Source organism: Pollutibacter soli (assembly GCA_029269725.1).
In the GTDB taxonomy this organism is placed as follows: Bacteria; Bacteroidota; Bacteroidia; order Chitinophagales; family Chitinophagaceae; genus Pollutibacter; species Pollutibacter soli.
Genome location: JARJHS010000004.1, coordinates 492,152 through 549,822, shown reverse-complemented (window position 1 = coordinate 549,822; position 57,671 = coordinate 492,152). Strand labels below are relative to the sequence as shown.

Genomic DNA, 57,671 nt, shown 5'->3' with positions numbered 1-57,671 from the left:
GAGCGGACCGATTACTTTCTGAAGAGTGATGACAACTTTAGCAAGTATGTAAAGGATCACTATCAATGGAACTGCAAGTGTAAAACCATTCACGAGCGTCTGATTTAAAGAGAATTTTCTCATATTGACTTGTTTTGAAAATCAGGAAAATTGTAGACGTCAGTAACGTTTACACAGGCGGAAAGGAGTTTCAATGAGAGTGTTTTACAGATAAGAATTCCCAAAAATAAAAACCATACCCACGTCAAAATGAGAAAGAGGCCTGCAGTCCGGATTCAGCTCCGGAAGTGTTTCCGGTGATGATTATCCGAATGCCCTGCTGCCTCTTTCTGCAAAAGTTGCCGGACGGTTATAAGTAAATTACTTTTTAGCTCCTGGAGGGAATTGATCCAGAATTTTTTTGACCGCTCCTGAAATAAATTCATCCGGATTTTTCGGAGCTGAATCAATTTCAGCATTTCCTGTACCCTGCCATACCACTTTCTGTGTTTTGGCGTCTACGATATCGATGATCAACGAACCATCTTTATAATCGTAAGTATTGTAGGTTGTTGTTCCGGAAGCCATGCCGCCACCCCAATAACCATATGGACGGTACATTCCACCATAACCATAGTAATTTGTATTTGCAGTAACAGATTGCTTGTCCTTAACAAACGTCATTGCGTTGATCATGATATCCGGATCGGTTGCGGTTTCTGTAAACCCTTTTGCGATCATATTCGCTTTGATGGCATTTGTAATACGTTCAGCATTCAGTGGACTGACGCTCCCTTTTGTTTTAACATCATACAAAGAAAAAGTCTTATAACCTGTAAATGTAGCCGCCCTGTCATAATCACTGGAAACTTTGACGGTGGGCGCACAGGACGCAATGAAAAAGATCATCATAAAAATGCCTGACACCCTGGTAATTGATCTCATACGTAACAGTTTTTGAATGTTTAAAAAATTGATTCTGGTTTTAGCGTCTGTATCAGAGCGGTTTTTAATAAATGGAATTGGAGATCTAAAGATTTACTGATTTTTTTCGGCTGCGGCTTTTGCCTTTGCTTCCTGCTTTTTCTTCATTTTACCACGACCAATGGGAATGTTACAATATATACCCCATTGCTGATTGGTTTGGTTGCCTTCATCAATTTTAGAAACATCACTGAATCCACCGTTATACCGCAGACCAATGGCGAGCAGTTTGGTTTTGCCGAACATATATCCCATACCTGCCATCCACCCAAAATCCCAGCGGTTCATCACATCCTTGTTTTCTACTTTCAGGTCTAATTCGCCTTCCTCAATATCTTTTATGAAGATATCCTCAGCGCCTGTACGTAATGATATCTGCGGACCGATTTCAAAAAAGAATCCGCCGGTGGTCAGCCACCTAACGCTCAGGGGTAGACTCAGATATTGATTCTTCCGCGTCACGGATCCGCCGGTAAACTGTGAATCTATAGCAGGATCATTCAAACTGTACACCGGTAGCTCCTTTGCGCCTCTGGTGTATTTGGCAAGCATTTCAATGTTTGCGTGGAGATGATCATTGAACCGGTAAGTGAAGAAAAGTCCGGCGTTTAAACTGGGAAGCGGCTTCCTGCCTTCAGAATTTGAGAAGTAATTCAAAGAACCATTCACGTGGATGCCGAATAACAACTCGTTAGAGTTCAGCTTATCTCCAAAAATCAAACTTAATATCACCTGGGCTTTCAATCCGGTACTGGATAAACACAAAATGATAATGAACGCAAGGAATTTTGACAAAGGTTTCTTCAACATTAGCCTGTATTTTAAGGTACTTCTTTTATGTACCTTATTTATTCCTGTTGCCTCTCATGAACCATTTTTCATTTCTGGTACAGGAAACTAAATCAAGGGGATGGATTTGCCACTACAGAGCCGGTATCAAAGGGCGGATAACTTTCGGGAACGGTTAAACCCGGCTCAAACTTAATTCAAATTTTGTATCATAAAAAAATGTGATCCGGGAATAATAAATAACCCGTTTTATCAATGTTTTTGAGACCTGACGAGAAAAAGTGATGCGGTCAGTATGAAGATGATTGCAGGATAAATCAGCAATGTCCAGTTGGGTTCTGCTTCATGCGCAACTACCTTCGCGACGCTTAGTACAACCAGCGTGATCAGGATGGTTTCCCAAAGCAGGATTTTAAGTTCACTGAAATTATCAATCTTCAACCAATTCGGCAATTCATCATTTTCCTGGTGATAGTGGGTAAATATCTTCAGGATTCCAAGACCGAATACGAGGAAAACCAATGACACAAGGAACATGTCCAATCCGTGCAAAAGCTCCAGTCCGGGACGACCTTCTGTATGCCCGTTCATCTGTTTGATAAAACCGATGTATCCCTTCACGCTGTGAGTTACCCCAAGAATCATAAAAACGATGGAATTGATCAGGGTGAAGAACACACCTATGACATACACGTATCTGATCTTCAACAGATTTCTCAACATATAAAAAAATTTACAGGCGGTTTATCAGTTGGTAGAATTTAGGTCGGAAAATTATCCAAAATAAATTAAACATTACAAGCTTACTGTTAACTGTAGAACTTTTACAACCAGCGCACCGGACGGATTATAACATTCGCCGCAATTGAGGTCGATAGAATTGATTGAATTATCAGTTTCAGACCTTGTGATCTCTTCAATATTCGCCTGTTATAGTACAAAATATGAGTCAGGAGATTGCGGGATCGGGCGGTAAGTCATCCTTTTGTTTATCGTGCCATGACCAGAAGATAGTATAAAATACCGCTAGTATTATGGCTCCTTTAAACATGCCTGTAAATCCCCAGGCTACAAGACCCCCGATTACCCCAAGAAACAGGATCAGTACGGGCAGTTTACCGCTTTTTGCTATAAGAATCGGCTTCAGAATATTATCAATTGCAGTCAATACAACCAATCCATACACCGTAATAAAAATGGCCCAACCCGTTTGCCCGTGAGTAGCCAGCCATATGGCAACAGGTACCCACACCAGGAGCGGGCCTACTTGTATCACTACAAGGAAAAATGTAATGGCAGCGAGACCAATCGCAAACGGAATGCCGGCGATTGCAAAGCCGATCCAGGCAAAGAAAGCGGCGATAAATGCACTGCCCATAACGCCCACGGCTACACCTTTTACCGCCCGTCCGGTAGCATTGATCAGTTCCGGACCTTCATTGATCCCTGCCAGACTTTTCATCGTCCTGTACAAAGGTGGAAGAAGGCTGTTCTTACCGGCGAGCAGCATCGCAGAAACGATAATCCCAATAACAAACTCAAGTGTTGCACCAAAAATTCCGGCCCCACCTGACACCAGGCTCACAACAGCGGCGCTGATCTGTGGCTCATATGTCGTCAGTGTATTGGATGGATTGGCGCGCATTGCCTGCCAGAATGTACTGAGCTTTTCACCGACTATGGGTAGTGTCGAAATCCAATCCGGTAATGGTGGAACCCCTTTTTCTTTCACTTCTGCAATCCAGGTGGCAACACCACTGGCATGCGTACTCAATGCTGTGATAATATAGACAAATGGAAGAGCGATGATCAGGAGTAAAATCAGTCCGTAAATAATGGCAGCCAGTTTCCGCCTGTTCTTAAAAAAAACAACCAGCCGTTCGAATGGCGCAGCAAAAGACACCGAAAAAATAATCGCATAAGTAAATACACCAAAAAATACACTTAACACCAGGTACAGATCCCACAAGAGAATCAATAAAAACAACAAGGCTAAAACGGTTTCGATTATACCGCGGGTTGACCTCTGTACAATAGTGCTCATACCAAAATTTTAGTTTTTTAAAAATCGGAACCCGTATACATTTTTCAAATGGAAACGGAAACTAGTTTCTATCTGATAGTTACCAGGGACGTATTCAATTTCGGTTGCCCGCTTCAGTTATCAAAAAGAAATACAGAAACTACCAGGAAATCTGCGTTCCAAACGACTGGAATTTCACCCTAAAGTAGCGTTTAATCTTTGTACACATTTTGATCGTTGTCCGGAACGGAACTACCCGGCAACTAAACGATTTATCTCACAGTTAAATGGACGCTCAATTTTTACACCAACAAAAAACAGTAGCCTCGCTTCAAGCGGTTTATTGACAGCAAGTATAAGCCGATGAAACAAAGCCTTTCATTTTTAATTAATTTTGATGTATGCAGAAAAATGCAGAACGTGCACAAATAATCTATGACGTCGGTGCACATGAGGGCGATGATACCGGTTGGTATCTGAAAATGGGCTATCGTGTGATAGCTGTGGAAGCAAACCCCGATTTGGTTAACAAACTGCAATTGAAATTCAGGAAGGCCGTAAGCGATGGAAACTTGCAGATTGTACCGAAGGCAGTAACAGGAACAGGTGTGAGTGAGGTTGAATTTCACGTAACAGAAGAATCCGGTGAGGGATCCGTATATAATAAAAGACTCCTGGAAGCAGGCTGGAAATTCAAAACCATTCGGGTGCCTGCAACTAGTCTTGCTGCATTGTTTTCGGAATATGGCATGGGATTATATTGCAAGATCGATATTGAAGGTGCTGATATCCCTGTGCTGCAAACATTGAAGCAAAATGATCTGCTCCCATTTTATTTTTCTGTCGAATTATCAGGGTTGTCACTGAGTGAACTGAATGGCGATGCGAGTTCCCTTTTTACTGCTTTGGATATCTTTAATCAACTCGGATACAAAAAATTTAAGCTTATTGATCAATACACTTTGGCCACTGTTTCCGGAACTCCATTTTATAGCAAACAACACAACATCATTCTACGTGCTGTAAAAAAGTTTTGTAAAATCGTTGGTGTCTATCCAAAGAACATGTTACCCAGGAACTGGTACAACAAAGTGTATAAACACGATTTTACTGAAAGTTCTTCCGGTCCATTTGGTGAAATGCTTTTGGGTAAGTGGCAAACGGCGGAACAAATGCGCCAGATCATAAAAGAGAGATTTGCCGAATTCGACCGGCACGACAAAATCAGGCACCATATATTCTGGGTTGATTTACATGCTTCGATGTAATGCCCAAAGTGTTGATTTACATCAAGTCGAATTTTTGCGCGGTGCAATATTTGCAGACGTAGCGCTGGAGAAGGTTCTCAATGGAAGACCAATCGGCACCGGCATTAGAAATATTGACCCGACTATACGAGGTTCAGCAGGATACAGCGATCCGGTATAGTCGTCTGCTGACTCAATACCAGGATCTTGAAGGCGATATCCGCGCAGTATTCAGCCGGATTGTTGAAGAGTCTTCCGCATGCACACTTGAGCTGAAAACGTTTCTCGAACACACAAATCCCGGAGTAGTGTTCCCTCATCCCGGAAACGCACAAAAGATCGGTACGGTACAGAGTACTGCTAAAAAAGAAATGTTGTTTGCCAGTCTTGCTGATATCGAATCATTACAAAACGCTTATTCCATCGCTCTTTCCTGGAAGGGAACCGAACGTATTGCCGGAAAGTTTCCAGTCAATCATCTTGAAAAAATAAAATTGTTGTACGATCATATAAGGCTTTTGTACGAAGCGCAGTAGCTCCCTGGTTCTGTTGCAATGCGTAGGTTTGATCTCCAGGTATCCCCTGCCAGATACTCCTTCAATTCCTCCTGCTAAGTCATTCCACCAACCATTGCCATTTTGATGCAGAATGCTCAAAAGCGGGTTGCCGATAACATGGATCTGGTGAGATTTGCGCCACAAAAAACAACAATGGAACGGAATTTTACCAAACAACTGCGTCAAAATCTTAAACTCACATTTTTCGCCGGAGCGGGTGCCGGGATCACAGTGTTTGCCTGGATAAGAACAATCCTTTATGAAATACCCTTCTCATTGAAAGAAGATGGAGTGATCCTTCTTCGTGTAATCCTCACCGGTTGGATATTGATGACTTTGCTGAGGCTTTCTATATATGGGCTGTGTTATTTCGCAGACCGCCTGGAAACAATATCCTTCCAAAAACTTTTTTCTGGCGCATCGCTTACACCTGCACTTTCAATACTGCTGATCAGTATTTTTTTCATGGCTTGTAAACTCAAAACGACTGGCATTACAAAAGAGCTGGATACAGGCCTTGTGACGAAATACAGCGGCCTGAAGCCCGAGAGGACACGCATTGTGATGAATAATGAAACCCTGACTCATAACGACATCCCCATTGGTGAAAGTTTCAAAATAATCAATGAAGGCGTAAGTGGTTTTGATTCAAAAGACGGGAAAGTTTTTGTAACCTGTTCGTTGGAAATAAAAGACATGAAAGGAAATGTCCTGCTTTCTGCGCCTGATCTTTTCGAAGGAAAAAATGTATTCAGCAAGGATAGTGTGTCGGTGTTGAGTGCTACAGTCAATACGGGCAAACCAATGGAATGGGAAGAGAAATATGAAGTGAAGGCGGTGTTTAAGGATAATTATGGAAGTGGAACTATTGAGAATAAGATTACGATCAGGGCGATTGATATACCGTGACAGGCAGCGGTCAGCGGGCAGCAGATATTCTACAGTGAGCGTGGTAGAAAGCAGGAAAAGGCAACAGAAATTACACAGTTGCACTTATGTTTTTCTAACAATTTTCAGACTGTCTGCCCGGACGCGCATGCGGCAGGCAGGTTTTCGGTTTTCAGTTTTCTCCCTGTATCCTGTATTCTCTTTGTCGGAAACGGCCAACTGCAGAACAATTAAATTTGCGATTGAATCTCTACATGTCTTGCTGCCTTCTTTGTAAAAAATAGCATATGTTTCGAATCAAACCAATCAACATTTCAATACTTCTATTGTTGTTCATCAACGCAAAAGCACAAACGAAAATGGATTTAATACCGGGCGAATATTACCTGACAGGCGTAAGAGAAATGGCATCCGGATTCTGGTTGAAACCCGATAGCAGTTTTGAATTCTTCTTCAGCTATGGTGCGCTCGATCGTGCAGGCAAAGGTCACTGGCGCGTGGACGATGAGGGCAACGTGGTATTGAATAGTGGCACACGTCATCCTGCAGATTTTAAGCTGATCAGTTCCGTAAAGAAAACTTCACCGGGTGTGAGATTCAAAGTAGCAGGTACAAACCCAATGGTATTACAGCACGTCGTGTTTCGCATGCATACGCCTGCAGGCGATATTGATAAAACCACTAACAGTCACGGCGAAGTTATTTTCCCTGCGGGCAAATACAAGGAGATACAGGTGTTATTTGAACTTTGCCCGGACAGGTTTAGTGTGATCAGTTTGCCTGACGGAGATTTTAATGAATACACAGTTCAGATCGAAGAATGGATCACAGAGGTGTATTGCCAAAACCTCAGGCTGAAACCTGAAGATGGAAAACTCACGGGTGGACATCCATTAATGGCGGGTACAGAATACAGTTACAGAAAACAGGGTCAACAATAACAGCGCGTTTTTTTCAGATTGGATGATTGAGTTCATCTAAGTGCTTTTGCTATCTTAGCGAATAGTCTTTGCGGAATTTGTTGCAAGGACTTTTTCGCCGGATGCAGACACAAACGATCTATACGGCATTTATTATCCTCACCATTTTTATGGCGATGTTCAGTTACCTGAACACAAGATTTTTCCGGCTGCCTTCATCGATGGGCATTCTTTTGATTTCATTGATATTTTCTCTCTTGCTTTTATTGCTTGGAAACTGGTTTCCCAACATGAGTTTAGAGATGAAAGGATTGATCAACAAAGTCAATTTTTCGGACCTGCTGATGCACATCATGCTCGGATTTTTATTGTTTGCCGGAGGATTGCATGTGGAGATGGATAGTTTCAGAAAAGACATCGGTTCTATAATTACCTTCTCTACTATCAGTGTTATCATCAGTACAGTTGTCGTAGGATCATTGCTCTATTTACTTTACCGGGTAGGTTTATTACACGTGCCGCCCATCTACTGTTTTATTTTTGGTGCATTGATTTCACCCACTGATCCGATCGCAGTGGGAAGTATTTTATCCAAGTCTGGTTTGCCAAAAGGATTGCAAACAAAAGTTGCAGGCGAATCGCTATTGAATGACAGTGCCGGAATTGTGTTGTTCATTGGTCTTGTGGAACTGGCTGAAAGCGGGACGACCGGTTTGAATTATCTGCAGATCATCTGGCTCTTTATACGCGAAGCAGGTGGAGGACTGGCATGGGGCTTTATTACAGGTTATGGATGTTTTTACCTGATCAGAACCATCGATGATTATAAAACTGAAATATTCATCACTATTGCCTTAGTAATGGGCGGATATCTGGTTGCTGAACAACTGAATATCTCCGGTGCGCTATCCATGGCAGTAGCAGGAATTATCGTCGGCAATCATGGACGTCAAAGAGCGTTGAATAAGATTACCGAAGATTATCTGCTGAAATTCTGGGAGCTGATCGATGAAATACTGAATGCTATGCTCTTCCTGCTCATTGGTCTTGAAATGCTGGTAATACCTGTGCATTCCCACCTGATCATAGTAGCGCCATTATGCTTTATTGCAGTTATAGTTGCCCGGTGGGTATCCATATTCGTTCCTGGTTATTTTATTAATCGAAAACGCCCATTGGAAAATCATGCAATTAAAATTTTAACGTGGTGCGGCCTGCGTGGCGGCATTTCCATTGGTCTTGCATTGAGTCTATCAGACAACCATGATGCCGGTCACCTGATATCAGTGACCTATGCAGTTGTAATTCTTTCGATCATTATTCAGGGCTCAACAATTGAATATCTGTTGAAAAGAACAACTAAATAGGGATGGATGGTGAAGTGAGAACTGGTGGTTTTGTTCGTTGTTCGTTCTTCGTTGTTCGTTCTTCGTTGTCTTAATAACTTTTATTATCTGCGCCGGTAAGTCAGGTCCACCATACCATCCGAAAAAGATCGGACATCGGTTAGTTTTAATTCCTGCCTGGTATGAAGATCTTTAAACAATGACTTACCTCCGCCTAACAAAAATGGCGCAATTTTCAGTACCAATACATCAACCAGTTTCGCATCCAGCGCAGTTGACGCTAACATCGCACCACCCACGAGATAAATATCCTTGCCATCCTGGCTTTTGAATTTTGAAATTTCTCTGGTCGGATCGCCTGAATTGATGATCGTATTTGACCATCCTGGTTCTTTGAGTGTTTTTGAAAAAACGATATGCGGTAAGCTATCTGCTATACGTGCATACTTACGATCATTTTCAGCTGCAGCAAGATCAGCAAGCGCATGTTTCCAGAAATCACGATAACCCGGATACATATTTCTTCCGAGGAGAAGCAGGTCAACATTCTTCATCATATCAAACACAACAGCCCAGCCTTCGTTGCTGCTGATATCCATCCAATCCATATCTCCGGATGGAGATTCAACATATCCGTCCAAAGAAACCTGCATCGAAAGAATTAATTTTCTCATACTTCAAAGCTATGCATACGGATCGCGAATGAAGCGGTGGGTTGCGACAATCCGGGAGAGAATCACGACAATTCTCAACGAATTATTTCCTGTAAGGAAATCGGAAGATCCCATTCCTCATAATGTTTATCAGTTGACTTCACCGTCTCTAACATTGCCTGGAATTTTCCTCACGGCATCAACTTCGGCATTATAATCAATTAGGGTTTGGGCATTATATTCAGTTGAGTAAACCTTTTCTGAATATTGAAAGAGTTGATGCTCCTGTCTGATTGGAAAAACGACTTGTAAATGTGCTGACCGAACCTGCTGCGCATGAAAAACATGACATTGAGTGGTTGTATCGAAGAAAACCTTGTTGCATTCGTTTGAAGTGATTGGAAATGGCCAGTGTGTTGCGAGTCCGTATACATAGAAGACACATGCGATTATCCAGGCACTGAAAAAAAATGGCATGGGCTATGATGTGCATGCGAGTTACTGTTTTGTTGAGATGACAGGAATTGAATAGTCGATTCGCAGAATTTGCCTGGTAACAGTCAAACATCATTTGTATTTCTTCGCCTATTGATTTTGTCGATTCGACGATTTTACAATTGACATTCACATAGCGGATAGGAGATTTGTTGAGCAGTGACAGATACTGCAACATTTTTTTAACAGAAAAATCTTCCACAATGAAAAAACTATTTATCATCTCCGCTGCCGCTATTATTTCTGCTGGCGCAGCCCATGCTCAATCATCAGTTTCAAATGCAGATAAACATTCCCAGGAAAACCCGGCATCCAAAAAAGAAAAAAAGGAAGAACACAAAAAACATGATGTCAGCTCCGTTTCTATGATGCATTTCAAAGAGGATTTTGAAAACGCTCAACATGTCAGCTGGCAGAAAGAAGGCGCTTTTGATGTTGCATCATTCACGAAAAACGGCAAACCACTTTCCGCCTACTATGATACGCAAAACAAACTGGTAGGAACGACTTCCCAGGCATCATTCTCAGATATACCCGCCAGGGCTCAGCAAATCATCAATAGCAAATACGCAGATTATACAAAAAAAGAAGTGATTTTATTTGATGATGAAGAAGACAACGAAACCGATATGGCTTTGTATGGTCAATCCTTTGAAGACAAGGACAATTATTTTATCGAGCTTACCAAAGGAAGTAAAACATTGATTCTCCAATCTGACATGGAGGGAAATATTTCCTTTTTTAAAGAATGGTAACACCATTGGTTTTGGTAAATCTTAGTGCTTTACATCTAAAAAGCCCTTCAGCATACTGAAAGGCTTTTTGAGATTTGAAAATGAATTCAGATATAAAGGCAATATTTTTTGAAAAATCAGGCTTTTGCAAACCTGATCACTCTGAACTTTTGCAGAACTAAGATTATCGGGTAACATAGATCAAATTCACCTTTCCCCATCGCAAAGTTGCTACGCGAAGGATGCACGTGGTGATTGTTATGATATCCTTCACCAAACATCAGCCAGTCGAACCTGAAAAGGTTTTTTGAAGTATCTGAGGTCTCAAAATTCACGTGGCCATACCTGTGTGCATACCAATTGATGATAACGCCATGCAATGGGCCCATCACGATATGAAAAGGTAATAAAAGGAAAAGCCACCAATAAGGCGCAAAGGCAATATATATCCAGACATAAACACCAATCCAAAGCACTCGTGAAAACCAGCCATTCGCAAAAACGTCGAAGGACCTCCATTCAGGAACATTCTTTGTAAATTTCGGATCAACTGCAATCCGCTTTCCCATGATCCCGGCATAGATGTTTTTCGTGCGCCACATCATCGCCATGAGATTTTTATCATATTTAGGCGAGTGCGGATCCAGTTCCGTATCTGCATATGCGTGATGCATGCGATGCATAACTCCATATGCCCATGGACTTAAATAGGACGATCCCTGTGTGATCCAAGCGAATACAAAGAAAAATTTCTCCCAGCCTTTGTTCATATCAAATGATTTGTGGGCCGCGTACCTGTGCTGGAAAAACGTCTGGGAAAAAAGCGATAAATACCAATGCGCAACAAAGAAACAAAGGATAAAAACCATGAGATACAAGCTTGATGTTGTTACTAAACACTATTCCGCATAAATAGTTGAATCAATGCCGAACAACATCCTTTTTCTTGAAAAGATTAACAATACGAATTACAGGTGGTGTTTATCAGGTAGGTTGACGGTCGATAAATAAAAACGCCCACCTTGCTAAGCTTTGGCGGGCGTTTGTCGGGAAGACAGGATTCGAACCTGCGACCCCCTGGTCCCAAACCAGGTGCGCTACCGGCCTGCGCTACTTCCCGATCGCAAATAATTGAAAATCAGATTAGTGACACAAACCCAGATTTCATTCGCGGCTGCGAAGGTAGGGAAAAATCTGATTTGAAATATCATCAATGCGAAAATTCCAGTGCTTAAAATTCAAACTCCCGCCATGCGCTCGCCTCTTATCAGAACAATACAGTAACGCTTTTATGAGGCAGTCGCCGGTACAGGTGCCGCCATAGTAAAACTTATCGTCGCTTTCACGGGATAATATGGCCACGGTAAAAATACAGGCAGCAAAAATGGCTATGTCATTATGGAGCTTCTGTGGAATGATTTTCAGAATACATTCCACATATATGCACTGATTAACAAGATTGCATTGCCAGAATCAGTAATCTGACTAAAAAAGCAAGTCTGCTCAGCCATTCGATCAGCGGGACAAGTTTTTAAAAACTTTACCACCCTTCATTACAAAAACAACTTTCTCCATCACCGAAATATTCTCGAGCGGATTGCTGTCAACAGCAATAATATCTGCAATAAGTCCTTCTTTCATTTCACCCCGATCATTTACTCCCAACAACTCAGCAGCGTTAACTGTTGCTGCCTGTATTGCTTCAATTGGTTTCATTCCCCGATTAACCAGGGCTGTCAACTCGTATGCATTTTTTCCGTGGGGTAATAATGGTGCATCGGTACCCATTGCAAATCTGACTCCCGCTTTGATAGCTTTGGTATGACTCTCTTTTGCTTTTGCAGTAATGAATTTTGCTTTTTCTACGATGATCGGGTCCAGTTTGTCAAAGCTGCCGGCAATCACATCTAATAAACCCGTAGTAGGTACCAGGAACACATTTTTTGCTTTCATTAAAGCAATTGAACTATCTGTTTGAAGAGATCCATGTTCGATCGAAGCCACGCCGGCATTTATGGCTGATATAATTCCCTCCGTCCCATGTGCATGAGCCGCAACTTTTACATGGTGTCTGCTTGCTTCATCAACAATTGCTTTCATTTCACCGAATGAATACTGTTGTGCACCAACTGTACCTTCCAAAGAAAACACTCCTGCCGTGGCCATCAGTTTAATCACCTTCGCACCATAACGGATCTGGTAACGTGTAGCTTTAACAACTTCATCGATGCCATCTGCAACGCCATTTTCCGGCCCGGTTTCAATAACACCTTCTGCAAAATTTCCCTGCATCACCGGGTCGCCATGGCCGCCAGTGATACTCAGGAAATGACCGGATGGAACAATTCTCGGCGACTCTATCCAATCATTTTCCGCAGCTTCGGAAAGTGCAACATCAATCAACATCGGCGTATGGTGAATTTGTCCCATATTCCTGATCGTAGTAACCCCTCCCATCAGAGTTGCTTTTGCATTTGCAGATGCACGCAAGGCAGCCTTTGCAGGATTTTCCGTTATTGGTTGAAAGGCATAACCCTGTCCAAGATTCATATCAATATGTACATGTGCATCAATAAGGCCCGGTAGCAGAATTTTGTCCGGGAGATTGATTACAGTTGCACTGTCCGGAACAGAAACAGGATTGATTGCTTTGATAATTCCTTTTTCAATCAATATGGTGGCGGGAGAAATGAGTTTCCCGGACCTTACATCGATATAGGATTTTGCTTTGATAACATTAGTCTGTGCTTGGCCGTAAGAAGAAAATACGATTGAAAGAATACATGCCAGGATGCGCATCGGGTGATAGTTTTAGGTGTTGGTGCAATGAAGGCAAAAGTAAGGAGGCAAAAGGCAATAGGAACAGCCGGCTCAATTAATGCAAATCTTGAATGGGCAGAGGGCACCAGGTAGAATAAGCGTCGCTGACTTTTCAAATTGCATTTTTCTGTCGAAACCAAAATAGCAGCTGTTTTCAGTTTCAAAATCGAAGCGTACGTCATTCGTGACGTATTCAACAATTCTATATCGTCAATGGATATCTGGCTACAGATCGTTGACTTTTGACAGTCGGATTTTGTCTTTTCACTTAATCAGCCTGCAACTGCAGGCTACCGGCTATTGTACTGTGCCGAAGCATTCTTCAGCTTCCTCGCAATTCTGTTCTGCAAAATTTTAGGCGCAAGAACCATGATTCCCTCTCCGAAACCAAGTATCTCCCTGTCCAATTCAAAATTGAGCGTAACATCGAGGCGAATGATAATACCTGCAGCATCCTCCTTTATTATTGTTTGCGATGAATGGAGGGGTTTGGTCAAAACATAAGGAGCATTCCTTTTATCAACGCTTAGGATCACTCTATGCGCACGATCCTTTTCGCCTTTGGTTACACCGATAGTTTCAGCAAAATATCTTTCGAAATCAATACCGTTATAAGGAACAAAGTTTTTTGCGGCCATTTCTTCGAACCCGGTAATCCTGTCTAATGCTAATGTAACTAAACGGTTTTCTTTTTTTGATTTACAGATGAGGAACCATCGATTGCGATACTCTTTCAATAAATAGGGAAAGTATACCTGTTGATGGGCTTCATCTGAGGTAAATGATTTGTAATTAATCAATAGAGGCAACTGCTTTTTTATAGCCTGGTAAAGCGGAGCAATATGCCCGATTCCTCTTAACAGGGTATTGCCTTCCATTTGGATGAGGCTTCGGCCGTTTGTTCTGGTTTTCCCGACTGAATTTTCAAGTCTTGCGATGATATCGTTCATCTCATCGAAGTAGGAAAAACCACTCAGCTGTTTCAGCACACTAACGATTTCATTCATCTTGTCAATATCAGCACCGGTTACCCGGGAGCTATTGATACTGAACTCCGGAACTTCATAGGTATAATATTTTTTCTCCCGAACAACTATCGGTGCATTATAACCGAGTTTATCACTCCGCATCAGCTGAATATCAGCCTGTATGGTCCTGCGGCTTACACCTGATTTAATTCCCTCTGCCTCATACAACGCAGCAGATACTTTGTCCATCAAATCATCCAACGTCCATTTTCTGCGCCTGTTGGACAGACACTGATCAATGGTACGATAGCGGATGAGCGCAAGTTTATTTATCGCCATAAAATAAATTCAACTTTAAAAATATCAAAAAAATACATCGGGTAAAATCACCTGCGCAATAGAACTGCGCAGTTTTTGAATCAATTGGGGAGTCGTGCCGGATATACCGTACTATCAGCCTCGTTCTCATGATATTAAAAAATAACTCAAAAAACAGAGGTTCTGCGCAACTACTTTGCGCAGACGGGTGCAAGCTTTGCATGTATAGAACAGTATTTAAATTTATTGCTTATGACGACTAAACAAATCAACGGAAATGACCTGATCCAGATGGGATACAAAAATGGACCCAGCATTGGTGTTGCTTTAAAAATCAACAGGAAAAGAAATGGTTTCAGGAGAGACGAGATGCTTGAGCAGTATAAGCTGGTACTTGAGTGTCCTGAAAAATACCTTGATGATGCATTGTTTGCAAAACTTGCTACATCTTTAATTGAAGAAAATAATACTCCATCGAATACCCTAATTCCGCTAAAGAAAGAAGTACCGCACTATGAAATGTATGGCGAAAGTTATATTGAAGAAGGCGCAAAAGAGCAGATGGCGACTGCAATGAAACTACCGATCACGGTTGGTGGTACACTGATGCCGGATGCTCACGCGGGATATGGACTACCGATCGGTGGAGTACTGGCTGTGAAAAATGCAGTAATTCCTTATGGTGTGGGAGTTGATATTGGTTGCAGAATGGCATTGTCTGTTTTTGATATTCCTGAAAATTATTTTAAAAACAATCTTGGTGCTTTCAAAACGCATTTGCTGGAGAATACCAGGTTTGGAGCAGGAAATGGCTTTACCGGACAACACCGTGCAGATCATGCTGTGCTTGAAAACCACGCATTCGGAATGAACACATTGGTTGCAGATTTAAAAGATCGTGCATGGACTCAATTAGGATCATCTGGTGGGGGAAATCATTTTGTTGAGTTCGGAATTATAGAATTTGAAAAAGATGATGCGGCAACTGGTGTAAACGCGGGAAGGTATCTTGCATTGCTCACACATTCCGGTTCAAGGGGATTAGGCGCTACTATCGCCGGCCATTACACGAAGCTGGCGAAAGAGTTATGCAAACTTCCTTATGAAGCAGCAAATCTTGCATGGCTTGACCTGGATAGCGAGGCAGGACAGGAATACTGGACCGCAATGAATCTTGCAGGTGATTATGCATCTGCCTGTCATGAAGTAATTCATAACAAGATCATAAAAGCGGTTGGGGCGGAGGTGCTGACGAAGGCGGAGAACCATCATAATTTTGCATGGAAAGAAAAGTGGAACAATGAAGATGTGATCGTACATAGAAAAGGGGCGACCCCTGCAGGATTGAATGTGATGGGAATTATTCCAGGTTCTATGACTGCACCAGGATTTCTTGTGAGAGGTAAAGGGACTGAGTTGTCAATCAATTCAGCGTCGCATGGAGCAGGAAGACAGATGAGTCGTACCGCAGCAATAAAAAATCTTTCTAAAAAAGAGATGAAAGAAATGCTCGCAGCAAACGAAGTAACTTTGATAGGTGGTGGAATGGATGAAGCACCTTTAGCCTATAAGGATATTCGCAAGGTGATGTCTGCGCAAACCGGGTTGGTGGATGTGGTTGCCAGTTTTGAGCCTAAGCTGGTGCGGATGGCGGATGACGGAAGCAGAGAAGACTAGAGAAAGGACGTATGACGAAATACGAGTGAAGAATTGAAGAATAAAGTTCGATTGGCGATCTGCGAAGGCCCAATTGAGCAGTCCACTTCGGGCGCCGGGTTGCGAAGAACGAGTTGACTGCAGTTATCGTTGAAAAAAATAATTAGTTTATTTAACTGGATTGATCTGTTTACCTTTTAAATAGTTGAATACATCAGAAATTGTCCTTTCAGGTTATAAGCAGGAAGATTTTTTAAAAACGAATCTGCCCTGCTCTTTTTTAATATCAGCCGTGTGCACTGATTTCTTTTTAGCCCGGAAAGGGCGCAAGACAATAAAAAAGATGTAGTGTTTTTACCGGGCCCCTAAAGGATAAGACAATGAGGGTGAAAGACCATCAACAGGTTTTACCCGGTTTGGAAACGTCTATCCTTCATATTAAATCATCGGGATCTGCGCAGGTCAGGCAAGAGGCCTGTAATGATTCCCAGCAATGGCAAATATGCACAAACTTGAAAAACAAAATTGATGCTGGTATGATCTGCTAGAATTCCAAGAACTGCGGATCCGATTCCGCCAAGACCAAAAGACAATCCGAAAAATAATCCCGCAATAAGCCCTACTTTCCCGGGAACAAGATCAGTTGCGTACACGAGAATTGCTGAAAACGCAGAGGAAATAATAAGCCCGATAATAACTGCGAGAACTATTGTCCAGAACAGATTCACATAAGGTAATGCCAGTGTGAACGGCGCAGCACCAAGTATTGAAGCCCAGATGATATTTTTTCTTCCATATTTATCGCCCAACGGACCGCCGAGAATAGTACCTGCCGCAACCGCAGCAAGGAACACAAACAAGTAGATCTGCGATTGTTGAATTGACACGTGGAATTTATCTATCAGGAAAAATGTAAAATAATTCGTCATGCAAGCCATGTAGAAATATTTCGAAAAGACCAGAACCAATAATATCAGTAACGAGTAAACGATTCGTTTCTTTGATACCGGCAAATGTGAACCGTAAGTTTTCTTTGAAATTGCAGCCGTTCCGGAATTTATTTTCTGTTGATACCAGCTGCCAATCTTCCATAGGATCACAATTCCGGTTATAGCACCGATGCCAAAAACACTCAAGTAAGGCTGACCGTGGGGGAGCACAATTAATGCGGCCAGCAGTGGTCCGATAGCGCTTCCGGAATTGCCACCCACCTGGAAAATGGATTGAGCCAATCCCTTTTTGCCGCCGGAAGCGAGATGCGCGACACGTGATGCTTCCGGATGGAAAATTGAAGATCCGAGACCGATCATACTTACAGAGAGCAATATCACTAAAAAGCTATGTGCGAATGCGAGACTAAGCAAGCCCATCAGCGAAAAAGTCATGCCTATTGCGAGTGAACGGGGATTCGGCTTCTTATCCGTATAATGTCCAATGAAAGGTTGAAGTATCGACGCAGTCATCTGGAACGCAAGTGTAATAAATCCGATCTGCGTGAAAGTTAAAGTGTAATTTTCTTTCAGTATCGGGTATACTGCAGGGATTGTCGACTGTATCATATCATTCAGCAGATGTGTGATACTGATCGCGAACAGGACTTTATACATTGTTTCCTGCGTTTTTATTGCCTCCGGAGCTAGTGTTGCTGTTATTCCATTCTGTGCCTGCTCTGTTACTTTTGTTGACATCATGTCATCTGATGTTTTGAATTAGTTGTTAGTTGTTAGTTGTTAGTTGTTAGTTGTCGTCGTCAGAGCCCATGCAGTTATGCTTGCTTTTTTCGTCTGGTTCAGGCCTTCTACTGTTTTAGTAGATTGATTGTTGGGCAGTTGAGTTCTGCTTCACGACTGCTAAATATGTTCAATAATTTTCGCTGTAATCATCGCCGCTTTCTTCGCGTCGCCCTGCTCGATGGCTCCGTAAAGATCTTCGTGCATACCCTGCGTTTTTCTGAATGATGCTGCATTCTTATGACTCTTCATAAACCATCGGGAAACATGGCTCGATGCGGATTTATACAGGTCAGTAAGTATAGGGTTTCCACAAGCTTCGGCAATCGAAATATGAAAACTGATATCGGTACGAATGCATTCTTCGGTCTCTTCTTTTTCCGCCAGCACTTTTCTCTTCTTCAACAGCTGCTTCATTTTTTTCAGCTGATCCTCTGTTCTGTTGATCGCTGCTTTCTCTGCGATTTTCTGTTCAAGTAATTGTCTTACCTCAAGAATATCAGCAATACCTGAGCGACTAAATTGTGTATCCAACGATTCAGCAACCTGGCTGCGCACTACAAACGTGCCCAGCCCCTGCTGAACTCTTAGCAATCCATTGTTTGAAAGTATTCGAATGGCTTCACGAATTGTTGAGCGGCCCACACCGAAAATCTGCATTAACTCGGGTTCAATAGGCAAGCGTGAATCGACAGGGTAAACTCCTTTCCTGATTTGTTGCTGGAGCTCATCAGCCACCGTATCGGCGAGAGATTTTCGAATAATTATTCTTTCCATTAAATCATCCTATCATCTGATGAATGCAAAGCTAAACCATTTTCCTCACCATTTATAGCTCTTATTTTGCTATTTTAAGAACGAAAGGCACCAGGATGTTCTACAAATGCATAACAGATCATGTGGCAAATGCCCATGTGCGCATCCTCTACTCTGCCGAAATGCTTTGATTCAATGGAAATTACGAAGTCGCCCAATTCAGCCAGACGACCAAGTTGAGCACCGGTAAGACAAACAGAATAAAGACCATTTTTCTTTCCCCATTCCACTGCGTTTACAACGTTAGGAGAATTGCCGCTAACACTCATGGCAAAAAGAATATCACCAGGCTGAGCAAAGTTGATGAGCTGACGAACGAAGATCTGATCGTAGGCGTAATCATTACTAATCGCAGTGATCCAGGGTGTATTGTCATGCAATGAAACAACTTTGAAAGGTTTGCCCATATTATCGGAAGCGCTCTTTCCAAGGTCAGTTGCAAAATGCGAGGCATTTGCTGCACTTCCCCCGTTTCCGACAACAAATATTCGACGATCTTCTTTCCATGCCTGGTGAAATATCCCAATGAGATCAGTCACTTTCTCCTGTGAAATCGCAGATTGCGTTTGCTGTTGCTGGTCCAGGTATGCAGCTACAAAATCTTTCATCATTTTATATTATTACTGTCCGTTATTATGATTTACTTTTTGTTCGACAGACTGCCTTGCCAGTGCAAGAGCGCCGACAGGTACTGTCATATCTTTTAAGGCGGCTGTAAATATGGGCGGAGCCGGAATAAATGGCCTCATCAGGTATCCGGGAATTTTTTCTGTAAGAGATGACATCAGAATATCTCCCAGGTATGAAAGTCCTCCGCCAATCACAATCGCATCAGGATTCAATATGTGAATAGCATGAGAAAGGCCGAAAGCAAGATCATCAGTTGTGTCATTGAAAAGTTTCCATGAGATATCATCATTTCTATTCAGAGCCTGCAAAAGAACCATCGCCTCTCCCCTTTTTCTATCACCCACCAATTGAGCAAGCATACCTGATGGATTTAAAGTTATAGCGTCGCGTATTTTCTTATCGACAGCCCAGCCAGAGCAGGAAGATTCCAGGGTCTTTCCTGCTTTTTCAAGGCGAATATGTCCTATTTCAATTTCACCCGGGAATCGACCATGATAAATTTTTTGATCGATCACAAATCCACCTCCTACTCCACTACCGAGGGTAAGATACAGTACCCTTTCAAAATCTTTTCCTGCTCCATACAACGCTTCTGCAAGTGCCGCCACATTAGCATCATTATCTACTGCAACTTTTACTCCTGCAAATTCCTTCATCCATTGAATAATATTAAATCCCGACCATCCATCTACCTGGAATGAGCTCGCAATGTCTCCCGTCAGATAATTTACCGGGCCACCAAAACCGATGCCGATTCCAGCTAATTCAGGTAACATAATTTCAGAAATGGTTTCCTCAATTTTTTTTCGGATGAGCGCTCCGCCACCCAAGGCGTCGACCTGGAACTGAAACTTGGTGACGATATTGGAATGCTCATCGCCTGCGCAGATTTGCAGTTTAGTTCCCCCGATCTCTATTCCTAAAAATGTATTGTGCTGCAATCATTAAGTTGTTAATACAAGTTCGTGGATTATTTTTTAATGGATATTGAAATTATCCAAAAAATAAAGTCGCAGATCAATATCTGTCAGTGTTGATCAACAATACGGCTAAATCAAAGAGGCCGGTTCTCCTACCCGGCATATATAGAGGATCAGTCCGCACGAGGGTAAAAAACCCGCAGATTGCGGATTTTGCATTTCGTACCATTCTCTTCCCAAAAATACCTGTGGTTTATTGCAGAGGCCTTCACCGTTGACGACACGAAAAGATAATTGTATGAAACGGGGTATATCTATTTTTGCTCTTTTTTTTTGGCCTACTGACTTCAATATCTTTTCCTGCATATCGAAAAGAATCAACACGATCAACTTCGCCGGTAGTCGTCGCCGCGGGCAACATCAGCATTCAATTACCGCATGATGATGCAGTACTGGAAGGAAGCTCGTCATATGATCCTGATGGCGAAATAGTACAGTATAGCCGGACAAAAATTTCCGATCCGGATTTTATCACCATTACTGGAAAAAGCTCTTCAACAGCTATTCTTCAATATTTAACAGCCGGTGAGTATAAAATACCATTAATAGTAACCGATGATGCTGGCGCTACGGGTTTTGAAACTGCTGATGTTACGACAATCTAATATCCTTCGGGACACGAGATAGAATTGAGCGGACATGTATTTTATTTTGATCGTTTTGAGAGAACACTATGTGCGTACAAATCGAAGACCGGATGTCTTTTTTAACTATGTTGCAGATAATCACACGTACTTAAATGCTGAAGTACTTTTCAGACTGGCAAGTTCAATCACATGGAAACCTTTCCACCGGTAGGTGTATATAATGCTGCAGCTGGAGTACAAATCCTGTACAAAATAGCCGGGATATCATGTTTAATGTCCGTTATCCTAAGATCCGCCATTGGACGATAAACCGGCTGCGATAAAGATAAGGTTCAACTAAATATCCTGACAGTCAAATTTATACTTCGATGCATTTGCTGCAATGGTCAACCGAATAGCCTAAACAAAAACAGGGATACAGCAGCAAAAATATTTACGGCATCCATTTTACCAATATTCATAAATGATGTCTGAAATATAATTATTGGCACCAAGTCTTGCCTTCGCTGTCGCAGGATACCCATCATTATCATAGGTAAATGTAAATTCAAGATTTGCCCTGCTACCCAGATAGCTATTGAATTTTAAAATATTATTTCTGCTATAACCTAGCACATTCATGTTTCCAAAGTCGAATATGAAAGGCCATTTTTCCAACAGATCAGGTCCTATTTTCAAATACGCTTCCGAAATATTCAAATACCGGAACGGGTTGATTTTAGTATCATACTCGAAAGTCGATTTTCCAAGAAAATAGATTTTATCAACGTGAAACCTGGTTACATTCTCACCAGAAAAATAGGCTGTATCATTAAAATTAAGCGGTACGTAAAACGGATCTCCGGAAATGCTTATCTGTGATCTCCGGAAATACAAAAGGTCCTTCGCATATTTGTACTCTGCCATTTTCAAATACTTCGCACCTGCACTACCAATAGTGTAAATGATTGAATCACCAGATTTCCTGCCTTCGGTATTATAGGAGAAATAAACATCTGATGTCGTTCCGACATTCTCATCTCCATCCTGGTACATGCGATAAGGCAATAATTCATCACCATTATAAAAAAAAACGCAGCGGGATATTGTTTTCAGAGCACCATTGTCGATATCAGATAAATTTAATTTTTCGAGTATTTCTATACACCTGTTGTGCTGATCGTAACTGAAAGTGACTTGTCGCAAAATAATTTTCCCATCCTGCTTGAAGGAAGTAACCTTCGAAGGTATTTTGATAATTGCAGGATTCCCGGAAGCAGATTGAAGATCTTCTTTACGGCATGAAAAAAATAACAGCAGAAAAACCAAAAAGCCAATGCTTGCTTTCATACATCACCGCTTAGCTTACTAAAATTAGTAAACATATTCCCCGTTATTCAATGATTGAACAAAAAAAAAGCAGCATTACTGCTGCGATCAGAAAGAAATCACCGTGATTATTTTTTAAGCAACTTTAAAATTGCCTCTTGATTTTTTACGATCTGTTTCAGTGTCTGCTGATTTTTCAGAATTTCTTTCTGATTCTTCATTATTGCAGCCTGATTTTTGAGGATTGTCGACTGGTTTCCTTTTATACCACCCTGATTCTTCAGGATTGCTGCCTGGTTGGCTTTAATACCCGCCTGGTTTTTTACGATGGTTCCCTGGTTACCTTTCAGCGCTTTCTGATTATCGAGGATTGTGGATTGATTCGATTTCAGACTTTTCTGGTTCTCGACGATCTTGCCTTGATTGCCTTTAATGATGCCCTGGTTTTCAAGAATGAATTCCTGGTTCTTAACGATGGTTTTTTCGTTTTCCATGGTAAATACCGTTTTTAGTAATTAAAATTTAGGATGATTAACAAGCCGAAAATAGGCAATACAGCATATCTTAAAAAAATATAATTGGTGAATTGCTGGCAAAATCGGCTATGGAACGTCGTTTGCGACCAGTCAAAGAGTATCTGTTTTCCCCGTTTCGCGGAATCAGGTTATTTTTATCGACCAAAAGCCAATCTGATTTGTCAAATTCCGACACAGCGTCCGTCCGGGAAATTTCCAAAGAAAAAGTTACTTCCAGGCATAGCCGAAGCAACCGGAGCCGTTTGGTTCTTCCAATAATCGTTTTACTTTCCCTGGTAATCTTATGGTCGCTGATATCATTCTTTAACCTTTTTCCTTCATATGCATTGCCGACTCCATTGGCAGTTTTAAAAAGTTTTAAAGAAGAGCTGATTTCAGGACGATTGTTTAATGACATGATTGCCTCGCTCTGGCGGGTCGCTGTTGGATTTGTGCTTTCGGCTCTATTGGGAATCCCGCTTGGGCTTTGGCTGGGGCAACATTTACGTGCGCGTGAAGCATTTACGCCGATGTTAAACTTTTTCCGGTTTCTTTCGCCCCTTGCATGGATTCCATTCGCGATACTTTGGTTTCATATCGGCGACAAGCCCGCCATTTTCCTGATTTTTATGGCGAGTTTTTTCCCGTTGGTCATAGCAATAATGTCGGCAGTCGCCACTATTCCTGCCATTTATTTCCGGGTTGCCTATGATTTTAAATACAGCAGCTGGGAAACAATTACAAGGGTGACATTTCCAGCGGTATTGCCACAGATCATAACGTCGTTGCGTGTGAGTTATGGAATCGCCTGGGTGGTGATTGTGGCTGCTGAAATGGTCGGATGCCAGGATGGACTTGGATATGGCATCTGGGAGGCGAGAAACGGACTTCGGTTAGACGCTGCCGTTTGTTATATGATCGTGATTGGTTTGCTGGGAATGGGAATTGATCGATTATTTATGCAATTCACAAAAATGCCAAACATACGCTGGGGATATGAGCGATGAAAATGAAATATGGCGGCTGACTTTGGAAAATGTTTCGCACGACTACAGCGGACTTGCTGTATTGCGCAACCTGAATCTTCGTGTAAAAGCCGGAGAAATGGTTGTCATTGTAGGTCCATCCGGATGCGGCAAAACAACTTTGCTCAACTTGCTGTCAGGATATATTAAACCTTCATCCGGATCAGTTGAAATTGATGGTGTAATACGAACGGTTTACCAACAGGACGGTCTGTTTCCCTGGCTGACAGTCGAGCAAAATATTGCTATGGGTCTTCGAAATCTCGATGACAAACAAAAAAGGGAAAGAGAAATAAAGGACCTGGTTGAGCTTATTCATCTCGAAGGATTTGAACATCATTATCCGCATCAACTTTCCGGGGGAATGCGCCAACGGGTTGAACTCGCAAGAGTAATTGCTGGTGATTCTGATATATTACTGATGGACGAACCATTTTCAGCACTGGACTATCAAACCCGGCTGCGAATGAGGTATGAACTTGTCAGAATTTTGAAGAAAAGGCCACGCACAGTTGTTTTTGTAACCCATGATATTGAAGAAGCTGCGCAACTGGCAGATAAAGTTATTGTACTTTCCACCCGACCAGCACATATCTCCAGGAAACTAAATATTAATACGGATCGGCCACGCAATCCGACATCCGATTCAGTAATTGCTGCTACAAGAGAAATACTGGATGTGCTTGGCCTTGAAACACCCACAGGAAAGGATATCTGAAAAAATATCCGAAATGCATCATCGAAATTTTAGAATATGAAAGTAAGCTTCGCCGGATTAGTAACAGGTACACTTGCTGTACTCTTAGTACTTGGGTTGCTTCGATTCAAACCCTGGAATAAAACTGCGCCGCTTAATGTCCGTGATGTTGTACATGATGGTCCCAACACCCTTGCCACCCGTGAACTTACCGTTGGTTATCTGCCGGTTACCTGTCACCTTACTTGCCCCGTTACTGATTTCGCATCAAAAACAACAAAGTCAAATACCAATTTCAACAGCCGTGTTTTTACTGATTTTCCTACAGTCGTAAGTGCACTCGAGGCAAAGCAGGTACAAGCTACTTTTATGATTGTTCCTCTTGCCATGAAATTACGTGAGCAGGGTGTACCGGTAAAAATTTGTTATCTCGGTCACCGCGATGGATCAGAAATTATTGTTGCGAAAAAAAGCAATATCAGGAGTATGGGTGATCTGAAGGGAAAGACAGTAGCAATTCCAAGCCTATTCAGCAATCAGAATTTTGTCTTTCATAAACTGATGGCAGATTACGGATTAAAAGAAGAAGATATCAGGTTTGTGGTTCTGCCACCGCCAGATATGCCAACATCACTTGCATCCGGAGCGATAGATGGTTATTTTGTCGGCGAACCATTTTGCGCTAAAGCAGAACTTGATGGTTATGGACGTGTATTGTATTATGCACGAGATATATGGCCAAATTTTATTTCATGCGCACTCGTTGTACATGAAGATCTGATCAATGATAAACCTGATGTGGTAAGAGATCTTGTTCGGGGAATAGCGCAATCAGGAGCCTGGGCAGAGAAGAATCGCTCTGAAGCTGCAAATCTTGTTGCGCCTTATTTCCGGCAGGATCAGAAAGTTCTTGAATATGTTTTGACATCAGAACCCAGGCGAGTAAGTTATGTGCAGCTCACTCCCTCAGAGCAGGATTTCAAACTCATCCAGGATATGGGCATTGGTTTGGGATTGTTGAAGAAGAGAGTGCCGTTGAATGAATTGATCGATGACAGATTTATTCCGCAGGATATTGAGCCGGCGAATATTCAAGTTAAACGTTGAAAGTTGAAAGCAGAGGGTTGAACGTTAGCGTTGATGCTTAAAATAGAAAGTAAAAAGATATAAAAGAAATCTTAGGATCTGAAAAGAAGACCAACGACCGAATTTTACCAGTATATTATCTGATTTGCGCAGGTATTCATCAGTGATTGGGATGCATTCTTTTTCAGCAATAGTTAATAACATCTCCTCCGTTTCTTTGGCCAGCTTTTCCTGACGGATATTCAAATTCAATTCTATACTGGCATATGCTGAAAGGTTATTGATATTGTATGAACCGACAGTCAGCCAGCTGGAATCGGCAACGGCAATCTTTCCATGCAGTATCCTTGGCTGGTATTCGTAAATCTGAACATTATTACGAAGCATCCACGCATAGAGATAACGTTCTGCATATTTTGCAAGAATAATATCAGAAATGCCGGCAGTAATCACTGTAATTTTTACACCGCGTTTTGTCGCATTGCTCATTTGCCTGCGGATTTGTTTGCCGGGGAGAAAATAGCTGCATAAAATAACGACTTGTTTCTCCGCACGACGAAGCATATCGATGTATGTAAAACTGATTTCATTTTTTCTTCTCACCCAATCATTTCTCCGTACACTTACAGAGGAATTTTCTTCTTCCGGAAATGTGGCAGACGTTCTGACTTTCGAACAATCTGCCGGTGCGGCTGGTGTCAGATAATTATTCCAGGTACTCCAGCAAATATTACAAAGATCAAGAGCCGCATCGCCTTCCAGCCACACAGCAAAGTCAAGCCAGGCCGGATGATCAGGCATATCGTTGTATCTGTCGGTAATATTTACCCCGGTAACCAGTGCAATTTCAGCATCGGCAACTGCAATTTTGTGATGCATACGTCGGCCGAAATAAAAATTCTTCCCTTTGAAAAGCGGGTTGAAGAAGCGAAGATGAACTCCGGCATCCGTCATCTCCTTCAAAAATGTTTGTTTTAATTTGCTCGAGGCATAACCATCCACCAACAGATGCACTTCAACTCCTTTTTGTGCGGCTTCCTTCAATGCATCTGCTATCATCCGCCCTGTCGTATCTTCTTCAAAAATATAGACCTGCACATGAACCTGCTTTTTTGCTGCAGCTATCAGTTGAAGAAGTAAATTGAAATACTCCTTACCTCCACGTATCAGTTTTACGCGGTTGTTTGTGGTGTATACCTCCTGTTTTTTTCTACCTCTGCGTTGTACCATTTTTTTACTGATGCAATATGCTTATCAAAAAAAAATCAGGTGCTCAACTTCTGATTCTTCGCCACATCACTTTAAAAACATCCCTGTTCCATCCTGCAAAACGCCCGCGCTGCACCACGAGTCGATTTTCATAAGGAAACGTGAGAAAATAATGAAAAGCAAAAGGTCTTTTGGGATCATACCATCCAATCTCCTGCCCAAATCTCAGGTCATTAAATATCAATGTATCACTCCACCTTTCAACAGTATAAAACTGTTCCGAAAAACGAATGAGTTGTTTCACATCGTGATTATTCATTAAAGGTTCCAGAAATTGATCATTTCTTGGAAAATAGGAAAGTTGCAATTCATGTTTTCTGTCAAAAACAGAATGGTATCCGACATGATAACCGCTATCATTTCCTGCAACTACAAACCAAAGCCAGTTCTGCAGTGGTGCAGGAGTAGTGAAATACCTTTTGTATTCAATTTTTTCTTCCTTAAGAATTGCACGGACGTCTTTATCGATCTGGTATTTGTTCCATAGTGCATAACAGAGATACAGCGCTGGAACTACCATCCCGATCAGCCACCATTTCTTTCTTGAATCGCGATTGTTTCTATTGATCAGCAGTAAAAATATGATCGCAATTCCCGGCCAGATAGAAAAGAAAGGATCTGCGACATAGATAGTATTGAATGTAATTCTGGTGTGACTAAAAGGTTCGAACCAGCCTACTCCATAATTATTAAACGCATCAATAAAAATGTGAATGAAGATTACACCACCAAAAAAGAGCAGCCACCTGCTGAAGGAAATATTGTGTGGCCGATGCCATCGCTCAGCCAGGTAGGCACATAACAATGCAACAAGAATGCAGAATAAAAAAGAATGCGTAATTCCGCGATGCGCTACGAGGTTATCGGCAGTGTCCATCCAGAAGCCGGCAACAAAATCAATGTCCGGAATACTTTGCGCCATTGCTCCCCAAAGCATAGCTTTTTTTCCGAGCTTTCTTCCGCAGAAAGCATCACCCATGCAGGCACCCAGTGCAATATGCGTAATGGAATCCATGGAAAATAAATATACAACTTCCATTCCTGCCTCGCGGCTGAAACACGGAATTAAAGCTCAGTAGAGAATTCAGATTTTGCAGATGGCATTTATTTTTCCGAAAACTTCTCTGTCGTGTTCAACTCGGGTCCGCCACCACGGTTAGCGCTACCCGCTGTAATATAAATACCTCCATTATATACAAAAGCCTGGGTTCCATGCCGACCAGTATTCAATGGAGAAAGCGACTTCCATGTGCCTGTACCCGGGTCAAATGCTTCACAATTTTTATGGGCCTGATCCTGTGAGCCACTTTCACCTCCAATAACAACCAATTGTCCATTAAGATTAACAGAAGTACAACCTGCTCGTTGCGTTGGAATATTTTTATCTGAAGAAAAAGATGACCATTGATTGGTTTTAAAGTCATAAACATCTACTTCAGGAATGGTCAGATCAAATAATTCTCCGGTGCTTTCAGAAGTTCTTCGGCCACCTGCGAGGTAAAGTTTGTCGCCAATCAAAACAGCATTGAAATGATCACGTGGATGCGGCGCATCCGGCAGTGTGGTCCATTGACCAGTTGCCGGGTTATACTCATCAAACCATCCTACTGTTCCCGTCCAGTGTCCATCAGTAATTCCACTAACGATATATATTTTATTATTGTAGGTGAACGCACCCGCTCCTCCACGCCTTCTTCCAGCAGGAATAGTGGCCCCTTCGCGCCACTGATTACCGGATGGAGAAAATATCATGATTTTTTCGACCGGTGTTTCGTGCGGAAAACCACCGGTAAATCCACCAGCCAGCCACAATTCTCCATTATATGAAAAGGCCTGGAAGTGATTGATCTCCATCCCCGGAGATGCCAGTTTTTTCCATGTGTTTGTGGTGAGATCAAGTTCCTCGACCGGATGATCCCCGCGACCGCCGATCAGATAGCCTTTATCACCAGCAAGCACAAATGAACATTCATGGCGCTCTTCCGGCAGTCCTGCTGTACTTACCTGCGCCCAGCTGCCATTGATATCGTTGCTTTTCTTTTCGTCGTCTTTACCACAACCCGAAACTATACCCGAAACAGAAAAAAAAATCAGCATATGCTTTAAAAAAAAACTTCTGGTTGACATAGCTCCGATTTAAATACAATCTGAATAATGATTTTGAGAGTCCATCATACTTCCACTTACTAAATCAAAATTTATCCATACGGACCCAAAGGACCGGGAAATAATTTCCACAGCCACCAAACACAAAAAGCGGAAATCTCATCCAGGGGATGGGAAATATCGCTTCATAGTGATTCAGGGGCTGGCACAAAATTATAGCTAATAGGGTGATCAGGAGATATAATACTAAATACTCAAAAGTTATTCCGTGCAAAAAGGAAGTAAAAAAAAACCGATAAGAAAGCCGCAGCAGCAGAACAGGCCTGGCCAGGAATTCAAAATGAGTCCTGTGCCCGAATCAAATCCCGATCCTGGATGGAAAAAACTGGAAAGCAAAAAGGTATTGATTACCGGAGGGGACAGTGGAATCGGAAGAGCTGTAGCGGTATTATTCGCAAAACATGGTGCAGACATTGCTATATCCTTTTTGAATGAGAAAAAAGATGCAGAAGATACCGCGACAATGGTAAATAAATATGACTCTGACTGTATTCTTCTGCCAGGTGATATTTCAAAAGAAAAACATTGCAAATCTGTAGTTGAGAAGACGATAAAAAAATTCGGAGCCATTGATATCCTGATAAATAATGCAGCCATTCATTATGAAAACAAAGAGTTTACAGATATCAGTACTGAACAACTTATAAAAACCTTCAGTACCAATATATTTTCGTATTTCTGGATCACACGTTATGCACTTCCGCATATGAAACCGGGAAGTGCAATAGTCAACTCAACTTCGGTTACCGCCTACCGTGGCAGCCCTTCATTAATTGATTATGCCAGTACCAAAGGCGCGATTGTATCATTTACGAGGAGTTTATCTTCCAACCTTGTCGACAAAGGTATCCGTGTGAATGCAGTGGCTCCCGGGCCGATCTGGACACCGTTGATTGCTGCAAGTTTTAAACCGTCGAAGGTTGCGGCTCATGGAAGCGATGCTCCGATGAAGCGAGCGGGGGAACCCGCGGAAGTTGCGCCAAGTTATCTTTTTCTTGCCAGTGATGACTCATCATACATCACCGGGCAGGTGCTACATCCGAATGGAGGTGAAATTATAAATGGGTAACTTTATGAGACGGCAGATAACAAACGGCAGACAGCTGAATTGATGAAATTAGTGGATGATAAACCCTCCGAATAGCAATCCTGATTAATAGTCAACTTCATAAAATAGTAATAACCAATAATAAAATTTACCATGAGATCAATTTGGACAGGTTCAATCGGTTTCGGATTGGTAAACATTCCGGTAAAGATGTACAGTGCAACGCAGGAAAGCAGTCTTGACCTGGACATGCTCGATAAAAAAGACAAAGCCAATATCCGCTTTAAACGTGTGAATGAAAAAACAGGCAAAGAAGTAAAATGGGCCGATATCGTCCGTGGCTATGATCTGAATGGAAAGTACGTGATACTTGACGAAAAAGATTTTGAAAAAGCGAGTCCGGAGAAATCAAAAGAAATTAACATCGTACAGTTTGTTGACGAAAGTGAAATCGATTCCATATACTATGAAATGCCTTATTACCTCGAACCTGATAAACAAGGAGCAAGGCCGTACGTACTGCTCAGAGATGCACTGACCAAAAGTGGCAAAGCCGGACTTGGATCATTTGTTATGCGCAACAGAGAACATCTGGTTATACTTAAAGTGAGCGGAGATGTTTTAATTGCTAACAGAATTCGTTTTCATGAAGAGATTCGTAAGCCGGAAATAAAAGTTCCCGCATCGAAGCCCAAACCCGCGGAATTGAAAATGGCGATGGCATTGATTGATCAGCTCAGTGGTGAATTTGATATTGATAAATACAAAGATAACTATACTACAGAGCTGATGAAACTGATCAAGGCTAAAGCGAAAGGTAAGCTGACTGAGGTTAAGCCGCTGCGGGTGGCACATGTGAATACAAAAGACCTCATGGAACAGCTGAAGGCGAGTATTGAGGGGGGAAGTGGGAGAAGGAAGAAAGCTTCGTGATGGTTTGATCAGGTAACAGTCAGAGGCTTTTCTTCCAGGGGCCGATTCCCCAGTCTGGGGTTGAAAGGCTTATAGAAGTACGGTTGATGGTAAATTCCTGCCTGGATCACCTGGTGTAAAATCATTTTCAGATTATTACGCCTGTTGAATCGAAATATAAATTCCTGCAGATAACCATTGGCAAACCGACCGGAGCAATGATGATGAATTCCTCTCAACCAGTTTTTTAAGTTGAAGACGAGAATCTGAACTCCCCTTTTCCCTGATGGATCAGGAATATTAAAATCTATTTTTTCTAAAATTGTTTTTGGATTTTTTATTGAAGCTGCATTCGCGGCAGCACTTTTGTTGTTTGATTTCAATTTTTCAATTAATTCGATTGAATCAGCTTCAGTTGCCATCCTTCCTCTTGCATTTCCCAATTTATTTCGTTTGGTTTTTTCAACCATTAATATTGCATTCGATTCTTCACCCTGGAATTTACTCTTCCATTCCAGCTCCGCACCGCCAAAAGTAAAAGAAGTGGAATCTATAGGATCATTTAACTGAATTTGTTGCCCTCCACTCATTACCTCCTGGATCTTTCTTTTGAAAAGCCAGGCCGTCTTTTTATCAATTGCAAATTCCCTGGAAAGCTCGAGCGTGGAAATCCCTTTCTTTTTAACTGATATTCTGAAGATCATTCCAAATGCCTTCAGTAATGGAACCTTCATTTTGTGAAAAATGGTAGTAGCAGTAGCGGATTCGCCGTACAAACATTCGGTACACCTCAAATGATATTTTGATTTCCCTTTATGAGATTTAGTATTGCCACACTTCCTGCATCGATAGCCCGCGGCCCATTTCAAACGAAAAAGATACGTTCTGCAATCATCATCACTTTTGAAGGCCTTATTAAATTCCTTCAATGTCATCCCCTTGAACATATGAATACTTTTAATAAAAGTACTCACTGCGGATGCCGGTAACAAGTTGTTTTGACCGCGAATGGCTGGTATTTTTCCCGTCAAGCTCAGACTGGGTAATCGAACCCGAAATGAAGAGGAATGACTTAAAAATCTCATCCTCATCCCTTGCTCCTCGTCAACTTCACCGGCGCTGTATGATTCGCATTCCATTGACACACATACACATTTTCATCCTCATCAATACAAACATCGTGACCATGATAAAATACCGCCTGGTCCAACCTCATCGATGGCTGCAAAACCCCATTTTTATACACCGGCTCCGTCCCGCCGGGATTGGAAATCACTTTATTATTCTTATTCAGTATCGTTAAAAATCCCGACTGATCAGTCCTTTTCCCTTCCGCATTCTTCGACCAGCATACTCCTGCATATAAATTTTCCCCGTGAATCACACCCCGGCAAACATACATTCCAGGCATATCCAGCCGACTGATAAATCTACCATCCAAAGTGAAAATCTTAAAACAGTTTTCTTCTCTTGATGTACATATCACAACCGGGTTATTCTTATCTCTTGTATCAACTACAACTCCATGTGCATTGACTAAATTATGTTCAGGATTTTTATTGTTTCTTCCACCAAACATACGGATGAATTTCCCATGTGAGTCATACTGAAGAATATAATCCGATCCGTAACCATCAGCAACATAGATATCACCGTTAGGGGCAACCGCAGTTTCAGTCGGACGAAACGGCTCACTATCTTTATATACACCTATCGTACGCGGGTGACCGATATTAAAAATGATTTTACCATTGATATCCGTTTTTATAACCTGGCCGGCCTGGCTCTGGAATGCATTGTTGCGATCTACAAAATATCCGCAGTCGACGAGAATGAGAAAATCTTCGCCGCCTTCTTTACTAATAGTAAGTCCGTGACCACCCGGATAACCGTGACCCCAGTAATCGAGCAGCTTCCCTGACTTATCAAAAACAAGAATATTATTGTTGGTATGATCACCGATCATCAATAACCGACCCTTGCTGTCCTGAACCATCTCGTGACAGTTCAACAAAGGATTGCTGTTGGTACTGATTTTAGCCCAGCTTTTATCGACGGTGTATTTATATTCACCATGACCTATAATCAATGGTTCAGCCTTAGAGTTTCGGACGTCCCCTGCGATAACCGGAAAAGAATTTATTAACGGAAGACCAGACAACACTGCAGCATGCTGAATAAAATTTCTTCTTGTCTGTGAGCCCATGGCAACAATCTTTTTTGTCCGACAAGTTAACCCATTATCATTTTACTTTGGTTTGAACGTTAAGATTTTTAGAGCCGTCTGACACAATTTGCAGTAAAATTGGTCACAATGGACAAAGATTTATCTTGCGATAGTTATATTACAACGGATATCACATTTATGCTAACATTCCGGTTCAGCTATTATTTAATAGTAATAAGTCTGCTTTTTGCTACCCCCGTTCTTGCACAGCAGGATACCATTCCTGCCATAGATACTTCGGCAGCTAATAAAACAGCAGCCGATACCAGTATTAAAAAGCAATCAAAATTTGACAACTTCAATCAGAAGATGGAACGTTTGTTCAAAATCATTCCTGTTCCGATTATTACATACTCAACTGAATCCGGTAACGTGTTTGGATTGGCAAAATTTAACCTGATCACATTATCTAAAAAATTCGACAGCATTACAAAACCTTCAAAACTTTCTGAAGTCGTTACATTCAGTACCAAAGGAGATATTAATGTTTCAGTCACCAATGAACTGGTATTTAATAAAAACAAATACATCATCCTCAGTTATATCAATTACAAAAAAGAACCTGAATTTTTTTACGGCATTGGTAATGAAATTGACCCCGATGTATACGAAAAAACCGAGTACAGCAGATTCAGGTTTAATTCTTCTCACCTGTTCCTGGTCGGTAAAAATTTCTACATTGGACCCGGAATCGACCTCGCATACTATTACGATATAAAACTGGACAGCAATAGCTATCTGATCAAAAACGATGTAACCGGGCAGAAAGGCGGTTTTACATTGGGGCTCGGCCTTGCAGCAGCATATGATAGTCGCGTAAATCGCTACAACCCTGATGGAGGCGCATATGTGATTGCTTTGGTCAATTCACATCCATCGTTTCTCGGCAGTGTTTATCAGTATACTAAATTCGATCTTGATGCAAGGAAATATTTTAATCCGTGGTATAAACACGTGATAGCGTTACAGGCAACGACAACTTATGCATGGGGAGATGTCCCTTTTTATGACTTAGCTATGTTGGGAGGCGACAATAAAATGCGCGGCTATTACCAGGGCGCCTATCGTGATAATGTTTTGGTAGATGCACAGGTGGAATATCGTATGCCCGTGTGGAATATTTTTGGAATCACTGCATGGGTTGGAACCGGTCGCGTTGCGAGCTCATACAGCGATCTCTCTTTTGATGGTTTTAAAATCTCCTACGGTGGCGGTATTCGTATTCGGGTTGATTCCAAAAACAACACTAACCTTCGTATTGATTTCGGCTTCGGTCAGCACGGTTTTAACGGAACGTATATTAATTTTGCAGAAGCATTCTAACGTAGAACGTTAAACGTAGAACGTGAAACGTAACACGCTGCTATAGGATCCTTACTTCCGAATCATAACATTATTCATATTGCAAGTTCAGAAGAATCTTCCATTCGCAAGATCGAACATATAACCTGATACTTACAACCTTAATCACTTATCATTCAACTCCTCCGCCTCCCAAGGCGGCTTCAAACAATATGCTCCTATCTGAGGATGAACATTATTTTCTGTTGAAATTAAAGATGAATTTAGCATTCGCAGGAGCGAACTTATTACCTGATACTTACAACCTTAATCACTAATCATTCAACTCCTCCACCTTCCAAGGCGGCTTCAAACAATATGCTCCTATCTGAGGATGAACATTATTTTCTGTTGCAATTAAAGATGAATTTAGCATTCGCAGGAGCGAACTTATTACCTGATACTTACAACCTTAAACTTTAAACTAATCACTTTTAACTCCTGCTTACTACTCACTTCTCACTTCTTAATCGCCACCCGATTCCTCAGCATCCCAATCCCATCAATACTGATCTCAACTATATCATTTTCAGCAAGAGTAAAATCATTTCCGGGTACAAGACAAGTACCAGTCATCAGAAATACGCCATACGGAAAATCAAATTCGCGGAAAAGATATTCCACCAATTCAGGAAAAGTTCTTTTCATCCTGCCAATAGTGGTACTATCATTATACATAATTTTTCCTGCTCTGAAAATTTTCATTGAAATCTTTGTTTCCCGGCGAGGAATTTCACCCGGAAGATACAAACAGGGACCTATAGCTGCACTCTTTTCATATACTTTTGCCTGCGGTAAGTACAATGCATTTTCGCCTTCAATACTTCTTGAGCTCATATCATTGCCAATCGTATAACCAGCAATATCTCCTGCAGGATTTATGAAAAGAGTAAACTCAGGTTCTGGTACATTCCAGTTGGAGTCTTTACGGATATAAACGTCCTGGTTATGTCCCTGCACGCGATGAGGTAGTGACTTAAAAAACAATTCCGGTCGTTCTGCTTCATACACTTTATCATACAGATCTGCACCACCCGACGCAGCGGCTTCTTCCTTTCGCGCATCTCTGCTACGAAGATAAGTTACTCCAGCAGCCCAGACCTCCTGCGATCCGATGGGAGGCAATAATGATTTTTCAAGAAGCCCGAAAGCATCTTCTCCTGACAATTTATCCTTCAGTTTCGATTTAATGAAATTCTGCGCCTCATCACTATTGACTGTTTCATCCCAATCCTTTTTCAGAAGATAAAAACCATTTTCGTAATGAACGACAATCCCTTCTTTTGTTCTATATAGTTTCATAAATTTCAAACAGCATGTTTGTAAAATTCGGAAAGGCTCCGCCGTAAGGAGCCCTTCCATCTTGCTTGTAACCCCAGAAAGATTTATTTCTTCACTGAAAATTCAGGAGTGATATAACTGAATACATCATAACTCAACTCGCTCCAGGCACTGGCACGCGGGAAACGATAATCAGGATACAACTCTGTATCATCTGCAATATGTTTTAACCTGATTTTTATTGCTGATTTTCCTTTCGTCAATCGAGCAGGGATCAAAAATTCATCATCCCTGAACCTTCTGTTGGAAGTTTGTACAACGATATTTCGCAAGTCCAGTTCTCCCGGAGGATTTGAATATACACAGGTGTTCGATCCCGCGAGATACCATACTCCGGCAGATTCCCAGTTGTCACTATTTGCATCTGCAATAAATACTTCCGCACGTTGATTCGGGAAACTGTAATCCAAGGAGCGACGAATCAATGCACCGCCGTTATCCGGTCGCAGCTTTACCGTAAATTCAGAACTTCCTCTGGTATATCTTCCATTCTGCTCATGTTCAGGATAAACTTCTGTCCCACGCAGTTTGGTATAGTTGATTGCATTGGTATCAATATGCCCCCATACACGAAGCGGGAAATGATCAATACCCAATTCGTAACGGGATTTCAATGTGTATGGCTGTGAAGCGTCTGGTGATTTATATCCATGCTCCTGCTCACTTGAAGCAATACCAACATCCAGCCTGTCTGTTTTCACCAACGATGCTGCAGGTAACCCATACCAGTAGGCGATAGTTTCATAATGCTCTGCATGAAGATTTTCTCCGCCATGCTCCAGATGAATTTTTGCGCGCTTTCCGAATGGCATCATATCAGTCAGTAAAAATCTATATGCAGACTGAATAATATCTTTCGGATCTTTTGCATCTGCGACTCTCCTGCAACCTACCGGGTGACCAGCAAAAGGAAGCGTCATGTTTTCACCACCCCAGTAGTCTCCGCCGCCGCCCCACTCTTCGGTACCTGTACCATAAGCCTGTGGTGATTCGCTGTCGTCAAAAAAGAAACGTGGATCTCCTTCAAGTGTACTCAGGTTGCCGTTGTGTGAGAAAATGAAAGATGTACCAACAAAATTTCCTGACCAATCCTCACTTCCTTCGATACCTTTTGTATCTACCAATACGATATCTTTTCCTGGCTCAGGAGTTGGAACATCTTTGTAAGAGGCATGGAAATAAGAAAGCTGATTCTGCGCAAGTTTGTTGGGCTCATAACGAACTTCATAACTGATTTCATTACTGCCCGGAGTTACCCCGGTAAGCTCAATCTTCGCTGATGAAAAGAATGGCATCGGATAATAACACGCCAACTCAACTTTATTGTTCGGATAGTCAAATCTTACATTGATTGGAAATCCTTTGACAAGAAATTCTTTCTTCTCGCGATTATAAAAAGTTCCTGTTCCAAAAAACAAACAGAGTGGTGCATTAATTGATGCATCAGTTCTGCCATCCCAGGTGATTTTCAAACCCAATCTTTCCAGGTCCTGTGCTTTATCCAATGGTATGGTAAATTTCAACGCCCTGATGGTAGTGTTGGCTGCTTTTATATTAGCAACTTCTACCGTTTCTTTATTCAGTTTTAATTTACCAGCCTTCTTCTTAATATTCACCGGCGCAATATCAGTTCCTGCTTTGCCAATGAGATCGAGTACATCCTGTGAAGGAGTATTATTGATATTCCAGGTTTTGATCGGCTGACTCAACTGATCTTCATTGGCAAATAAATTATAGATATAGTAACCTGTACCATATCTCGTGCGCGAATAAGCAAGTCTTACTGATTTTTCAAAAGGTATCGGATGCCATACCAGGTCCGCACCTTTTGTTGTGCCCCATGTCCAGTTCATTGGTTTGGGAAACGTTGCTGATGGAATAAACTCAGCATTGGTAATTGATTTCTTGGCCGTAACAGGTTCTGCTGTTCCGCTTTCTTTTACAATATTATCTGTCCCGTCAACTACATAATGCCATGGACTACCATGCCAGTGATTTGTTCTGATGAAATACAAAACACCTTTTCCCGATACATCAAGACTTACATTATACGTCTCATCACGAAGAAAAAGAAAATGGCTTGCATCTGCTCCTTCATTTCCACCTGTTCTGTCATAAGTACTACGCATATACGCTCTCACTCCAGGCCTTTGCATCGGCCATTTGTCCCACATCCTGTAACCATCAAGGCCGATGGGAATTTTTGCAGCGTCCTGCGATTTTACGTCTTCGAGAATCATTAGACAGGCCGAGTACAGGAACACTGTCCGGATAAATTTTCCCATGATATGAACTTTATGTTTATGCATTATGAAATTAATTATCATCTTCAGGATCGATAGATGTCAGTGGCGGTACGTTTCTGCCGTATCCATCATAACCAAAATTCTGATTGATTACACCCTGCGTATTGGCACTGATAGATGCCTGCGGAACAGGGAATAAAACATGATAAGGGCTGATCGTATATTGCTGACCGTTATTGGCAACAATCCCTAACCTGTAAAAATTATTCTTCTCAATTATCCAATCGTAGTAAAAATTCACGCTCCCGAAATTATCCAGCTTATATGTTTTTCCTTTGTAAGGTCGTCCGGTTAATGCATAGATAAATGCGACACGATCAAGTTCGGTTTTTCTTGGTTCTTCCCAGTATAACTCTCTTGCCCTTTCATCCAGCACGGTACTGATATCAATTTTACTTACATCAGTATATGGAGCGCAATTGGCCCGTGTACGAACCTGGTTGATATCAGCCATTGCCATTTCAGGTTGATTATTCCAGACGTAAGCTTCGGCGCGCAATAAATATGTTTCTGCGAGACGGAAAATATACCAGTCAAATGCACCACCCTGAGGCTGAGGCCTGCGTGGATCCGGTGCATACATTTTATAATGTGGCCATCCGTACCAGTTGCAAATCGTATCGAGCGTTAGCACTTTTCCATTGGCATCACGCAGTTGCAGAGGCTGACCGTAGTAAGGACTTGTACCTTTCAACGCAGCATGATTGTACACAAGATCAGTCATGTTCATCCAGTTATACCTCTTGTGTCTGAAATCATTCGGATCATCCCAGATGGTTTCTGCGTGATAAATTGTATTCGGGGTACGACCGATACCACGACCAAATGTTTCCACCAGCTTTATTTCTCTTCCTGCCAGATCTGAGGTGCCTGTTTTTCCATCTGGAGTATAAATCTGATTCGCGGCGGTCTTACTCCAGAAAGGTAATGCCTGGCGCATCATTCGAAGGTCGAGGCGCGACTCCACCAGCTCTTCGCGGGAAATCGTCATAAACAATACTTCCTTATTGATGGCAATGGCTTTGTTCGTCGGCCAATGCAAACGGGCAACAACATCGTCGCGCACTACTCCAAGCTTCGTAAGATAGTCCCCATCTTCTTTAGGAATCGCACCAAATCCGCTACGCATCAGGTTATACGCGCCTCCATCAATCACTGCTGAAGCCGAAGCAATGGCATCCTGGAACTTTCCAAGTGCAAGATTCACTTTCGTCAGTAAATGGCCGCATGCTCCTTTGGTCACTTTTCCACGATCAACATTGTCCGGAACCCATTGAACAGCAAACTCCAGATCCTTCTTTAGCTTCTCAAGTATCACCTCTCTTTTTGTTGAGAAGAAGTCAAGCTTGGGAGATTTGATTTCTCTTCCGATAAATGGAACATCACCAAACTGGTGAACAAGCCTGTAATATCGCATCGCTCTATGGAAATAAGCTGAACCGAGCGTAGCATTTCTATCAGCCTCTGTTGGCCAGACCGGGTCATCGATACGCGCAATTACAACATTCGCATACCTGATACCGAGATAGTGCCTGTTCCAGAACCATCCAATCCTGTTTCCATTTCCATTGTCCAGGTTGGATGTCGGTGTTACCATATTATTCAGGTTCTGGTTTGTGCCCGGGTTATCGTTCATACCCTCTGCTGCCAGATCCGAGAACATCATTTCTGTAAGATAAGGAGGAGCATCTCCATACATTTCATTCCTGATATCTGCATCGCAGGCAGCGAGTGCACCCTGTATACCACGGGGATCCTTAAACGCACTTTCCGGTGTGAAAATGGAAAGCGGTTTGGGTTCAAGAAAATCTTTTTTGCAGGCAAAAAAGATACAAACAACACCTGCTAAAAGCAAAAGCCGTTTCATGTAACTATTGAATAAGGTCTTCATAATTTTTATTTATTATGATTAGAGAGATAGATCGATGCCGAATGTGTAGATGCGCTGCGTTGGTCCATTGTTCTCAGGATCCCAGTAATTTTTTGGCCAGTTAGGTGCCCATACCCCCGTATTCCTGATCGAAGCAAATACACGGAAATTTGTCAGCGTAAGGCGTTTCAGAAAATCTTTCGGTACATTATAAGCCATCGTCACATTGTCCAGGCGGATAAAGGATGCATCACGCCATACATTAAAGTTGATCCCACCTGCAGATGAACGAATGCGGCTTGCATCGTTGATTGGATTTTCCGGCGTCCAGTATTCCGTGGCATATGAGTTGTTACGTTCCGGAAAACCATTGCTGTTTTTCGCTTCGTTATACGCTTTTTTATGACCCCAGTAAGAATATATATTAAATGAAAAAAACAGGTCTTTGAATATGGTGAACTCATTCCTGAGGTTCCAGCGCACACGAGGCTCTGTATAACCCTGGAACTCATAATCGAGTTCGTTGATCTTACCAGTCTTATCTCCATCTTTTATTCTGAAATCGCCAGGAAACTGGTTAAAAACAGCGGCATCGGCTTCCTGTCCGATTTGCCATACACCCATCACCACCGGATCCCAGATTCTGTCAATTGCTTGCCCGATAAACCACTTATTTGTTCTGTCGTCGGATTCTTTCTGGCCAATTTTATTTCCATTGCCATCAAGAATATCAACCATATCGCCATACAAATGAACAATCTTATTTCTGTTTACAGTAACGTTTGCAGAAGCGCGCCACCTGAAATTCTTGTGATCCATTACTCTCGCATTAAGTGCGATTTCAATACCACGGTTTTCAACTTCCCCAAGATTCGCAGTCACAGAAGTAAAACCAACCACATCAGGAAGCTTCCTGTCAACGAGCAGATCAAGTGTATTCATTTTATACACTTCGATTGAACCATCAAATAATCCGTTCAGGAAACCGAAATCAAGACCAAAGTTGAGTGCACGGCTCTTTTCCCATTTGAGATGAGAATTGGACATACGCGTCACTGTGAGTGTATTGCTCTGGTATGCCATACCATTCAATGTGTAGTAGGCATACTTGCCGATGGTCATGTCGGACAATGCATCATATCTCCCGATCTCACGGTTTCCGTTTTCTCCCCATGAAGCACGAAGTTTACCATAAGTCAGTATATTGTTTTTTGCAAACTTCTCATCAGTGAATACCCAACCTAAAGCAATCGCAGGGAATACGGCCCTGGGGTTTTCAAGACCAAATGCAGAGTAACCATCTCTCCTGATCGAAGCTGTCAGCATATACCTGTCTTTGAAAGAATAAAACAGGCGTCCCATCAACGCATCACCCGTGCTGTATTCATCATTGGCGCCAATAATATTTGATGCACTCGATCCGGCAGATACATTACCGTAACCCAACACATCTGTTGGCGAGAATCCCTGTGTACCAAGCGAGCTGAACCAGCTCTGGTATTTTTCCGCATTGATGAGGAATGTTGCATCAATTTTATGATCAACAGCAATTGTTTTACTCCACTTGAAAATATTATCCAGCTGCCAGCTGAAAATATTCTGATTCTGCCGGGTTACCTCACCACCAAATGCTTTCCATTCTTCATGCTGAGAAGATCTGTGGTTATAATTGCGATACCATTCAAATCGCGGTGAGAAATTCAGTTGATAACTGATCCCGAGTGGCAGCTTCACATTTGCATAAGCTGTTCCTAGCAGAGTTGTAAAATCCAGCAGCCTGTTTTGAAATGCCCGGTCATACAAAGGATTCTTAGATCCAACCAGATCATCAGTCGGGCTCAAACGAAGGGAAACACCATCATCCTTAAAATAAGATCCGTAAGGAGAAGCACGATATACATCCTGCCATACCGCCTGTATATTACTTTCATCGCGTTGTGCAAACTGAAGGTTTGTACCCATGTTCAACCAATCAGTAATCTTTACGTCGAAATTCAACCGGCTGCGCAATGTCTTGAACTGGTCACCAACTACAACGCCTTCATTATTGTTATAGCCCACGGACCAGTAATAGGTGAATGCTTTCTGTCTTCCAGATAACGATACATTGTAATCCTGGCGAAGTCCCGTCTGGTAAACTGCATCTTCCCAATCAAAACTTTTGCCTGATTTATAATTTGCCTGCTCAAGAGTGTTCAATCCAAGGCGCGTTAAAAAGATATCAGTCACATCTCCGTTATTTCCATCGCGCCACATATCGAGAGTTACACCTGCGGGAAGATTGTTTGGATCCTGGTAGATGTACAATTTCTGACTGACTGCAGGATTATATCTGTTCATAGATGTGATCACATCGGTACGCCAGTCAATAAAACCTTCCGGACCATACACCTTCATAATTCTTGCTGGCTGTGCAAGACCAAGACTGGTATTAAAATTTATCGTAGGCTTACCGCTTCCTTCACCACGTTTCGTTGTAATCTGTATAATACCATTGGCAGAACGTGCTCCGAATATCGCAGATGACGAAGCATCTTTCAGGATGTCGATCGTTGCTATATCATTCGGATTGATGTCGGATAAAGTTCCGGGATAGATAACACCATCGAGCACAATCAATGGTGATGAAGATGTTTTAAGACTGTTATCGCCACGAAGCTCCATTGCAGGATCACCTTTTGCATTGGAGTTTAATCCAACCTGCAGGCCGGCAACGTTACCTCGGAGAATATCCTGTAATGATTGCGGCTTTTCATTTTCCATCCGCTCTGCTTTTACAGAAGAAACTGCACCTGTCAGATCTTTTCTTCGCGCAGTACCGTATCCTACAACAACTACTGTGTTCAATGCGGCAGCCTGCGGCGCCATGGCGAGGTTAAAAGTTGATTCACCTTTTATTTCCTGCTCGATGGTTACAAAACCAGCATAAGAAAAAACCAGTGTTCCCTTTCCATTGGGTACAGCGATAGAGTACTCACCCTGGTCGTTGGTAACTACAGATTGTGAGGTTCCTTTCAGGTTTACTGTTACAGCACTTAATGGTTCTGCTTTGTCATTTGTCACAGTACCTTTAACCACAGGAGATTGTGCAGATACCACAAAACCTGACAAAACAAAAACTGCCAACAGTAGGAACTGATGAAGATGGCACACACCATTCTTTCTGCCCTGACCAGGATCACTGAACGGTAACGCATAGCCGATTCGGGGGAATCGGCTGGACATACGGCAAGTTAGTTTTTTCATCTCGTGAAAATTTAATATTTGACTGGAGGCTTTAATCACAACTTTGTCGTTGACAAAGAAGCGACAGCTATTTAAAATCACGTACTGGTTTCACCGGCAATAGTTTGCCCATACTGCTCCCGCAGGTGTATTCTAATTCCGGTGATTCAGTGTCTATTTATTGGTTAGTCCTGCATGCTGTGCCACTGCACCATTTCCCTTCCTGCCCGCATGTGTTTTTATATCTGCATTATATTTTCTGATCAATGGCAACAGGAACTCTGCTGTTTGCTTCGCTGCTTCATCCGGATCGGGCCGAGGTAAAATCTCCGCTGAGACCCAACCATCATAACCTGATTTTAACAGATGATAAAACACTTCATTAAAATCGAGATGTCCTCTTCCAGGCGCAAGGCGATTACTATCTGCCATATGTATATACCTGATATAATCGATATGCTTTGCAAGCTCAGCACCAATTGCCCTGTCTTCGATATTCATATGAAAGATGTCAGGCATCAATCTCATATTCGGCATGTCAATTTTCTTCATCAGGCTCACCCCTTCTTCAACACTATTGATAAAATCAATTTCATAACGATTCACCGGTTCGAGAATCAGCGTCACTTCTCTTTTTGCTGCATAAGAACACAGCTCACGTGCGACTTCAACAAAAAGGTCTTCTACTTTGTCTTTATTTCTATCGCCAATATTTCCTCTCACCCTTCCGATATTGATCATCTTTCCGAAATCTTTTGCCAGATCAATCAATTCCCTGAAAATCTGTTTTACCTCTTCGCGCTTTACAGGATCTTCATGAGTAAACATCAAACCACTATCAGCATACACCTGTCCTGTCGAGATACAACTCACCAGCAATCCATTGTCGCTTAATAACCTGGCCAGTTTACTTGTATTGATTTCATCTGCTTCTTTCAGTGCAAGTTCAACTCCATCAAATCCAAGAGAAGCCGCTTTGGGAATACATTCGTCAAATCCCCTGAAAACAACAAAGGCGCTCGGTAGTGCATGGGTATCAGCAATAGCAATTGATAATTTCATCGCAGTCTTTTTGTTCACCATCCGCAATACGAAACGCTCACGAATGTTTCTCTTATTCCGAATTTCCGGTACTGAATAATTTTAATCAGAAGTATTGCAGCTTCTTTGAAAATGATTTGCCTGCAACAAGAAGATCCTGGGTCCGGTAACAGTGCATAGTGGATCTATACATTATCCCGGTCCGGCGAGAAAGTTAGTTCTGGCAAAATCAATCGTTCAAAACTTCAATACACTGAAGTATTAAATTTTACAACATCATAAAAATATTACACAGAAAGAAAGAATTGGTGAAGCAATTTACCGGAGCAGTGAAGTATTTTAACAAGAAGGGAGGCGGGAGTGGGGAGGCAGGAGATTTAGTTTGTAGTGACTAGCACAATCACCGAAATAGAAACAACATTAACTATAAAAATAGAATTCACTTGCCTGCAAATATGTATTATGTTCAGGCAATATTCAATTGCAAAAATTCTTTGTTCTGAATTGATTTTCATCTGGCATTAATATGCTTAAACGTGAAAACCAAACATTGAAACGGAAAAAAATAGTAATAGTTAAATGCTTTTTGTTTGCACCAACTTTAACGGATGTGTTCTCTGATTCACTTGAACAGTCATAAGGGGACTTTTTTATCTCAATACGAAAACCAGGATCTTCCAGTTGCAGGCGCCGGCTGTTTCCTATTGCTTATTGCCTTCTCACTATTGCCTGGCTGTCTTCTACTGCCTCCTGCCTCGCTGTTCACCTTACCTCACTTTCTCAAAATTCAGCTTCGCCATCTTCATCCCATTAAGACCTGGCTTCAACGAAATAATATAATACTGTCCTCCGGAGTAAATGATTTCTGGTGCAGCAACTGATAGCTGGCTTACAAGATACTTATCATCATTAATCCCAAAATCCAATGGAGTGTCAGAAGAGTATTGCGTATTCAGATAATCCTTACCATATTTCTGATTTCTGAAAAGAATGAAAGCATCTTTATACTGTACGACAAATGGACATTCGATATCACCGCCATACCATTGTGTCTGGCGTTGAGCAGAACCACCTTCCGCCACCACTTTTGGTTCACTCCACCTTATCAGGTCCTTGGACGCCCTGACATAAATTGAGCCCTGCGCCTGACCGGTTCTGTCGTCTTTAGCATTGTGCGCACAGTAATACAAATAAAAAATTCCATTTACCTTAAGTACCATCGGATCTCTCGGGTTGGTACGTGGTCCGGCAAACAATGAAGGTTTACCGCTTATATTTTTTGTACGTGTAAAAGTTTTTCCATCTTCACTTGTAGCCATACAGATATTGTTCCAGTCACCGTACACCATATAATATTTTCCTTTCTCCTTAAATACGTATGGCGCCTGCAATCCCATGTTCTCTTCACCAAGAGTAGTGTCTGCCTGCATGGCAATTCCCATCGGTGTCCATGCAGTATCTTTTAAATTTTTTGTTTCCCATCTGTAAAACAAACGACCTTTTCCACCACTATTAACTCCGCGAATACAGGACATCAATTGCCATGTATCATCCTTCGCCTGCCATACTGTAAAATCCACAGGCTGCTGTTTATCGCTGGAAAACTCTCCAAGATCCGGCTGCCCCGTAATGCTCCACCACTCTCCTTCAATCCTGGGTTGATATTGTGTAAGCTTCTTTTTTGCAGGGTCCTGCGCGAATACACTTATTGATAGTACAGCAAATACGAAAATGAAAATGGCAGATAAAATTCTCATGGTCTGGAACTTGATTTTGACTTTACAGATCATTCTTGATACTACGAAGAATCGATCTGAATAAAACCAAAAATAAACCAATGCTGTCTTTTTACGCGGGGAAATCTGTTAACTCTTCTGGTCGATCTGCTGCATTTTAATTTTTTTAACCATCAGCAGCAGGAGAATAAAACTAACGGGATGAAGAATTCCTGCAATAATGAATGCCGGTCCATAACCGGAATTCTGGATAAGATAGCCCACAATCAGGCTGAACAACATTGCACCATAAGTACCAATGGCGCCCATTAATCCTGCTACCGATCCAACCACTTTAGAAGGGAAAATATCTGTTGCAAGTGTTTGTACAAGTGTTGACCAGAACTGGTGACCAAACATGGCGAGGCTGAAAAATACCAGGCACATACTCAATGAGCTGCCTGTGATCAGTAACGATGCGGGCAACAAAGCTGCGGCGAAACCCATTGGAATTTTGCGGGCTGCATCAATGGAGAAATTTCTTTTTAACATGTAGCTGCTGATCCATCCGGCGAGGAAACTTCCGACGCCTGCTGCTGCATAAGGAATGATCGCATAACTGCCAATCTCTTTGATTTGAAGCCCCCGGACATCGCTCAGGTATTTTGGCAGCCAGAAAATAAAAAAGAACCAGCCGGAATCCGTAAGAAATTTAACTAGCAGAAGTGCCCATACATTTTTAAATCTGAACAGACTAAGCCAGGGTAATTTTATAGGAGCAGATGATCCGTCAGCAGCCTGCTCTCTTTCGATATAGATTTTCTCGTCGCTGGTGACATACTTGTTTTTAGAAGGCACAGTATATATTCTCAGCCAGGCAATCACCCAAATTAATCCGAGTGCCCCTGTTACAAAAAATGCCCATCGCCAATCCTGCCATCCTACAATCCCGGCAATCAAAGGCGGTGCTACTACTGCTCCTAAACTGGAACCTGTATTAAAAATGCCGAACGCAAAAGATCTTTCTTTTTTAGGAAACCATTCAGACACGGCTTTTGCCGATCCGGGAAAACCGCCGCCTTCGCCTATACCTAACAGAAAGCGCGCTACACCGAGCCCCACTACACTTGCAACAAAACCATGCATCACATTCGCGAGCGACCACCAGATGATCATCACTGCGTAACCGCGTCTTGTACCCAGTACATCGATTATTCTTCCACCAACGGCGTACATGGTTCCATAAGCCAGCAGGAACAAACTATTGATTAATCCATACTGCGCATCATTTACCGGGATTACTTTTCGCAACTCACTGATCACGATCGGCAATGATTGCCTGTCAAGATAATTGACTGCTGTTGCCAATGCCAGCAGTATGGCAATCCACCACCTGAAATGCCTGATTTTAAAACCAGGTTTCTTTTCTGTATCAAAAGTGGAAACCATTTCTTGTTATGATTTTGCCCAGGTTTCTCTTACAAATGCAACTGCGTCTTTAACTCCGTCCTTTCCCTTATTACCCCATTCTTCAAGGCATAACCAGCCCTGGAAATTTTTTGATTTGAGGTACCGAAATATTTCACTGAAAGGAACAAGTCCGGTACCTATCGCCACCGGATCCATTTTTCCCAGCGTCGCAGTCTCCGCAACATGTATCGTGCTCACTTTATCATAAACTTTATCCAGTACTTCGAGTGTGGTATTCTCGCCGGCAACTATAATGTTCGCTGTATCAAAATTGATTCTGATCGACGTATCTCTCAACTGTTGCGCAATCTCCAGGAAAATATGCGGCGGATTACTGAAGTCCATATATTCCCAGGCACCAGGTTTGGAATGATCTTCATATACTAACTCGATTCCATATTTTTCTGCTACAGGGGCAGACTTGCGCAAATAACTCACCGCCCATTGGATACCATCTTCTTCTGATGTAGAAGGATGTGCCTGGCCGGCCGTCACCCTTAAAAATTTTGCACCTATTGCAGATGCCAGTGCGATATCATGAACAAGAAAATCAAATTCACGCTCTCTTTGTATTTCAGACGGATGTGTAAAGTCCGGATAAGTAGTAACCATGGCCAGGGGAATGCCGATTTCTGCAATATCCTTTTTTACCTGGTCTATATATTTTGGCGTGTGATTTTTCAAAAGGATGAGACCAATATCAAATGCATCCAGCCCGATATTTTTACAGAATGCCGCGTATTCTTTAATCGTCAATTCTCCATTCATAATAGCAGGAAACAACGAAACAGAAAGACAACTCATTTTCATATGACAACTCAGTTTTGCTGTTGAACAAAAGGTTTTCCAAAGGAAGTAAGTAATCCTCCATCAACATAAATGATCTGACCGTTTACAAAATCAGATGCTGATGAAGCAAGAAATATTGCTGCACCATCCAGGTCCTCGGGTGTTCCCCATCGGCCTGCAGGTGTTCGACTCACGATATAATCATTTAAAGGATTTCCTGCCTCGCGATAGGATAAATTGATCGGCGTTGCGATATAACCGGGACCGATACCATTCACCTGTATATTGTGTGGAGCCCATTCAGTAGCCAGGTTTCTCGTGAGCATTTTCAATCCGCCTTTGGCTGCAGCGTACGCAGAAACAGTATCACGGCCGAGCTCACTCATCAATGAACAGATATTGATTATTTTTCCGCGCCGGCGTTTGATCATATATCGCCCAACGTATTTTGACAGCAGGAAAGGTGCTGTCAGGTTCGTACCAATTACAGTATCCCAATCCTCTTCAGATAAATTTTCAGCTTCGGTCCTTTTGATCACACCGGCATTGTTTACAAGAATATCGATAGGTCCGGTATTCTCTTCAATTTCTGAAACTGATTTTTTTATCGCTGCAACATCAGTGATATCGAAAAGTGAGCCACTGCAGGAAATACCTTCTCCGTCAAAAAGTACCAATGCTTTTTCCAGTTTTTCCGGCTTACGTGCATTTACGATGATGTGTGCGCCGGCTTTTCCTAGTGCGCGTGCAATACTGAAACCGATTCCCTGTGTTGCACCAGTGACCAGGGCATTTTTGCCTTCGAGATTAAAGAGAGAAAGGGACATAAAGATCCGGCTTTTGCAATCGTTAAAAAAACTGCCGGGAAAAATACCGGCACGCTATAAAAATAAACAGATAAAAAAAAGAAATGCTGAAGCAATTTAGCGGGGCACTGAACAATATTGACAAAGACGACAACACCTTTCATTTTGATTCATTCCATCAGAAATTTTCCCGCAGATCAGTGCTGATTAAATACTCGCAGATGAACGCAGATCTGGTATAATTCTATATTCAGCAAACATCTGCGTGCTGTTTGATCCGCATATCCTGCGGGAAATCCCAAGATTTGAAAAGTCAGATCACACAAGCACACCTGACGCAGAGCCGATGTACTTATGCTGATATTGCCCTGGTGTAAGTCCGGTTATTCTCTTGAACTGATTATTGAAATGATTGAAATTGTTGAAGCCCGTCTGGTAGCAAACCTGTGAGATATTCAGTTTATTATCGATTAGCATCTTGCATGCATTCCCTATCTTAATTTCATTCAGGAACTGAATATAGGTTTTGTTGGTCCTGGATTTAAAATATCTGCAAAAAGCAGTCTCGCTCATGAACGCGAGTTTTGATACTTCTTCCAATGTCGGATTGCTGGCGTAATTGTCCAGTATATGCTGATAGATCTTATTTATTCTTTCACAATCATCATCATCACTATATGCGGTAAAAGCGCTGCTTGAGAGAAGATCATATTCATTTGTTGAAGACATAATTTTCAGGATAGTCAGCAGATCGATAATTTTTCCAATGCCATCTTTTTTTTCGTCGAGCTGCTCGATATGCCTGATGAGTTCCTGCTGCGCGCGGCCTTTGAATTTCATTCCTCTTCTTGCCTGCTGAAACAATTTCCGGATGGAACTCACATCCGGTAGTTTCCAGAAACTATCGCCTAGAAAATTTTCTTTAAAATAAACCACCGTTGCCTGTGCACGCAGGTCGCCATTTTTCTGTTCATAATATTCCTTATCGCTGCGATAGAGATGCGGAAGATTATTGCCATAAAACACAAGATCACCTTCCTGGAACCGTTCCATGCTATCGCCGGCAAAACGAATTCCTGACCCTTTCTGCACCAGCATGATTTCAAATTCGGGATGGAAATGCCATGAAGGAAAGAAATGAGCTTCATTCACCTTCATGATCTGGAACGCACTGTTCTGTTGGGTATCTACTATTTTAAGGAGCGGCTTCATTACGCTTGGCCATCGTTGGGTTGATCACTAATACCATTGCATATTAATGATTATATCCGATTCCAAAATAAATCAAATTGACCGTATTCACAACCATTTTAACTTGTATTTACAAGCTGACACCTCTTTTCCAGGGTATAAAATCATTCTGGTTATGCCGGACGGCACTCACCGTCTGTTCTCCGCTGGCCACCTTAATCACATATTCCAGTATTCTTCGCCCTGCCTGTTCAATCGTCTCCTCCCCTTCTATGATCGTACCTGTATTAATATCAATGATATCATTCATTTTCCTGTACAGCTTGGTATTAGACGATATTTTAACAACCGGCGCTATCGGATTGCCGGTAGGTGTTCCAAGTCCTGTCGTGAATAATACGATATTGGCTCCGCTACCCACTTCAGCAGTAGTTGACTCAACATCATTTCCGGGAGTACACAATAAAGTGAGTCCGGGTTTGGTAACTTTCTCCGGATAATCCAGCACATCTGTAACCGGAGAAGTACCTCCTTTTTTTGCAGCTCCGGCCGACTTGATCGCATCCGTAATTAAGCCGTCGCGGATATTTCCGGGAGATGGATTCATATCAAATCCACTACCTACTGCTTTTGCACGATCATTATATGTGCGCATCAGCTCCATAAATCTCTCGGCCTTTTCCTGATCAACACATCTGTCGCTTAACTCCTGTTCTACTCCACAAAGCTCTGGATACTCGGAAAGAATCACACTACCGCCAAGGGCTACCAGCAAATCAGAAGTGTACCCTATCGCCGGGTTGGCAGAAATTCCGCTGAAACCATCACTGCCCCCACATTCGAGTCCGATACAAAGTTTACTCAGCGGTGCAGGTTTACGCGTTTGCATATTGGCAATCATTAATCCTGCAAATGTTTGCCTGATCGCTTGCGATAACAATGCAGACTCCGTTCCTATCTTTTGTTGTTCAAGTATAAAGATTGGTTTGCTGAAATTGACGTCGCGTTTGATAATCTCTTCTTCCAGAAGTGAAACCTGCGCATTCTGACAGCCAAGACTGAGTACTGTTGCACCGGCAACATTCGGATGGGTGATATAACCTGCGAGCAGACCACAAAGAGCTCTTGCATCCTGTCGCGTACCACCACAACCGAGCTGATGGTTCAGGAATTTTACTCCATCAACATTAGGAAATATTCTTTCTGATTCCAGATTTCCTCCTGCAGAACCCAGATCCGATTCCAGGATTTCTTCTACAGACTTGCCAGCTTTGTACAATCCAATAAGTTGTTGTGCCTGGTTGCTGTAGCCATCCGGATTCCCATAGCCCAGGTTGTTCACCAGTGCCTGTTGCAACACATCCATATTTCGCGTTTCACAAAAAACCAATGGCACGACGATCCAGTAATTGGCTGTACCAACTTCGCCATTCGCACGATGATAACCCATAAACGTGCGATTGCTGAATTCAGAAACATCCGGCTTTGCCCAATCTGTGTTTCTTTCGTGCAGACTGAACTCATTACTCGCATGTTTCAGGTTTGCAGTCGAAATAATACCACCTTTTTTAATCGGAGATTTAGTTTTACCGACAAGAACTCCATACATATAAACAGAATCACCTTCGGAAAGATCCTTGGTTAAAAATTTATGTTTGGCAGGAATATCGTCAGCGAGTATATAATCTGTTCCTTCAAAATCAATGATATCATTTTTTGAAAGATCTGTCAGTGCAACGATCACATTATCCTCTGGATGTACTTTAAGTACTTTTTGTTTCATATCTAAAATCAGTAAGGCTGTTTGAAGAATCAATATACAAAACTAGCAGTTTCACTTTACTTCGTTGTTCGTTTATCGTTTCCCGTCCTTTCCTCTGTATTTCAGACTTTTTCCATTCGTATTTTGCCCTTCGGTCCCTGCCTTTACTCCATTCGTTCTTCGCAGTTCGGGCCTCGAAACTTGCTTCTTCCCTGTACCTATTAACTTAAAAAAATGCCCCTCAAAAGAGGGGGCATTTTTAACTGTGCCGTATAAGATCAGAGCCAAAGCTAACCAGATTGCTATTCGGCTAAGGTTGCCAAATATCGTGACATTGAAAAGATCGATATTACCGGATTGTTTAAGTATTTTACCTTTTTCTGATTTTATAACCAAATGAAAAATAAAGGACTCCGGTTGACGGCGGTTTTACTGATGCTTTATTTGCTTTTCCAATACCTGTATTCGGAAAGAGCAGATCTTTCAGCCTCTGGTGTCCCGACAGATTTTTTACTGAATGTTTTTGGTGGAACTATTTTGCTGGTTATTCTGGCAGTTGGATTTGGTGCATTGATAGCGCTGATACCATTCGCAAATGGCAATACGGTAAGAAATTTCAACCGGGTGGTTTCATTAACAATGATCAGCTTCCTTCTGATTCTTTCAGAACTTATGGTTATTCTGTTTACAGGGAAAAGAAGCAGATGTATCCAGGGAAAATGTTGATTTTGAAAATCTGGTACCGCCTATAAACTGCGCCTCAAAAAAAACGGGCAATCAGAGACAGCGACATTGATCATTGGAAGCAAAGATTCATGTCAATTCCAGATAGATAAACAATCCGGTGCAAAAGATGAATATCGGGTATACCGGATAAAAGAATGCGAATACAAACTGATGTCTTTAAACAACAGCATGCATAGAATCCGGGTAAAAGGTACAGACGGAATACCTGGGGGTTATACCGTCATTTTCTTTATGGTGATTGATCAATCAGAAAAACCTATGAAGATGTTTAGTAACCGCGCTACTTCAATAACCGGGAAACCTTAGTTCGCTTTAAAACTACGAATTGCACCAACAGGAAATTCCGCTGATCGTTAATCGACCTCTCAAAGGACTGTTCAACTCTACACTTTCAACCTTTAACGTCCAACCCACATATGCATTAATTTCCTCACGTATCCCTAATTTCACGACCTCGATTTAAAACTGAAAGAATACTATGCAGGGAAAAATAGCCATCGTTACGGGAGCAAATTCAGGAATAGGTAGAGCCACCTTTGAACTCTTAAAATCAAGAGGAGCCATCGTATACAATTTCGATAATAAAGGCCCCGCCGAGCCCGATCCGCAATTTATCCAATGTGATGTTCGCGATTACACCCAGATTCAAAACGCGGTAAAAACTGTTTTTGAGAAACACGGACAAATTAACCTGTTATTTTCCAATGCAGGCGTTCATCTTTTTGCTGATATTGAAAGCACCTCGCCTGAGCAACTGGATAATATTATGAGCATTAATATCCGCGGTACATTTCTCCTGCTTCGCGAGGTACTACCCATAATGAAAAAACAAAAAAGCGGTTCGGTGGTTCTTATGGGATCAGATCAGTGTTTTGTAGGGAAAGCCAGCAGCGCGGTATATGGTCTTACAAAAGGTGCTATAGGCCAATTGACAAAAAGCACTGCCATTGATTGTGCACCCTTCCAGGTTAGGGTAAACTGTATTTGCCCAGGCACAATTGATACTCCCCTGCTCGACAATGCCGTCAACACTTTTGTAAATACATTCCATGTCAGGAAAGAGGACGTGATGAACGACCTCAACAAAGTTCAACCATGGGGACGAATAGGTCAACCGCAGGAAATTGCAAACGCGGTGGCTTTTCTGCTTTCAGATGAAGCTACTTTTGTCACAGGCTCGTTGTTCAGTGTTGATGGAGGATATGTTTGTCAATAAAAACCCCGTAGATAAAGCATTAAATACAGATTTTACACAGACAAATTCTTTGATTCCCAAACATCAATTCTGATTTATATTCGCGCTTTTCATTCTGATAAATTATTTCAAAATCAGTGATGTCCGAACCAGTGAAGCATAAGGTGGTATTGCTGTTTAATCCGGCACTACTGCACACAGAAAAACCTTTTTTTAGTTCCCTTCATATTTCAAAAAAGGGCGGCATTCCTGTATTCGAAGAGAAAGAATTAAACTCCGATGAAATACAGAAATATTTTTTTCTGAACCAATCGGTATTTCGCAATTCGCTGGAAAAATTTACAGTTGATGGGAACAACAGGATTACTGCCGAAGCAGAAAAAAAATACTCGCGGAAGGAAGCGGTAAAATCCTTCAGGGAAGCTACCGGATCATATAGATTACGAAGATTGCATGAAGCATTTGCTGAGTTCAAACAGTTTGCAGAACAGGTAGATACTTATCATAAAATCCAGCTCGACAATAAGCGTTTTTCGAATCAACCTTGCACCTTCAGCACTACCAGGCCGCAATTACAGTTCTCTGTTTCGAGATCGGATGTTTCGTTTGATCTCAAGCCTTTATTTATAGTAAACGGACAGCCCCTGCCATCAGAAAAAATAAAAAGAAAAAGATTTCTGATCGAACTTGACTCCGTTTATTACCAGTTGAGCTACACTGACTATGAAACACTCCGCTGGATTGAGAAAACAGATCTCGGACAATTTGGTCTGAACATAGCAGCATTCGAAGAAAATATACTGGCTGTTCTTGAAAAAAACAACAAGGTCGAACGTAACAATCTTTTCGATACTGTTGCTATTCAGGTAAAACCGGTAAACCGCGTGCGGCTAAGTGAAATCAGCAAACAATTCCTGGTGTTCAATCCGGAATGGGAGTATGATGGTTTTGTTCTTGATCCGCCATTCAAAAAAGAAGATCATCGTGTTGTTAACGGAAAGGCATACACTATTCTAAGAGACCAGGAATCAGAAAAAGATTTCGATCAGTTTCTGAAATCACTTCATCCGAATTTTCCAAGGCAATTAAACGGTTCTTATTATTTGTCATTCGCTGAAGCGCAAAAGAAACAATGGTTCCTGAATACCTTTCACAGGTTGCTGGAATTGAATACCGAAGTGATAGGAATGGACCTTCTCGAACATTTCCGTTATTCTTCTTTTAAAATTGAAGCAAATTCAAAAATCGTTCAGACCAATGGTGCTGATGTTATAATCGAACTTGATTTCAGGTTTGGAAAAGAAATTATTCAACCAGTTGAGATTCAGAAAATACTGCTCGCAGGTCAGCGTGCGGTTTTGCTGAAAGATGGGTCCATGGGCATACTCGATGAACAATACCGTGATCAGTTTGGATTGATCATGAGGCATGGAAAGATCAACGGGAAGCAAGTCACTGTACCACGCTGGCTTGCCTTTGGAGAATCAGAAAATGACGAGGGCAAACTGGTACTGAAAACGGTAATCAAAGAAACCTGGTGGGAAAAGTGGAAACAGTGGAATTCGACTGAGATTAATTTGTTTCCTCAGCCTTCAACGATAAAGGCTAAGCTGCGCAACTACCAGCAAAAAGGATTCGAGTGGATGGCACTGCTTGCGGAAGCTGGCGCAGGCGGATTACTGGCAGATGATATGGGTCTTGGAAAAACTTTGCAGACGATTTCTTTTATCGCTCATCGTGCATTAATGACGGCAGAAGCAAAATTTCTGGTGATCTGTCCGGCTTCACTCATGTACAACTGGCAACAGGAATTTTCGAAATTCGCTCCGTCATTATCATTGATGATATATTATGGCAATAACCGTGCATTATTACTTGATGAAAAAAAGGATTTCCAGGTGATGATTTCCAGTTACAATACGGTTCGAAATGATATTGAAAAATTAATGGAGATCAAGTTTCATGTCGCCGTACTCGATGAAAGTCACAATATCAAAAACAGGACTGCACTCACTTCAAAAGCAGTTGCAAAGCTGAATGCGGAAATCAGGTTTGCGTTAAGTGGTACTCCACTTATGAATAATACTTTCGATCTTTTTGCCCAGTACAGTTTTATTCTTCCGGGCTTATTAGGTTCTCCTGAGTTTTTCAAAAGAGAATATGCAGATCCGATCGATCGATACCAGGAAGAAGAAAAAGTGAATGCATTAAAAAAACTCACTGCCGCTTTTTCGCTCCGCAGAACAAAGGAAAAAGTAGCGGCCGATCTCCCTGAAAAATCAGAAATGGTTTTATGGTGCAATATGTATCCATCACAAAAAGAATGTTATGACCAGATAAAAGATAATATCAGGAGCAATCTGTTTTTGCAAATCAAATCGGAAGGGTTGAATAAGAGTAAGCTTGCGGTGCTTCAGGGAATTCTCAAACTAAGACAAACATGCAATTCGCCACTATTGCTCAGTCCCGATGAACAGACAACTTCTGATTCAGTCAAAATCGATGTGCTGTGTGATGAGTTGACCAGCAACCTGAAAGATCATAAGGTTTTGGTGTTTTCGCAATTCACAGGCATGCTGGATCTGATTGCTGATCGGCTTCGCGCACTCGGTATTGGCTTTTTTCATTTTGATGGTAGTACACCGCCTGCAAAACGCATGGAAATGGTTGATCAGTTCCAGGATGAGAAAAACAAAACCAATATCTTCCTGATAAGTCTGAAAGCAGGCAATAGCGGATTAAATCTCACCGCAGCGGGCTATGTATTTCTTGTTGACCCTTGGTGGAACGAGGCAGTACAGCAGCAGGCGATCGACCGTACTCACCGTATCGGGCAAACGAAAAATGTTTTTGCCTATAAAATGATCTGCAGAGACACTATCGAAGAAAAAATCCTTTCTCTCCAGGAACGAAAAAAACATTTATCAGAAGATCTGATCTCCACAGCTGATGGCTTTGTCAATAACCTGAGTGAAGAAGACGTGGAGTGGTTGTTTGGATAATATTTTTAACAGGATATTTCAAAGTAATAATCCTTTCAAAAAGGCGAATATTCTTTCAGTCTGAAGTTTTTTTCCCTTGTTTTTCTCAAAACCGTTTTCGAAATTGCTGAAAGCTGCCAGGTATCCGATACTTTCAAGTATCGGATACCTGGGAAGTTTTGCCGGAAAATTGAAATTTGCCGCTATCCATAAAAAAACCTGGCACAAAATAAATCTGCCGTCGCAGTCCTCTTCCAATTCATTCAGCGGAGGATAAGATTTGATCGGAAGCGGAGGATACATTTCTAAAATCAACGTTGTTCTTTACACCACAACAGAATCTGCGGATATAGTTCAACCACCATGGTGTGTTTGTTCTGATCTCTTATGCCGATCAATGCTTTGTTGAAATCTTTAAATTTTATAAAAAAACCTTCGCATTTCTGCGAAGGCTTTTACTTTTCCTGCGGTGAGGGAGGGATTCGATCCGCCGCGGCGGAACAGTTTAACCCGTTTCA

At 41.9% G+C, this 57,671-nt stretch carries 51 protein-coding genes, 1 tRNA gene and 1 pseudogene (1 of these 53 cut by a window edge); 19 read left to right on the top strand and 34 right to left on the bottom strand.

Translation table 11 applies throughout. The features are described from left to right. From P2W82_RS13315 to P2W82_RS13295, 5 genes are all read right to left on the bottom strand, one after another. Positions 1-123, bottom strand: the 5' end (the start) of a protein-coding gene (locus P2W82_RS13315) for a hypothetical protein (RefSeq protein ID WP_336516387.1). Its footprint begins 465 nt before the window's first position; 123 of the gene's 588 nt are visible here — the first part of the coding sequence; it begins with the start codon at positions 121-123; the stop codon falls past the left edge of the window. 237 nt (positions 124-360) lie between these two features. After that, entirely contained in the window at positions 361-924 is a 564-nt protein-coding gene (locus P2W82_RS13310; protein WP_336516386.1) for a DUF4136 domain-containing protein, read from the bottom strand. A 93-nt stretch (positions 925-1,017) separates the two neighbouring features. Beyond that, the gene (locus P2W82_RS13305; protein WP_336516385.1) at positions 1,018-1,773 is read right to left on the bottom strand and encodes a porin family protein; all 756 of its coding nucleotides are present in this window, start codon (positions 1,771-1,773) and stop codon (positions 1,018-1,020) included. A gap of 231 nt (positions 1,774-2,004) precedes the next feature. Then, entirely contained in the window at positions 2,005-2,475 is a 471-nt protein-coding gene (locus tag P2W82_RS13300; protein WP_336516384.1) for a YqhA family protein, read from the bottom strand. 226 nt (positions 2,476-2,701) lie between these two features. Next, the gene (locus P2W82_RS13295; protein WP_336516383.1) at positions 2,702-3,796 is read right to left on the bottom strand and encodes an AI-2E family transporter; all 1,095 of its coding nucleotides are present in this window, start codon (positions 3,794-3,796) and stop codon (positions 2,702-2,704) included. Positions 3,797-4,176: 380 nt separating this feature from the next. Between P2W82_RS13295 and P2W82_RS13290 the strand changes: the two genes are divergently transcribed. The 5 genes from P2W82_RS13290 to P2W82_RS13270 all read left to right on the top strand — a co-directional run bounded on the left by P2W82_RS13290 (position 4,177) and on the right by P2W82_RS13270 (position 8,754). Next, complete coding sequence (locus P2W82_RS13290; protein ID WP_336516382.1) at positions 4,177-5,043, top strand: FkbM family methyltransferase; 867 nt, start codon at positions 4,177-4,179, stop codon at positions 5,041-5,043. A gap of 80 nt (positions 5,044-5,123) precedes the next feature. Next, complete coding sequence (locus tag P2W82_RS13285) at positions 5,124-5,558, top strand: hypothetical protein (RefSeq protein ID WP_336516381.1); 435 nt, start codon at positions 5,124-5,126, stop codon at positions 5,556-5,558. A 174-nt stretch (positions 5,559-5,732) separates the two neighbouring features. Next, complete coding sequence (locus P2W82_RS13280) at positions 5,733-6,488, top strand: hypothetical protein (protein WP_336516380.1); 756 nt, start codon at positions 5,733-5,735, stop codon at positions 6,486-6,488. 266 nt (positions 6,489-6,754) lie between these two features. Continuing rightward, a complete protein-coding gene (locus tag P2W82_RS13275) occupies positions 6,755-7,408 on the top strand; it encodes a hypothetical protein (protein ID WP_336516379.1) in 654 nt (217 codons plus the stop codon). Positions 7,409-7,509: 101 nt separating this feature from the next. Continuing rightward, positions 7,510-8,754 carry a cation:proton antiporter gene (locus P2W82_RS13270; protein WP_336516378.1) on the top strand — a complete coding sequence of 415 codons (1,245 nt, stop codon included), beginning with the start codon at positions 7,510-7,512 and terminating at the stop codon, positions 8,752-8,754. Positions 8,755-8,837: 83 nt separating this feature from the next. Here P2W82_RS13270 and P2W82_RS13265 read toward each other — a convergent pair whose 3' ends face one another. Beyond that, positions 8,838-9,407 (bottom strand): dihydrofolate reductase family protein, encoded by a 570-nt coding sequence (locus tag P2W82_RS13265; protein WP_336516377.1) that lies wholly within the window; start codon positions 9,405-9,407, stop codon positions 8,838-8,840. A gap of 677 nt (positions 9,408-10,084) precedes the next feature. Here P2W82_RS13265 and P2W82_RS13260 point away from each other — a divergent pair. Next, entirely contained in the window at positions 10,085-10,636 is a 552-nt protein-coding gene (locus P2W82_RS13260; RefSeq protein ID WP_336516376.1) for a hypothetical protein, read from the top strand. A 116-nt stretch (positions 10,637-10,752) separates the two neighbouring features. Here P2W82_RS13260 and P2W82_RS13255 read toward each other — a convergent pair whose 3' ends face one another. The 4 genes from P2W82_RS13255 to P2W82_RS13240 form a co-directional block, all read right to left on the bottom strand. Further along, positions 10,753-11,484, bottom strand: coding sequence for an acyl-CoA desaturase (locus P2W82_RS13255; RefSeq protein WP_336516375.1), 732 nt, complete (start codon positions 11,482-11,484; stop codon positions 10,753-10,755). A 177-nt stretch (positions 11,485-11,661) separates the two neighbouring features. Continuing rightward, a tRNA-Pro gene (locus P2W82_RS13250) sits at positions 11,662-11,735 on the bottom strand. A gap of 395 nt (positions 11,736-12,130) precedes the next feature. Beyond that, entirely contained in the window at positions 12,131-13,414 is a 1,284-nt protein-coding gene (locus P2W82_RS13245; RefSeq protein ID WP_336516374.1) for a metal-dependent hydrolase family protein, read from the bottom strand. Between the two features lie 311 nt (positions 13,415-13,725). Continuing rightward, on the bottom strand, positions 13,726-14,742 hold the full coding sequence (locus P2W82_RS13240) for a helix-turn-helix transcriptional regulator (protein WP_336516373.1): 1,017 nt from the start codon (positions 14,740-14,742) through the stop codon (positions 13,726-13,728). A gap of 231 nt (positions 14,743-14,973) precedes the next feature. Between P2W82_RS13240 and P2W82_RS13235 the strand changes: the two genes are divergently transcribed. Then, positions 14,974-16,398 carry an RtcB family protein gene (locus tag P2W82_RS13235; RefSeq protein WP_336516372.1) on the top strand — a complete coding sequence of 475 codons (1,425 nt, stop codon included), beginning with the start codon at positions 14,974-14,976 and terminating at the stop codon, positions 16,396-16,398. A 422-nt stretch (positions 16,399-16,820) separates the two neighbouring features. Here the strand turns inward: P2W82_RS13235 and P2W82_RS13230 are convergent, their stop codons facing one another. From P2W82_RS13230 to P2W82_RS13215, 4 genes are all read right to left on the bottom strand, one after another. After that, a complete protein-coding gene (locus P2W82_RS13230; protein ID WP_336516371.1) occupies positions 16,821-18,068 on the bottom strand; it encodes an MFS transporter in 1,248 nt (415 codons plus the stop codon). Positions 18,069-18,227: 159 nt separating this feature from the next. Further along, positions 18,228-18,884 carry a FadR/GntR family transcriptional regulator gene (locus tag P2W82_RS13225; protein ID WP_336516370.1) on the bottom strand — a complete coding sequence of 219 codons (657 nt, stop codon included), beginning with the start codon at positions 18,882-18,884 and terminating at the stop codon, positions 18,228-18,230. A 74-nt stretch (positions 18,885-18,958) separates the two neighbouring features. After that, a complete protein-coding gene (locus tag P2W82_RS13220) occupies positions 18,959-19,534 on the bottom strand; it encodes a D-sedoheptulose-7-phosphate isomerase (RefSeq protein ID WP_336516369.1) in 576 nt (191 codons plus the stop codon). A gap of 9 nt (positions 19,535-19,543) precedes the next feature. After that, positions 19,544-20,494 carry an ROK family protein gene (locus P2W82_RS13215; RefSeq protein ID WP_336516368.1) on the bottom strand — a complete coding sequence of 317 codons (951 nt, stop codon included), beginning with the start codon at positions 20,492-20,494 and terminating at the stop codon, positions 19,544-19,546. Positions 20,495-20,793: 299 nt separating this feature from the next. On the opposite strand from P2W82_RS13215, the gene P2W82_RS13210 reads away from it, so the two are divergent. Then, on the top strand, positions 20,794-21,138 hold the full coding sequence (locus P2W82_RS13210) for a PKD domain-containing protein (RefSeq protein ID WP_336516367.1): 345 nt from the start codon (positions 20,794-20,796) through the stop codon (positions 21,136-21,138). Between the two features lie 429 nt (positions 21,139-21,567). Here P2W82_RS13210 and P2W82_RS13205 read toward each other — a convergent pair whose 3' ends face one another. Both P2W82_RS13205 and P2W82_RS13200 read right to left on the bottom strand, forming a co-directional pair. Further along, complete coding sequence (locus P2W82_RS13205) at positions 21,568-22,449, bottom strand: hypothetical protein (protein ID WP_336516366.1); 882 nt, start codon at positions 22,447-22,449, stop codon at positions 21,568-21,570. 107 nt (positions 22,450-22,556) lie between these two features. Further along, on the bottom strand, positions 22,557-22,922 hold the full coding sequence (locus P2W82_RS13200) for a hypothetical protein (protein ID WP_336516365.1): 366 nt from the start codon (positions 22,920-22,922) through the stop codon (positions 22,557-22,559). 200 nt (positions 22,923-23,122) lie between these two features. Between P2W82_RS13200 and P2W82_RS13195 the strand changes: the two genes are divergently transcribed. The 3 genes from P2W82_RS13195 to P2W82_RS13185 are packed head-to-tail and all read left to right on the top strand — an operon-like array spanning position 23,123 to position 25,772. Beyond that, complete coding sequence (locus P2W82_RS13195; protein ID WP_336516364.1) at positions 23,123-23,950, top strand: ABC transporter permease; 828 nt, start codon at positions 23,123-23,125, stop codon at positions 23,948-23,950. Further along, the gene (locus P2W82_RS13190; protein WP_336516363.1) at positions 23,940-24,686 is read left to right on the top strand and encodes an ABC transporter ATP-binding protein; all 747 of its coding nucleotides are present in this window, start codon (positions 23,940-23,942) and stop codon (positions 24,684-24,686) included. The genes P2W82_RS13195 and P2W82_RS13190 overlap by 11 nt, the downstream gene beginning before the upstream one ends. Positions 24,687-24,722: 36 nt before the next feature. Continuing rightward, positions 24,723-25,772 (top strand): ABC transporter substrate-binding protein, encoded by a 1,050-nt coding sequence (locus P2W82_RS13185; RefSeq protein WP_336516362.1) that lies wholly within the window; start codon positions 24,723-24,725, stop codon positions 25,770-25,772. Between the two features lie 24 nt (positions 25,773-25,796). Here the strand turns inward: P2W82_RS13185 and P2W82_RS13180 are convergent, their stop codons facing one another. The 3 genes from P2W82_RS13180 to P2W82_RS13170 form a co-directional block, all read right to left on the bottom strand. Then, positions 25,797-26,981, bottom strand: coding sequence for a phospholipase D-like domain-containing protein (locus tag P2W82_RS13180; protein ID WP_336516361.1), 1,185 nt, complete (start codon positions 26,979-26,981; stop codon positions 25,797-25,799). Between the two features lie 43 nt (positions 26,982-27,024). Next, positions 27,025-28,035 (bottom strand): metal-dependent hydrolase, encoded by a 1,011-nt coding sequence (locus tag P2W82_RS13175; RefSeq protein WP_336516360.1) that lies wholly within the window; start codon positions 28,033-28,035, stop codon positions 27,025-27,027. A gap of 89 nt (positions 28,036-28,124) precedes the next feature. Next, positions 28,125-29,147, bottom strand: a complete 1,023-nt coding sequence (locus tag P2W82_RS13170) for a Kelch repeat-containing protein (RefSeq protein ID WP_336516359.1) — start codon at positions 29,145-29,147, stop codon at positions 28,125-28,127. Positions 29,148-29,394: 247 nt separating this feature from the next. On the opposite strand from P2W82_RS13170, the gene P2W82_RS13165 reads away from it, so the two are divergent. Together P2W82_RS13165 and ku are read left to right on the top strand one after the other, a co-directional pair. Continuing rightward, positions 29,395-30,255 (top strand): SDR family oxidoreductase, encoded by an 861-nt coding sequence (locus tag P2W82_RS13165; RefSeq protein ID WP_336516358.1) that lies wholly within the window; start codon positions 29,395-29,397, stop codon positions 30,253-30,255. Between the two features lie 132 nt (positions 30,256-30,387). Continuing rightward, positions 30,388-31,167, top strand: coding sequence for a non-homologous end joining protein Ku (gene ku, locus P2W82_RS13160; protein ID WP_336516357.1), 780 nt, complete (start codon positions 30,388-30,390; stop codon positions 31,165-31,167). An 8-nt stretch (positions 31,168-31,175) separates the two neighbouring features. Here ku and P2W82_RS13155 read toward each other — a convergent pair whose 3' ends face one another. From P2W82_RS13155 to P2W82_RS13150, 3 genes and pseudogenes are all read right to left on the bottom strand, one after another. Then, the gene (locus tag P2W82_RS13155; protein WP_336516356.1) at positions 31,176-31,880 is read right to left on the bottom strand and encodes a transposase; all 705 of its coding nucleotides are present in this window, start codon (positions 31,878-31,880) and stop codon (positions 31,176-31,178) included. A gap of 54 nt (positions 31,881-31,934) precedes the next feature. Beyond that, a pseudogene (locus P2W82_RS24820) lies at positions 31,935-32,081 on the bottom strand (transposase); the annotation flags it as partial. Positions 32,082-32,233: 152 nt separating this feature from the next. Beyond that, a complete protein-coding gene (locus tag P2W82_RS13150; RefSeq protein WP_336516355.1) occupies positions 32,234-33,352 on the bottom strand; it encodes an NHL repeat-containing protein in 1,119 nt (372 codons plus the stop codon). A 108-nt stretch (positions 33,353-33,460) separates the two neighbouring features. On the opposite strand from P2W82_RS13150, the gene P2W82_RS13145 reads away from it, so the two are divergent. Then, positions 33,461-34,696, top strand: coding sequence for a BamA/TamA family outer membrane protein (locus tag P2W82_RS13145; RefSeq protein ID WP_336516354.1), 1,236 nt, complete (start codon positions 33,461-33,463; stop codon positions 34,694-34,696). A 477-nt stretch (positions 34,697-35,173) separates the two neighbouring features. On the opposite strand, the gene P2W82_RS13140 is transcribed toward P2W82_RS13145, so the two are convergent. The 9 genes from P2W82_RS13140 to P2W82_RS13100 form a co-directional block, all read right to left on the bottom strand. Further along, a complete protein-coding gene (locus P2W82_RS13140; protein ID WP_336516353.1) occupies positions 35,174-36,016 on the bottom strand; it encodes a fumarylacetoacetate hydrolase family protein in 843 nt (280 codons plus the stop codon). Between the two features lie 83 nt (positions 36,017-36,099). Then, positions 36,100-38,364: a DUF2961 domain-containing protein gene (locus P2W82_RS13135; RefSeq protein WP_336516352.1), complete on the bottom strand. Its 2,265-nt coding sequence runs from the start codon at positions 38,362-38,364 to the stop codon at positions 36,100-36,102. A gap of 7 nt (positions 38,365-38,371) precedes the next feature. Then, the gene (locus P2W82_RS13130; protein ID WP_336516351.1) at positions 38,372-40,252 is read right to left on the bottom strand and encodes a RagB/SusD family nutrient uptake outer membrane protein; all 1,881 of its coding nucleotides are present in this window, start codon (positions 40,250-40,252) and stop codon (positions 38,372-38,374) included. An 18-nt stretch (positions 40,253-40,270) separates the two neighbouring features. After that, positions 40,271-43,456 (bottom strand): SusC/RagA family TonB-linked outer membrane protein, encoded by a 3,186-nt coding sequence (locus P2W82_RS13125; RefSeq protein WP_336516350.1) that lies wholly within the window; start codon positions 43,454-43,456, stop codon positions 40,271-40,273. Positions 43,457-43,630: 174 nt separating this feature from the next. Further along, positions 43,631-44,518: a sugar phosphate isomerase/epimerase family protein gene (locus P2W82_RS13120; protein ID WP_336516349.1), complete on the bottom strand. Its 888-nt coding sequence runs from the start codon at positions 44,516-44,518 to the stop codon at positions 43,631-43,633. A 746-nt stretch (positions 44,519-45,264) separates the two neighbouring features. Continuing rightward, the gene (locus tag P2W82_RS13115; protein ID WP_336516348.1) at positions 45,265-46,254 is read right to left on the bottom strand and encodes a glycoside hydrolase family protein; all 990 of its coding nucleotides are present in this window, start codon (positions 46,252-46,254) and stop codon (positions 45,265-45,267) included. Positions 46,255-46,362: 108 nt separating this feature from the next. Further along, positions 46,363-47,661: an MFS transporter gene (locus P2W82_RS13110; RefSeq protein WP_336516347.1), complete on the bottom strand. Its 1,299-nt coding sequence runs from the start codon at positions 47,659-47,661 to the stop codon at positions 46,363-46,365. Positions 47,662-47,667: 6 nt separating this feature from the next. Then, a complete protein-coding gene (locus tag P2W82_RS13105) occupies positions 47,668-48,492 on the bottom strand; it encodes a sugar phosphate isomerase/epimerase family protein (RefSeq protein ID WP_336516346.1) in 825 nt (274 codons plus the stop codon). Between the two features lie 8 nt (positions 48,493-48,500). Further along, on the bottom strand, positions 48,501-49,298 hold the full coding sequence (locus tag P2W82_RS13100; RefSeq protein ID WP_336516345.1) for a gluconate 5-dehydrogenase: 798 nt from the start codon (positions 49,296-49,298) through the stop codon (positions 48,501-48,503). 83 nt (positions 49,299-49,381) lie between these two features. Here P2W82_RS13100 and P2W82_RS13095 point away from each other — a divergent pair, with 83 nt between their 5' ends. After that, a complete protein-coding gene (locus P2W82_RS13095) occupies positions 49,382-49,519 on the top strand; it encodes a hypothetical protein (protein WP_336516344.1) in 138 nt (45 codons plus the stop codon). A 76-nt stretch (positions 49,520-49,595) separates the two neighbouring features. Here P2W82_RS13095 and P2W82_RS13090 read toward each other — a convergent pair whose 3' ends face one another. After that, positions 49,596-50,489, bottom strand: a complete 894-nt coding sequence (locus tag P2W82_RS13090) for an AraC family transcriptional regulator (protein WP_336516343.1) — start codon at positions 50,487-50,489, stop codon at positions 49,596-49,598. A 109-nt stretch (positions 50,490-50,598) separates the two neighbouring features. Further along, a complete protein-coding gene (locus P2W82_RS13085; RefSeq protein WP_336516342.1) occupies positions 50,599-52,251 on the bottom strand; it encodes a UxaA family hydrolase in 1,653 nt (550 codons plus the stop codon). A gap of 375 nt (positions 52,252-52,626) precedes the next feature. Between P2W82_RS13085 and P2W82_RS13080 the strand changes: the two genes are divergently transcribed. From P2W82_RS13080 to P2W82_RS13065, 4 genes are all read left to right on the top strand, one after another. After that, the gene (locus P2W82_RS13080) at positions 52,627-52,956 is read left to right on the top strand and encodes a hypothetical protein (protein ID WP_336516341.1); all 330 of its coding nucleotides are present in this window, start codon (positions 52,627-52,629) and stop codon (positions 52,954-52,956) included. 66 nt (positions 52,957-53,022) lie between these two features. Further along, the gene (locus P2W82_RS13075) at positions 53,023-53,283 is read left to right on the top strand and encodes a hypothetical protein (RefSeq protein ID WP_336516340.1); all 261 of its coding nucleotides are present in this window, start codon (positions 53,023-53,025) and stop codon (positions 53,281-53,283) included. 172 nt (positions 53,284-53,455) lie between these two features. After that, positions 53,456-54,193 carry an SDR family NAD(P)-dependent oxidoreductase gene (locus P2W82_RS13070; protein WP_336516339.1) on the top strand — a complete coding sequence of 246 codons (738 nt, stop codon included), beginning with the start codon at positions 53,456-53,458 and terminating at the stop codon, positions 54,191-54,193. A 119-nt stretch (positions 54,194-54,312) separates the two neighbouring features. Then, on the top strand, positions 54,313-57,174 hold the full coding sequence (locus P2W82_RS13065; RefSeq protein WP_336516338.1) for a DEAD/DEAH box helicase: 2,862 nt from the start codon (positions 54,313-54,315) through the stop codon (positions 57,172-57,174). Between the two features lie 18 nt (positions 57,175-57,192). Here the strand turns inward: P2W82_RS13065 and P2W82_RS13060 are convergent, their stop codons facing one another. After that, on the bottom strand, positions 57,193-57,456 hold the full coding sequence (locus tag P2W82_RS13060) for a hypothetical protein (RefSeq protein WP_336516337.1): 264 nt from the start codon (positions 57,454-57,456) through the stop codon (positions 57,193-57,195). Positions 57,457-57,671 lie beyond the last annotated feature (215 nt).

What these genes read in the sequence shown, in the direction of transcription:
- P2W82_RS13255 (WP_336516375.1), bottom strand. Translation starts at nt 11,484, where the DNA reads ATGGTTTTTATCCTTTGTTTCTTTGTTGCGCATTGGTATTTATCGCTT.
- P2W82_RS13120 (WP_336516349.1), bottom strand. Translation starts at nt 44,518, where the DNA reads ATGAAATTATCAATTGCTATTGCTGATACCCATGCACTACCGAGCGCC.
- P2W82_RS13155 (WP_336516356.1), bottom strand. Translation starts at nt 31,880, where the DNA reads ATGAAGGTTCCATTACTGAAGGCATTTGGAATGATCTTCAGAATATCA.
- P2W82_RS13065 (WP_336516338.1), top strand. Translation starts at nt 54,313, where the DNA reads ATGTCCGAACCAGTGAAGCATAAGGTGGTATTGCTGTTTAATCCGGCA.
- P2W82_RS13290 (WP_336516382.1), top strand. Translation starts at nt 4,177, where the DNA reads ATGCAGAAAAATGCAGAACGTGCACAAATAATCTATGACGTCGGTGCA.
- P2W82_RS13110 (WP_336516347.1), bottom strand. Translation starts at nt 47,661, where the DNA reads ATGGTTTCCACTTTTGATACAGAAAAGAAACCTGGTTTTAAAATCAGG.
- P2W82_RS13310 (WP_336516386.1), bottom strand. Translation starts at nt 924, where the DNA reads ATGAGATCAATTACCAGGGTGTCAGGCATTTTTATGATGATCTTTTTC.
- P2W82_RS13285 (WP_336516381.1), top strand. Translation starts at nt 5,124, where the DNA reads ATGGAAGACCAATCGGCACCGGCATTAGAAATATTGACCCGACTATAC.
- P2W82_RS13135 (WP_336516352.1), bottom strand. Translation starts at nt 38,364, where the DNA reads ATGCATAAACATAAAGTTCATATCATGGGAAAATTTATCCGGACAGTG.
- P2W82_RS13105 (WP_336516346.1), bottom strand. Translation starts at nt 48,492, where the DNA reads ATGAAAATGAGTTGTCTTTCTGTTTCGTTGTTTCCTGCTATTATGAAT.
- P2W82_RS13060 (WP_336516337.1), bottom strand. Translation starts at nt 57,456, where the DNA reads ATGTATCCTCCGCTTCCGATCAAATCTTATCCTCCGCTGAATGAATTG.
- P2W82_RS13170 (WP_336516359.1), bottom strand. Translation starts at nt 29,147, where the DNA reads ATGTCAACCAGAAGTTTTTTTTTAAAGCATATGCTGATTTTTTTTTCT.
- P2W82_RS13190 (WP_336516363.1), top strand. Translation starts at nt 23,940, where the DNA reads ATGAGCGATGAAAATGAAATATGGCGGCTGACTTTGGAAAATGTTTCG.
- P2W82_RS13175 (WP_336516360.1), bottom strand. Translation starts at nt 28,035, where the DNA reads ATGGATTCCATTACGCATATTGCACTGGGTGCCTGCATGGGTGATGCT.
- P2W82_RS13100 (WP_336516345.1), bottom strand. Translation starts at nt 49,298, where the DNA reads ATGTCCCTTTCTCTCTTTAATCTCGAAGGCAAAAATGCCCTGGTCACT.
- P2W82_RS13220 (WP_336516369.1), bottom strand. Translation starts at nt 19,534, where the DNA reads ATGATGAAAGATTTTGTAGCTGCATACCTGGACCAGCAACAGCAAACG.
- P2W82_RS13085 (WP_336516342.1), bottom strand. Translation starts at nt 52,251, where the DNA reads ATGAAACAAAAAGTACTTAAAGTACATCCAGAGGATAATGTGATCGTT.
- P2W82_RS13130 (WP_336516351.1), bottom strand. Translation starts at nt 40,252, where the DNA reads ATGAAGACCTTATTCAATAGTTACATGAAACGGCTTTTGCTTTTAGCA.
- P2W82_RS13145 (WP_336516354.1), top strand. Translation starts at nt 33,461, where the DNA reads ATGGACAAAGATTTATCTTGCGATAGTTATATTACAACGGATATCACA.
- P2W82_RS13070 (WP_336516339.1), top strand. Translation starts at nt 53,456, where the DNA reads ATGCAGGGAAAAATAGCCATCGTTACGGGAGCAAATTCAGGAATAGGT.
- P2W82_RS13235 (WP_336516372.1), top strand. Translation starts at nt 14,974, where the DNA reads ATGACGACTAAACAAATCAACGGAAATGACCTGATCCAGATGGGATAC.
- P2W82_RS13180 (WP_336516361.1), bottom strand. Translation starts at nt 26,981, where the DNA reads ATGGTACAACGCAGAGGTAGAAAAAAACAGGAGGTATACACCACAAAC.
- P2W82_RS13230 (WP_336516371.1), bottom strand. Translation starts at nt 18,068, where the DNA reads ATGATGTCAACAAAAGTAACAGAGCAGGCACAGAATGGAATAACAGCA.
- P2W82_RS13095 (WP_336516344.1), top strand. Translation starts at nt 49,382, where the DNA reads ATGCTGAAGCAATTTAGCGGGGCACTGAACAATATTGACAAAGACGAC.
- ku (WP_336516357.1), top strand. Translation starts at nt 30,388, where the DNA reads ATGAGATCAATTTGGACAGGTTCAATCGGTTTCGGATTGGTAAACATT.
- P2W82_RS13115 (WP_336516348.1), bottom strand. Translation starts at nt 46,254, where the DNA reads ATGAGAATTTTATCTGCCATTTTCATTTTCGTATTTGCTGTACTATCA.
- P2W82_RS13200 (WP_336516365.1), bottom strand. Translation starts at nt 22,922, where the DNA reads ATGGAAAACGAAAAAACCATCGTTAAGAACCAGGAATTCATTCTTGAA.
- P2W82_RS13240 (WP_336516373.1), bottom strand. Translation starts at nt 14,742, where the DNA reads ATGGCGATAAATAAACTTGCGCTCATCCGCTATCGTACCATTGATCAG.
- P2W82_RS13265 (WP_336516377.1), bottom strand. Translation starts at nt 9,407, where the DNA reads ATGAGAAAATTAATTCTTTCGATGCAGGTTTCTTTGGACGGATATGTT.
- P2W82_RS13280 (WP_336516380.1), top strand. Translation starts at nt 5,733, where the DNA reads ATGGAACGGAATTTTACCAAACAACTGCGTCAAAATCTTAAACTCACA.
- P2W82_RS13270 (WP_336516378.1), top strand. Translation starts at nt 7,510, where the DNA reads ATGCAGACACAAACGATCTATACGGCATTTATTATCCTCACCATTTTT.
- P2W82_RS13205 (WP_336516366.1), bottom strand. Translation starts at nt 22,449, where the DNA reads ATGAAAGCAAGCATTGGCTTTTTGGTTTTTCTGCTGTTATTTTTTTCA.
- P2W82_RS13140 (WP_336516353.1), bottom strand. Translation starts at nt 36,016, where the DNA reads ATGAAACTATATAGAACAAAAGAAGGGATTGTCGTTCATTACGAAAAT.
- P2W82_RS13125 (WP_336516350.1), bottom strand. Translation starts at nt 43,456, where the DNA reads ATGTCCAGCCGATTCCCCCGAATCGGCTATGCGTTACCGTTCAGTGAT.
- P2W82_RS13245 (WP_336516374.1), bottom strand. Translation starts at nt 13,414, where the DNA reads ATGCGCATCCTGGCATGTATTCTTTCAATCGTATTTTCTTCTTACGGC.
- P2W82_RS13260 (WP_336516376.1), top strand. Translation starts at nt 10,085, where the DNA reads ATGAAAAAACTATTTATCATCTCCGCTGCCGCTATTATTTCTGCTGGC.
- P2W82_RS13150 (WP_336516355.1), bottom strand. Translation starts at nt 33,352, where the DNA reads ATGGGCTCACAGACAAGAAGAAATTTTATTCAGCATGCTGCAGTGTTG.
- P2W82_RS13185 (WP_336516362.1), top strand. Translation starts at nt 24,723, where the DNA reads ATGAAAGTAAGCTTCGCCGGATTAGTAACAGGTACACTTGCTGTACTC.
- P2W82_RS13225 (WP_336516370.1), bottom strand. Translation starts at nt 18,884, where the DNA reads ATGGAAAGAATAATTATTCGAAAATCTCTCGCCGATACGGTGGCTGAT.
- P2W82_RS13090 (WP_336516343.1), bottom strand. Translation starts at nt 50,489, where the DNA reads ATGAAGCCGCTCCTTAAAATAGTAGATACCCAACAGAACAGTGCGTTC.
- P2W82_RS13305 (WP_336516385.1), bottom strand. Translation starts at nt 1,773, where the DNA reads ATGTTGAAGAAACCTTTGTCAAAATTCCTTGCGTTCATTATCATTTTG.
- P2W82_RS13080 (WP_336516341.1), top strand. Translation starts at nt 52,627, where the DNA reads ATGAAAAATAAAGGACTCCGGTTGACGGCGGTTTTACTGATGCTTTAT.
- P2W82_RS13295 (WP_336516383.1), bottom strand. Translation starts at nt 3,796, where the DNA reads ATGAGCACTATTGTACAGAGGTCAACCCGCGGTATAATCGAAACCGTT.
- P2W82_RS13275 (WP_336516379.1), top strand. Translation starts at nt 6,755, where the DNA reads ATGTTTCGAATCAAACCAATCAACATTTCAATACTTCTATTGTTGTTC.
- P2W82_RS13300 (WP_336516384.1), bottom strand. Translation starts at nt 2,475, where the DNA reads ATGTTGAGAAATCTGTTGAAGATCAGATACGTGTATGTCATAGGTGTG.